Raw genomic sequence first — 54294 nt, 5'->3', positions numbered from 1 at the left:
AAATCTGTGTCGTCCGAGGTGTCGAGGTCGGTGAGGAAGAGGGAACTGGTCGATTTCAGGGATCCGACGTCGAAGTCGTAGGTCCACTGAAAGGATGAAAGGATGCGGTCGAGCGAGTTCTCGTCGATGAAGTCGGCGGTCGTGACTAGGTCCTCCTCCTCCACGCTCGGGAACGCCACCGAGTTCGAGGCGTCGAATTCGGTGCGGTCGAAGGAGACGGAGGCATCGAGAGTCAGCCGACTGGTCGGTCGCGATCTCAGGCTCAGGCGGGCGCCGACGTCGTCCCGGCCGACCGAGTCCGGATCGCTGCCCTCGGCGAAGTCGACGAAGCCGTCGGAAATCCCCCCAAAAGCCACGAGCCGGCCGGAGAGCAGACCGTCCTCCAGCAGCGGTGCATTGACGATCGCCGTCGCGCGTCCGTCCGGGTAGGAGCCGAGCTCGGTCTCCAACGAGGCCTCGAATTCGTCTGTCGGCTTGTTGGTGACGAAATTGACCGCGCCGCCGATGGTGCCGCGCCCGAAGGCCGTGCCCTGGGGACCGTAGGCGACCTCGACACGCTCGAGGTCCACGAGGTTGGCGTTGATGCCGCTGGTGTCGCCGGTGGGGTTCAGCAGGATGCCGTCGGAGAAGACCCCGTTCGTCGGACTGCTTGCGGCGCCGCTCAGGTTGCTGATCCCACGGATCGACAGATCGAGATCGGCCGGGTCCGAGTTATCGATGAAGCTGACGTTCGGCAGGCGTAGGCTCACCTCTGCGGTGTCCTGGAGGTTGGAGCGTTCCAGCTCCTCGGCGCTCAGCACGACCACGCTGCCCGGTACGTCCTGCAGCAGCTCCTCCGTACGTCTGGCGCTCACAGTGACGGGGCCGAGCCGGACCGGCCCGCTTTCCGGCTGAACCACGATTCGCTCCAGCGTGACGCTGTCGGCGGCCGTGAAGCGGTAGGTCAGTCCGGTCCCGGCGAGAAGCTGCTGCAAGGCGGCCTCGATCGTCATGGTTCCGGTCACGCCGCTCGTGCGCAGATCGCGGACCAGGTCGCCGTCGACGGAGATCTGAAGACCTGCCTGCCGGCCGAACAGCGGCAGCGCGACGGTCAAGGGTTGGGCCGAGACATCGAAGCTGGAAGGCGTCACGGGCTGGGCCAGAGCGCCGGTCGCTGCGAAGGCCAGTAAAGCAAACGTCGCCGCAAGCCCATAGGCTGCACCGCGCAGCCATTTTCCGGCGGACGTTCCGCCGTCGATCCTCTCCCCCATAGACTCTTCGCCCCTGGTTTCCTAACCGCATCGCCAGAGCCGCTGTTGCGAATGAAACTTGTTTGCAGCTCCTATAGTGGAGACAGCGCAGCGTCCGGAATATTCAAAAAAAATCTGAGGTGGTGTCAGCGCCTGGACAGCACCAGGATCCAGGGAGAGACTTCCCGGACCTTGGCGCCCTGCGCAGCGGCCATGGCCTCCAGGGCAGCTTTGGGGTCCGATAGCTTGTAAAGACCGGTCATCGGCGCCCGGATAAGCTGCGGATCGGCAATGATGATGACGCCGTCGAAGTAGCGATCCAGGATCGCGACCAACTCGCCGAGCGGCCGATGCTGCGCCGCCAGCAATCCATCGCGCCAGGCGCCGACAAGGGCGGCGGCGACCTGTCTTTTCTTTAAGTCTCCGCCCGGACCGACCTCCAGGACATCGCCTGGAACCAGGCTTTTGCTCGTTGCGGTCTCGCCGCTGTCCGTAAGCGCTGCCTCGACCCGGACAGATCCTTCCTGGACAGCGATCATGGTGCTTTCGTCGGTCAGGCCGACGGCGAACCGCGTGCCCAAGACGATCGTTTCCACGGCGCCAGCCCGCACCTGGAAGGGCCGGTCCGGCTCGGCAACCACGTCGAAAAAGGCCTCGCCACGCAGCAACTCTATGCGGCGCACCGAGGGGCCGAAGGTGAGTGCGACCGCGCTCTCGGGCGCCAGCTGCAGGCGGCTGCCATCCTCAAGGTCGATCAGCTTGACCTCGCCGGTGGTGCTGCTGTGGTCCGCCCGCAGGCTCACGAGCGCGCCGGGCAACAGCATGAATATCAGTGCGGCCACCGCGGTGATCCCACCAACGGCCAAAACCGGGCGGCGCAACAGGCGTCGCGGGGGACGAGCACCAGCAGGCTGACCTCGCCCTGTCGCGACTCTGCCGGTTGCGGAGGGCATTCTTTCAAGCTGGGTTTCGCGCGCCTGTGCGGGTTGATCCCAATCCTCGATGTGGGCCGGCAGTGTCATCGCCATCAGCTGCCAGGTCCGCAGCGTTTCGTGCCAGTCCCTCCGGTGGCCTTCGCAATCCGCCAGCCAGCGCCGATGTTCCAGGCGCAAGGCCTCGTCGCCGGGGGCGTCGTTGAGGACGACCAGCCATTCGCTGGCGCTCCGCGGTTTCTGTCGGCTGCTCATCGCTCCCATATCACGATCTGCGCCTCAGTCTGGACTCGCAGTGGTCGAGTGCATCGACGACCAAGGCATGGGCCGTGCCGACCGACACCCCCAGATGGGCTGCGATGTCGGCAATGCGATAGCCGCCGAAACGGTGCATCTCCAGAGCCACGCGTGAGCGCCTGGGAAGTTCGTCCAAGGCGGTTTGGAGAACGCGTAACTGGTCGCGGTCGATGGCCTGGGTTTCCGGGTCCGGTCGGTCCGTCGGAATTTCCGCGGCGCTCTGCCCTTCGCCCAGGACCAAATGACCGCGTTCCCGATTCAGGCGCTTGCGTACGTCGAGGGCGAGATTTCGCACGATCCGGAACAGATAGGCCAGCGGCTCGTCCAAGGTCTCGTTGGCTGCCCGTCTGCGCTCGGCTCCTTGCAGCCTCAGATAGGCATCCTGGACGACGTCTTCCGCGAGACTTCTTTCGCCGACGATATCGTTCGCATAGTTCAGCAACGCGGTCCGATGCGTCGTGAAGAGCGCGAGTGCCGTACTGTCCTGACCCAGCGTCGAGTTCTCCCGCCACGATGCGATCCCTGGTCGCTGCCGTCGCGGCGCGTCCAGCGGCTACTCGCCCAATTAACTGCGAATCATTCTCAAGAAAGTTCTAGCGATTGACCGAGCGGCGCGCAACCTGTCCGCGGTCTAGACGTCCGGCCTGAGATCTTTCGGGAAGCGGGCCTGGATGCGGGTCAGCAGGTCGTCGCGCGAACGGCGGAAGGCCTCCAGCATCTCTTCCCGGCTGCCCTCGACCATCGTGGGGTCCAGGGTCGGCCAGTAGAGCACGTCGCAGGCCATGGTGCGGGTCATCTCCACGGCCGAGTGCTGGGCCTCGGGCGAGAGCGAGATGATCAGGTCGAAGGAGGAGTCCTCCAGGTCGTCGAAGGTCTTCGCCCGATGCCGCGAGATGTCGATGCCCAGTTCGTCCATGGCCGCCACGGCGAAGCCATTGACCTCCTGCGCGCGTACGCCGACGGAGTCGACGTAGATCCGATGGCCGAGCAGATGCTTGAGCAGCCCTTCGGCCATCGGCGAGCGCACCGAGTTTTCGGAACAGGCGAAGAGAACGGCATCGGGCAGGTGGAGAGGCGGATCGGCGATGAGATCGGAGGACAGCTCGGGGGACCACTCTGGGGCCATCGCCGCCTAGCCTTTGATGTGAAGGACGCAGAGCAAGGTGAACAGCCGCCGGGCGGTGTTCTCGTCGACCTCGATCTTGCCCTTAAGGCGTTCGCGCAGCAGGTCGGCGCCGTCGTTGTGCAGGCCCCGCCGTCCCATGTCGATGGCTTCGATCTTCGAGGGGCTGGCGGTCTTGATCGCCTCGAAATAGCTTTCGCAGACCGTGAAGTAGTCCTTCACGATGCGCCGGAAGGGCGTGACCGACAGGCCGACCGTGCCAAGCTGCTCTTGGTCGTCGCCGTCGCGGATCTCGAAGACCAGACGATTCTCCGACAGCGACAGGCGCAGGCTGTAGGGGCCGGCGAAATCGCCGAGCGGCACGAAGCTGTTGTCCTCCAGCAGGTCGAAGATCGCGACCGCGCGCTCGTGTTCGATATCGGGATTGCGGCGGACCAGGGTCTGCTCGTCGAGCGCGATCCTGACGAGCCGCTGATCGCTCATTCCGCCTCACCGTCCGGGCCGTCCGTCCGGCCGTTCTTCATGCCGCCCTGCAGGCGGATTGCGACCGAGAGGGCGTGGGCCTGCAGGCCCTCGGCCTCGGCCAGCGCGACGGCCGCCGGTCCCAGGGCGGCCAGCGACTGCGGATCGGCGCCCAGCAGCGACGAGCGCTTCATGAAGTCCAGGGTCGAGAGGCCGGAGGCGAAGCGGGCGCTGCGCGCCGTCGGCAGTACGTGGTTGGGCCCGGCGAGGTAGTCGCCCAGCACTTCCGGTGTGTAGCGACCGAGGAAGATGCTGCCGGCATTACGAATTCGCGGCAGCAGCGCCTCGGGCTCCGCGACCGCCAACTCCAGGTGCTCCGGCGCGATGGCGTCGATCAGCGACGGCGCTTCCTCGGCCAGGTTATCGACCAGCAGGATGGCGCCGTGGCGCTCCCAGGAGCGGCTGGCGATCTCGCTGCGCGGCAGGCGTTGCAGATGCAGCGCAACCGCGCGCCGCACCGCTTCGGCGAAGCCTGCATCGTCGGCGATCAGGATCGACTGCGCCACGCTGTCGTGCTCGGCCTGGCTCAGAAGGTCGGCGGCGATCCAGGCCGGGTCGTTCTCGGCGTCAGCCACCACCAGGATCTCGGACGGGCCGGCGATGGAATCGATGCCGACCTGACCGAAGACCTGGCGCTTGGCTTCGGCGACATAGGCGTTGCCGGGGCCCACGATCTTGTCGACCGGGCGGATCGTCTCGGTGCCGTAGGCGAGGGCGGCGACGGCCTGGGCACCGCCGACGCGGTAGACCTCGTCGACGCCGGCGAGCTGCGCGGCCGCCAGCACCAGCGGCGCGGTCTTGCCGTCCGGCGTCGGCACCACCATCACGACGCGCGGGACGCCGGCCACCTTCGCCGGGATCAGGTTCATCAGGACGGAGGAGGGGTAGGCGGCGGTCCCGCCCGGGACGTAGACGCCGGCGGCGGCGACGGCCGTCCAGCGGTGACCGAGCCTGACGCCCAGGTCGTCGGTCCAGAGCGCGTCCTCCGGCTTCTGTTTCGCGTGATAGGTCTCGATCCGCGCCGCTGCCAGCTTGAGCGCCTCCAGCGTCTCGGGCGGGCAGGCGGCGGCGGCGGACTCCAGCTCCGTCCGGGGAATGCGCAGCGTTTCGGGCGTCAGCTCCAGCCGGTCGAAGCGGTGGGTGTAGTCGATCAGCGCCGCATCGCCGCGTGCGCGGACCGCCGCCAGGATGTCGCGGACCCGGCTCGCGACGTCTTCCTCCGGCGCTCGCTCCTCGGCCAGAAAGGCGGCGAAGGCGGCCTCGAAACCGGCGGTCGAGGTCGTGAGTTCACGTGGCATCGACAGCCTCCCGAAAACGCGCGATCCAGGGTTCCAGGCTCTGGCGCTCGGTCTTGAGCGCCGCGCGATTGACGATCAGCCGGGACGTGATCTCGGCGATCTGCTCCACCTCCACCAGGTCGTTGGCGCGCAAGGTGCTGCCGGTCGAGACCAGGTCGACGATGTGACGGCTGAGGCCCAGACCCGGCGCCAGCTCCATGGCGCCGTTCAGCTTGACGCACTCGGCGGTGACGCCGCGTGCGCGAAAGTAGCGGCGGGCGATATTGGGGAACTTGGTGGCCACCCGCACATGTTGCCAGCGTTTGGGGTCGTCGCTCTGCGCCTGTTCCGTCGGTTCGGCCACGGCGAGACGGCAGTAGCCGATGCGTAGGTCGACCGGGGCGTAGATGGCCGGATAATCGAATTCCATCAGCACGTCGGCGCCGGCCACGCCGAGCTGCGCGGCGCCGTAGGCGACGAAGGTCGCTACGTCGAAGGCGCGCACCCGGATGATGTCCAGCCCCGGCAGGTCGGTGGCGAAGCGGAGCTGCCGCGCCTTCTTGTCGAAGAAGGCGGGTTCCGGCGCAATACCGGCGCGCTCCAGGACGGGAATCAGTTCCTCGAGGATGCGACCCTTCGGCAGCGCGAGAACAAGGGGACGGTCGGAGGACATAGGGCGTTTCGCTTGCGGGAGTTTCGCCAGTCGGCGGCGACGGTTCGAAGGCTGTTAAGCCGCTACTTAGCCCTTGCGGTCCGAAGGGTCCAGCCGGCGGGCCCGCAGATCGGCCATGACGGTCGTTGCAGGAGTGGCCGTGAAGCCGCCTTTGCAGCCGTCAGGGCGTCGCGTCGGCCTCGACCAGATGGCGCGGCAGATCGCTGGCGGGCCAGGGATCCCCCAGGTCCTCCAGATGGCAGCGGATCTCGGCCACCTCCAATCGCAGGAAGGCACCGCCGGAAAAGTGGAAGGTGATGCGCTTCGGCTGACTCGCCACGGTCAGCAGATTGAGCAGGGTGGACTTGCGGCCACGCGGCAGGTTGCGGGTGGCCACGGCCTTCACGCGGTCGAAGATCAAGCCGCTGTGGGTGCGCCAGAACCGCGAGGAGTCCGCTGCCGCCCCGTCCTCGAAGCGTGCATCCCCGTCCTCGAAGCGTCCATCCTCGCTCTCGGTTCTGCTCGCTTCCGCTTGAGACGCCCTGCCGGTGCGCTCCCACATGAAGCGGTTGAGCACCAGGGCGAAGCGGCGTTCGCGCGGCAGGTAATCCATCTCGCTCAGCGGCACGATGGCATCCTGTAAAAGGGCGGCCATCACGTCCATATCGACCGCATCGCGGGCGCGCAGCTTCAGCCGCTCGGCCATGCCCCGGTTCCCCTCGGTCTCATCGCTTTCCTATGCCACCGCCGTCAGTCGGCCCGTTCGCGCTGGATATCGGCGCCGCAGGCGGCCAGTTTTTCTTCCAACCGTTCGTAGCCGCGATCCAGATGATAGATCCGGTTGAGCTCGGTTTCGCCCTCGGCCGCCAAGCCCGCCAGCACCAGGCTGACCGAGGCGCGCAGGTCGGTCGCCATGACCGGAGCGCCCAGCAGCGACTGGCGGCCGCGGACCAGCGCCGACGCGCCGTGCACGACGATGTCGGCACCGAGCCGCGAAAGCTCCGGCACATGCATGAAACGGTTCTCGAAGATCGTTTCCGTCACCATGGCCGCGCCCTCGGCCGTGGTCATCAGGGCCATGAATTGGGCCTGCAGGTCGGTGGGAAAGCCCGGGAAGGCCTCCGTCATGACATCGGTGCCGGTCAGTCGTCCGTTGGCCCGGCGCACGCGCAGGCCGCGGTTGGTCTCCTCGGTCGCGACGCCGGCCTTGTCGAGCGTTTCCAGAACGGCCGGCAGGTGCTCCGCCTTGGCGCCCAGCAGATGCAGGTCGCCGTCGGTGATGGCCGCCGCCATGGCATAGGTGCCGGCTTCGATGCGGTCGGGCACGACGGCGTGTTCCGCGCCGGTCAGGCCGGCGACGCCCTGAATGCGGATGCGGTCGGTCCCGGCCCCCTCGATCTTCGCGCCCATGCGGACCAGAAGGTCGGCAAGGTCGCCGATCTCCGGCTCGCGCGCGACGTTCACCAACTGCGTCTCGCCCTTGGCCAGGCAGGCCGCCATCATCAGATTTTCGGTGGCGCCGACGGAAATCTTCGGGAAGACCACTTCTCCGCCGATCAAGCCCTTGGGGGCCTTGGCCTTCACATAGCCGCCGTCCAGCTCGATCTCAGCCCCCAGGGATTTGAAGCCCTCCAGATGCAGATCGATGGGGCGCGTGCCGATGGCGCAGCCGCCCGGCAGCGAGACCTCGGCCAAGCCCTCGCGCGCCAGCAGCGGACCCAGCACCAGCACGGAGGCGCGCATCTTGCGCACCAACTCGTAGGGCGCCACGGTGGAGGCGATCCTTGGCGCCGCGATCTCCAGCACCCGGCCGCTATGGCCGTCCGGACCGCAGTCGCCGTTCAGGTGCAGCTCGGCACCCAGGCGCGTCAGCAGATTCGCCAGCGTCGAGATATCCATCAGGTGCGGCAGGTTCGACAGGCGTACCGTCCCGGGCGTCAGCAGCGCGGCGGCCATGAGGGGCAGGGCGGCGTTCTTCGCACCGCTGATCGAGATATCGCCTTTGAGCGGCTGGCCGCCGCGAATACGGATCTTGTCCATGTCGTCGGATGTCCCAGAGAGAAAGTACGGAGCGCGCCGGCCCAACCCCAACTGCCACGCCACAAGATCTAGCTGTTCCCAGCCTCTGGCTTCTAGACCATCGGCACCCAACGCTCAAGGCGTGGCGGCTCAAGGGACAGGCCGAGCGGCGGGACGGACCTCAGGCCTCTCCCGACCCGCAGGGCCGGTCCTTCTCGCCGGAGGCTTCGGAGCCGATTCCGGGTTGGGTGGTTCGGGATTGGGTATCCTGGCGTTCACGGGCTTGCTGCTTGCGACGGCGCAAGTTGGCCCGCAGCGCCTCGGCACGGCGCGCCTCTCGCACATCCGGCTTGGTGTTGGTCTTTGGTGCGTCCGTCATGATGTCACCTCTGCCAGCGTCCTGCGGCAGGGTCAAGGCAGCGACGCGGCAAAGCGAAGGCCCGGCATCAAGCCGCCAGGAGCCTACAAAGAGCCTTGCACCCTCCCGACCCAAGTGGCACATAGGGCGCCTTCGCGTGAGGGGCCTCGTTTCCGCCTTGTCGGTTTTACGGCGGCGGGCGGGACTCTTAGCCTCCTCGAGGAAGCCCGGCGCTGCCGTAGCTCAGGGGTAGAGCACTCCCTTGGTAAGGGAGAGGTCGAGTGTTCAAATCACTCCGGCAGCACCACTGAATTTCTCCGAAAATCAGTACTCTCGATGGCGCTGGACGCTCCGCGCCAACTCCGGCCGGAATCGAAAAGAGCCGCTCCGGTTCGGAGCGGCTCTTCGCGAATGGACGGGCATTGCGTCCGTGATCTCTAGAGATCGGGAATCTTAGGCCTGCCGTAGAGGTTGCTCCACGATCGACGAAAGCCCCTTGCACGCGACCCCCGTGCTCATTTCGCTCGACATTGGATCACCTCCTTTCTGCTGTTGAAGACACTTGGCTCCACAGCCGGGCGACTCGGCTGATGCCGACGACCGACCGACGCCAGCGTGGCAGGCTTGGCGTGGCTGTCAACGCAGAAAATGTTGCAGATGCCGGCCGCTAGCCGCGCGCCGTCAATTGCTCGTGCAACTGCACCCACTGCTGCAGCATCGGGCGCATCTGAGAGAGGTCGTAGCCCGCCTGGCCGGCCTCCGCGATCACAGCCTCGACGTCGCGGGCCTTGTGGCAGGCCTCCGCCAGTGCCCAGAGCGCGGTCGAGCGCGCACCGGAGCGGCAGTGGGCCAGCACCTTGCCGGGCGCGGCTTGAACGGCGGCGTGAAAGGCCTCGAGCGTTTCGGGCGAGAGCGACTGCGCCGTCATGGGCACGTAGCTGTAGGCCAACCCGGCCGCCTCGGCCGCGGCCCGCACCGCGTCGGAGGTCGGCTGCTCCGGCCCGCCTTCGCCGTCCGGCCGGTTGTTGACGATCGCCGTGAAGCCGTCGGCTTTCAGGGCCTCGATGTCGTCCGGTCCGATCTGTCCGCCGGCATAGACCTTGTCGTCCAGGCGCTTGGTCTCGACCATTCTCTCGCCGCTCCCCGTCAGTTTCGTCTCTACTCCGCCTTGCAGGTACGGGTTGGCCGCGCAGGCTGCAAGGGCTGCGGTTTCGTCGCTTGATAATATTCGTAAATCATTATATGAATAATTATGAATGTAAAGATGGCGTTCGAATCGACGGCCTTGGAGGACAGCGCGGCCGAGGCTGCCGCTTTCCTCAAGTCGTTCGCCAACAAGCACCGGCTGATGATTCTCTGCACGCTGGTCGAAGGCGAACGCTCGGTCGGTGATCTGGGGGAGCGGTTGGGGATCAGCCAGCCCAACACCTCGCAACAGCTCCTGCGCCTGAAGGCGGAGGGCCTGATCGACTCTCGCCGCGACGGACCGACCGTCTTCTACCGGCTGGCCGACGACAAGGTCCGGCCGATGATCGAGGCGCTTTACGAGCTGTTCTGCCCGAAGATCCGCTGAAGCGCCATCCGAACCCCAATCGAACCTTTGGTTCGGGACAGAGGCTGTGATGGAGATTGTGAACTTTACGCCTTACGCGGCGTTGGCTGGCGGCGCCTTGATCGGTCTCTCGGCCAGCTTGCTGATGCTGGCCAGCGGCCGGATTGCCGGGATTGCCGGGATCCTCGGTGGGCTTTTCCGGCCTGTGCCGGGCGAGTGGGGGTGGCGGATCGCCTTCCTTGTCGGTCTTCTCCTCGGTCCGATGCTGGTCGGACTGTTGGGTGGGCGCGTGCCGGCACCCAGCTTTCAGACCGGTACGCTGGGGATGATCGCCGCCGGCTTGCTGGTCGGTTTCGGCACTCGCCTGGGCGCCGGTTGCACCAGCGGTCACGGCGTTTGCGGGCTGGCCCGTCTCTCGCCACGCTCCCTGGCCGCGACCCTGATCTTCATGACCGCTGCGATCGTCACGGTCTACCTGCTGCGCCACCTCGTCGGAGGCTGATATCCATGTCCGCTCCAGCCGCGCCCGCGCCCCGCATCGCCGACAGAGTCAAGACCAACGCCGTGGCGCTGCTGGCCGGTCTGCTGTTCGGCGCCGGCCTGACGGTGTCTCGGATGATCGACCCGGCGAAGGTCATCGGCTTTCTGGACGTCTTCGGACGCTGGGATCCCTCGCTGGCTCTGGTGATGGCCGCGGCGGTGACCGTCACCTTTCTGGGTTTTCGGTTGGCCGGGGCGCAGGGGCGGCCCTGGCTGGCGCCCAAGACCTCCGGGCCCGCCAGGCAAGGCCTGGACCGGCGTCTGATCGGCGGCGCCCTGCTTTTCGGTCTCGGCTGGGGCCTGGCCGGTTACTGCCCCGGCCCGGCCGTCGCGGGCCTCGCCCTGGCTGAACTGCCGACGGTGATCTTCGTGGCCGCCATGCTGGCTGGGATGCTCTTGTACCATCTCACCTTGGAAGAACGCCGCTGACCGGCTCGAACCGGGGCGGCTCTTGGCAGGAGCGGGGCGGGCGCGGCAGACTGCTCTCGCCATGATCCCGACGACATCTTAGCCCTGCCAGCATCATGACTTTGCCCGCGCCTCAGCCGGAGACCGAGAGAGCGTCTGCCTTCGCCTATACGCCCTTCGACGGCGGCCCCTACCGGCTTGCGATGGGACTGCTGGCCCTGAAACCCGAAGCCTGGATCGAGATCGACCGGCACTACGACAGCTATCTGGCGGAAAAGCAGCGGCTTCTCGCGGAACGCTCCACAGAGGTTTTCGCGGCTCTGCCCGAGGCGGCTGCGGCAAGCCGCGAGCTTCGCGACCGGCTGGCCGCACACCTGACCCGCATTTTTCCCGAACGCTTCCGTCAGGAGGGGCGCGTCCTCACGAACCTGGCGCGCAATCGGCGCTTCGACCTGGACGGCAAGCTCCATCCGCTGGATCTGGCCGGCCGTCTGGTGCAGGAGGACCTCTGCCTGATGCAGGCAGGTCCCGAAGGCTACCGCCTGACCGCCGCGTCGCTCTGCTTTCCCACCCGCTGGCGGCTGCGCGACAAGCTCGGTCACCCCATGGGGCGGATCCATGGGCCGGTGCCTTTCTACGGCGAAAAGCTGGAGCGCCCGGTCGACCGCTTTTTCGAACGCATGAAGGCCGACAAGCCTGTCTGGCGGCTCAACTGGTCGCTGACCGACGATCCGGCGCTGTTCCAGCCGACCGGCCACAGCCGGCCGGACGTCGACCTTGGCATAACGGCGGAAAACGTCGGCGCGCGCGTGTTCTTCCGTGTCGAGCGCCAGACTTTGTGCCGGCTGCCGATCAGCGGGGCGATCTGTTTCGGCATTCGCATCCATCAGAATCCGCTGTCCGACGTCGAACGCGAACCGGGCCTGGCCGCACGTCTGGCCGCCGCCCTGCGGCAGCTTCCCGAGGAGGTGCTCTCCTACAAGTCGGTCACAGTCTTTCATGCGCCACTGCTGAGCTACCTCGACCGGGTCGCTGCGGGCGATTGGAGAAGTCCCTGCGGTAAAACATGAATAAATATGGTTAATAAATTGAAAAATATGAAGAAATATGGGTTTTACAAAAATCGTTCAACTACGGTTACCTCCGGCAAAGTCCGCTTTGATCGAGACGCGCGATTTTGTGGATAAGCTTCGGGAAAACTCGTTTTTCTGTGGAAAACATCGAAAACGATTGACCGGCGTCTTCACTCAATCGCGATCCTTCAGCCGCCACCCAGCGGCGGGAGAACGAGAGCTTCGGCCTCGGACAGGGCCTCCGACCCCAGGAGGTCGCCCAGACGGTCGCGCTGCGCCGCGGCGCCGGGCACCTCGGCTCGCGCCGCCGCCGCCAACCACCCGTAGGCGACGAGCGGATCGCCGCCGCCGCTGAGCTGAAGGATGCCGAGGTTGAGCGCCGCCTTGGCGAGACCTTGGCGCCAGGCCTGCTCATAGAGTTCTGCCGCCTTAGTGCGATCCCGGCGAAGGCCTTGCCCGGTCTCGGCCATGACGGCGAGGTTGAAGCTGGCGGCACCCACGCCTGCATCGGCCGCCGCACGATAGAGCGCGGCGGCGCGTGGCTGGTCCGGCGCTCCGAGCAGGCCGGTCTGCCAGGCCTGCGCGGTCTTGAAGAGCGCCAGCGGATGGCCTTGCTCGGCTGCTGCCGCATACCATCTGGCGGCCTCCGCAGGATCGGCTGCGGTTCCGATGCCCTCTTCGTGCATCTGAGCGGCCCGAAGCTGGGCCGACAGATCGCCTTGCGCGGCGCGCTGTTCGTACCAGCTTACGCCCAGCCGCTGGTCCCAGGGGAGCGCATCCCAAAGAGGGTCGCGCGCCTCCGCAGGGGCGATACAGACAAGGCCGGCGATTGCGATAAGAAGAGCCGGAAAGGAACGGGCTACGGGCCAGTTAGTCGACCGAGACGGCATCGAACCACCCGACTCTTCGCGGCTCCGCGCCCGCTTGCGGCGTGGTGAAGCAGTCGGCCTGGGCCAACGTCCGGTAGCACCAGCGCTCGGCCTTTAGCTGGGCGAGCACTGCGTCCGGGTCCGGCGAGCGCGCGCAGCCGCTCAGCAAAATCGCGCCTGCCAGGCCCAATGAAACCCAGACGCCTCGCTTACTCACCTGCCACCCCACTACGACCGTTCCGTGAAAAGCATAGGCAGGGATCGGCCGCCGCGCCAGCGGCTAGAGTTCTTGCGCCAGCGTCTCGAGTTTCCGCGCCAGCGTCTCAAGCTTTGAGGTCGACGACGACCCGCCCGCGCACCTTGCCCTGAAGGATATCTCCGGCGAGACGCGGCAGGTCGGCGAGAGTGGCGTCCACTTCCATCTCCGCCAGCTTGTCGAGCGGCAGCTCCTCGGCCAGCCGCTGCCAGGCGGTCGTACGTTGCGCCTTCGGACACATCACGGAATCGATGCCGAGCAGGTTCACGCCGCGCAGTAGGAAGGGGATCACGGTGGTGTTCAACTCATTGCCGCCGGCCAGACCGACTGCGGCCACCGAGCCGCGGTACTGCATCTGGGTCAAGACGCGCGCCAGCATGGGACCGCCGACGGCGTCGATACAGCCGGCCCAGCGCTCCTTGTCCAGCGGTCGGCTTGGTGGATCCGCCAGTTCGGCCCGCGTCACGATTTCGCCGGCGCCCAGATCGGTCAGGTAGGCCTCCGCCTCCGGCCGTCCGGTCACGGCAGCCACCTGGTAGCCTAGCTTGGCGAGGATCGCGACGGCGACCGAACCGACGCCTCCGGCCGCGCCGGTGACCAGGACCGGACCGCTCTCGGGCCGAACGCCGTGGGCCTGAAGGGCCATGACGGACAGCATGGAGGTATAGCCGGCGGTGCCGATCGCCATGGCCTGGCGTGTCGTCAGGCCGGCGGGCAGGGGTACCAGCCAGTCGCCCTTGACCCGCGCCTTCTGGGCGTAACCGCCCCAATACAGCTCGCCGACGCGCCAGCCGTTCAGGACCACGCGGTCGCCGGCTTTGAAATCGGCGTGGCTGCTGTCCGCGACGGTGCCGGCGAAGTCCACGCCGGGGATATGCGGATAGCTGCGCACCAGCCGGCCCAGGCCCTTGAGGACCAGACCGTCCTTGTAGTTCAGCGTCGAGTAGTCGACCTCGACCAGCACGTCGCCCTCGGGCAGGCGTTCGGCCAGGCGCTCGGTCTCCAACTCCTCGAAGCGGCTCTCGACCTTGCCGTCTTCGGACTCGTGCAGCATCAGCGCTTGAAACATCTACGTCTCCATGAGGGTGCGGCTGAGGGACGATGCCGCCGGGTCGCTAGGACGTAAGTCCTGCTCATTCCTATGCTTGGAGCGCGATCGCGCTCTAGTCGGGGACCCACTCCTGCAGCACCAGTTCCAGGGTGATGCAGATCGGGTTGGCGCCGCGCAGGAACGTGCCGCCGTAGACCTTGGCGTTGCAGTCGGAAATCGTGCCCTGCAGCAGGGCGCGGGGCATGCCGTCCTCGTCCGGCCGCAGCTCGCCGGCGAGGGTCAGGATCTCTATGCCCGGGCCCTCGACCGTGATGATCGAGGCTTCGTCGCCTTCACCGTAGCCCAGGGCCGCGTCGACCAGACTGCCGACCGCCGCGCGAACCACGCCGCAGGCGATGCCGGCTTCCGCCGCAGCGCTCTCGATCCCCCCGATCAGGTCCTGATTCGGCTTTAGACGGACAATGGCCAGGCGGCCGAACCGGCCTTCCTCGAACTCGGCTTCCACGCGTGAGTCGCTCATGCGGCTTGCTCTCCGGCAGGCTGGAAGATGTCGTAGTTGGTTTCCGCGTCGTAGGCGACCTGGAAGCCGGCGCCGCCGATGGCCGTGACCAGGGCCGTCACGCCGGCCGGGCCCAGTCTGCAGACCTTCGGCGGCAAGTGGCCGCCGTGGATGCGGCCTTCGCGGTCGACCACCACCGCATGGCAATGCAGCAGCGGTCTACCGGCGGCATCTCGGCCCAGGATGCAGTTGCCGCCGATCAGGCGCACCGGGCCGGCCAGTGGGGTCGGAGCCCCGTAGGTGGCGACCCGCTGGCCGCTGGCGTCGGGCTGACCGGTCAGGTACTGCATGGCCGAGAAGTCGCCGGCCAGAAGCTGCAGTCCGGCATCGGTGATTCCACGGGCGATCAAGGCGTCGGTCAGGCCGGTCAGCAGGTCGGCGCCCTCCGACAGCCGCAGGCGCAGGCTGCCGCCGGTCTCGAGCGACCGAACGATCCGGCGCGGTTCTTCGCCTTCGCCTGGGTGCTTGAGCTGTCTCACGGTCCCTTGCCCTCCTGCAGTTCGCCACGGCTGTAAAGCTCCTGCCGGATCAGGTGCTTCGGCACCTTGCCGTAGCCGGACTTCGGCAGCTCCGGCCAGAAGAAGACCCGCCGGGGCCACTTGTACTTTGCCAGCTTGCCGTCGAGGAAGGCGAGCAGCTTACCTTCGTCGGCCTGCTGTCCGTCTTCCAGCACGGCGACGGCGATACCGGACTCGCCCCATTTCGGATCGGGGACGCCGAGCACGGCGACCTCGCCCACGGCGGGATGGCTCAGCAGAACCTCCTCGGCCTCGCGCGGATAGACGTTGGAGCCGCCGGAGATATACATGTCCGAGGCGCGGCCGGTGATGAAGAGGAAGCCGCGCGCGTCCATGCGGCCCAGATCGCCGGTGTGGAACCAGCCGTCCCGCAGGGCCTTGGCGTTGGCCTCCTCGTTCTTGTAGTAGCCGCCGAAGACGGCCGGACCGCGCACGCAGATCTCGCCGTCCAGTCCGGGGCCGAGCCGACCGCCGTCGGGATCCTTGATCGCGATCTCCATCCCCGTGCGCGGATAGCCGCAGGAGCCGACGGGCATCTTGGCGTCGTCCCGGTCGTGCAACTCGCGCGGCAGCACGGTGATGTTCCCGGTCACCTCGCCGAGGCCGTAGTACTGCACGATCACCTTGCCGAGCTTGGACAAGGCCTCCTTCTGGTCCTCGCGGTACATCGGCGCGCCGGCGTAGATGACGTATTTCAGGCTGGAGTGATCGTAGCGATCGACCGCCTCGTGCCGCACCAGACGGGTCAGGATCGTCGGCACGGTGAAGAGGTTGGTGACCCGGTGCTCCTCGACCAGACGCCAGCATTCGGCTTCGTCGAAGGCCGTCGTGCCGGGAATCACCGAGCAGGCACCGCGCGCGACCTGGGGCAGGGCATGGGCGCCGGCGCCGTGGCTGAGGGGCGCCACCACCAGCGAGACGTCCTGCGGCCCGGTGTCGGGCATCAGGTCGGCGATGTGGTTGGTGACCACGAAGGCCATTTGCCCATGAGTCAGCACAGCGCCCTTGGGCTTGCCCGTGGTGCCCGAGGTGTAGAAGAACCAGCAGGGATCGTTGTGCGAGACCTCGGCCTCGAAACCCGGCGCGCCCTGCTGCTCGGCGATCAGCGCCTCGTAAGCTTCCTCGCCTGGGCGCGGCTGGCCGATGGCGATCCGCCGCTCCAGTCCGGTGGCATCCGCATGCTCGGGAAAGACGTCCTCGTAGATCAGCGCCCTGGCGTCGCTGTTGCCGGCGAGGTAGGCGACCTCCGTGGGCGTCAGGCGTACGTTGGTGGGAACCCAGACGGCGCCGAGCTTGAAGGCGGCCCACTGGCTCTCGAAGAGCTGGTTGCAGTTGCGCGCGTGTACCAGCAGCTTGTCGCCCTTGCCGAGTCCGCGCGCGGCCAGGGCGGCGACCAGCGCGTTGACCCGCGCGTCGATCTCGGCCCAGGTCCAGGTCTGTGCGCCCCAGACCAGTCCAGGGCTTTCGGGCAGCCGCCGCGCCACGTCGGACAGCAGCCGGCCCAGATTCATTACGTCACCCATCCGGCGTTTCGCCGCTCCCTCATCGTTTCTTGCTTTGCCTGTGTCTTAGCATCGGGGCGATGCGGCGTCACGGGGCAGGGTCGTAACGGCAAACGGCAGAGTGCGAGGCACTCTGCCGTTTGCGGAAGTCTGCGAAGACCCTGTTCGTCTGCCTGGGGAGACGCCGCTACTTCAGCGGCTCCAGAATCGAGACATAGTTGGCGACGGCGGCGCCGCCCATGTTGAAGATACCGGCCAGGTCCGCTCCCTCGATCTGCATGTCGCCCGCGACGCCGGTGAGCTGCATGGCGCAGAGCGCATGCATCGACACGCCGGTGGCGCCGATCGGGTGGCCCTTGGACTTCAGACCGCCGGAGGGATTGATGGGCAGCTTTCCGTCCTTCCGGGTCCAGCCTTCCAGGGCCGCTTTCGCGCCCTGGCCCCGCGGCGTCAGGCCCATGGCCTCGTATTCCAGCAGCTCGGCGATGGTGAAGCAGTCGTGGGTCTCGACCAGCTTCAGGTCTTCCAGCTTGGTGCCGGCGGCGGCATGGGCGCGGTTCCAGGCTTCGCTGCAGCCCTCGAATTTGACGATGTCGCGCTTGGACAGCGGCAGGTAGTCGTTGACCTGCACGTTGGCGCGGAAGCGCACGGCCTTACCCAGGCCGCTCGCCGTCTCCTCGTCGGTCAGAACGATGGCGGCGGCGCCGTCGGAGACCAGGGAGCAATCGGTGCGCTTCAGAGGGCCGGCGACATAGGGATTCTTGTCGCTGACGCTGCGGCAGAAGTCGTAGCCCAGGTCCTTGCGCATCTGGGCGTAGGGATTCGCGACGCCGTTGGCGTGATTCTTGGCGGCGATCGCGGCCAGGGCTTCGGACTGGTCGCCATGGCGCTGGAAGTACTGGTTGGCGATGACGCCGAAGACGCCGGCGAAGCCGCCCTCGATCTCGCTCTCTTCCTTGACGTAGGAGGCCTTGAGTAGGGTCTGGCCGATTTCCGCGCCGGAGATGCCGGTCATCTTTTCGACGCCGACCACCAGGACGAAGCGGCCCTCCTTGGCGGCGAGTGTCTTGAGGCCCTGGCGGATGGCGGCGGAGCCGGTGGCGCAGGCGTTTTCGACCCGGGTCGCCGGCTTGAATCGGAAGGCGTCCGACGTCTGCAGAACCAGCGAGGCGGGGAAGCCCTGGGGCGAGAAGTTCTCGCCGTAAGTGCCCAGGACGATCTCATCGATGTCCGCAGGCTCCAGGCCGGCATCTTCGACCGCCTGGATCGCCACCTGGGCGATCAGGGATTCGACGTCGTCCTCGGCATGCTTGCCGAACGGCGTATGGGCCCAACCGACGATGCAGCCGCTCATGGCGCGTCTCCTCCAGCGATGTTTTGCTCTCGTTTGTGGCTGCAGATATAGCCGGTCGCGGGGCGCGCTACCAGTGTGCGCCCGGCATAACTCCCCTGAAACCGAGGCTGCCTGGCTTCAATCGTCGTCCTCGTCCTCGAGGGTTCTTTCTTCCTGAGGGCCGAGCAGGCTGGCGCAGGCCAGTTCGTAGCCGTCCGGGTCGCGCAGGGTGAATTCGGCGACGCCGTAGGTCTGCTCTTCCAGCGGCCCCGGCGCGTAGCCACGTTCGGCCAGCTCCTCGTGGGCCGCCTGAGCGTCGGGGACATAGAAGTAAAGCAGGGTGTCTCCATAGCTCGGACGCTGGCGCCTGGCGTTGCTGTCGGCAGCGTCCGGGCGGTTGAGCATCAGCGCGATCTCGCCATGGCGGATCAGCGCCCAGATCGGCTTGCCCTGCAGGTCGTGCCGGTTCTCGACCGTAAAGCCGAGGGCGTTGCGATAGAAGTCCAGACTCACATCCAGATCTTCTACATTAATCAAGGGAATCAAGCGATTGAGAATCATGATTTTTCCTCCTCCAGCGTGACCGTTCGGCTGGGGCGCTTTCCGGGATGTCCGAGGCGGATGCATAGGGGAGGGAGACCGGCCGGGGCAATCCCATAAAAGAGATCAGACCCGGATGTCCGTGCCGGCATCGCCGGGCTTGCGGCCCGGCGGGGGCCCGGCCAGGACTTCCAAGGTGAGCTGCCAGCGCTCGGTGGCCTTGGCGGCGCCGTAGCCTTGCTCGTAGGCCGTACGGCCGGCGGCCGCGAGCCGATCGGCCTGCAGCGGGTCCATCAGCAGTTTATCGACGGCCAGGGCCAGGGCACGGGGGTCGTCGGGTGCGACCAGCAGCCCGTCCCGGTCGTGGCCGATCAGGGCCGCCGGACCGGGAGCCGCCAGCGCGATGGTCGCGCGCGCGGCCGCCCAGCAAGCGACGACCGGCAGGCCGATGGGGTCGTCCTGCCGGGCGATGACGGCCAGGTCGGCGGCGGTCACCGCCGCTTCCGCGTCGTCGACCAGCCGCACCCGGTTGGTCAGGCCGGCCTGGCGGATCGCCTTTTTCAGGCGTTTCGTCTTGCGGCCGCAGGGCAGCAGCCAGAGCCAGACATCGGGCAGTTCCGTCCAGGCGTCGAGCAGCAGCGCGGTCCCGGAGCGGTCGCGGGCCGGGACGGCGACCAGGTCCACGCCCTCCGGCGTGTCCCAGCGCTGGCGCAGGAGCGGATCGGCAGGTACGCCGACCGCCGGCTCCGGCACGACAGGCGCCAGCAGCCCGACCTCGTCCGCTGGCCAGCCTTGTTCGCGCGCGTAGTCGACCAGGTCCTGCGTCGGTGCGACCAGACGTTTGGCACCGGCGTGGGCGAAGGGCGCGATTTCCTCGTAGCTCAAGAGAATGCCGAGGCGGACCGCCTTGCTGCCGGCTGCGCGCGGCCGGTCCAGCGCACGGGCGGCCTCGGCGCCCCAGATCAGCAGGAGGTCGGGCCGGACGATGGCCAGCTCATCGGCGATCCGCCGGCGCGTGACCAGGTCGAGAAAGCTGCGGTAGGGGGCCGTGCGCTGCCCCACGCCGCTGTCGGACAGAGCCTGAGTCCAGTCCGCGGACACCACGGCGCGCTGCACGAAGGGCGGCGCCGACTCGTCGCTGGCCATGCCGGCCAGTGCGCTCAGCAGCGCCACGACGGTCTCTCCCTGAGGGGAGGCGGCGGGGGCGGCACAGAGATGCAGGCAACGCAGCAGAGGACTCTCCCGTTCGGCTTACCGGTGCCGCAGTCTGTGTCGAACAAGGTTTCCGGAACGTTGAGGTGCGTGCAGGCCCGGCGGAGCTCTGCTATCCAAGGTCCCGCCATGCCCCCGTCCGCCTCGACCGCAAACCCAGCCTCTTCGACGGCAGCCTCGGCAACTGTAGCCTCGGCGCCCGCCCCGCTCACCCGGATTCTGGTGATCAAGCTGAGCGCTTTCGGAGATTTCATTCTTTCCCTGCCGGCGCTGCAGGCGATCCGCAGCGCGCATCCGCGGGCCGAGATCACGCTGCTGACCACGGCGCCCTATCTCGGCCTTGCCGAGGCCAGCGGTCTGTTCGACCGGATCTGGACCGACAGGCGGCCCTCGGTCTGGCGGATCTGTGCCTGGGCCGGACTGCGGGCGCGCTTGCGCACGGCCGGTTTCGAGCGGGTCTACGACCTGCAGCGCAACGACCGCACGGCGCTCTACTTTCGCCTGATCGGCCGGCCCAAGCCGGAGTGGGTCGGGATCGTGCAGGGGGCGAGTCACCGCTACGGCGCCATGAACGAGACGCGCCACATCGCGGAGCGGGAGCGCGATCAGTTGGCGGTCGCCGATGTCGCCGTGCCGGAGCGGGCCGACCTCGCCTTTCTCGACGGCGATCTCACGTCCTTCGATCTGCCGGCCCGTTTCGCACTTCTGGTGCCCGGTTGCGCGCCGAAGCGTCCGGAGAAGCGCTGGCCCGCCGAGCGCTACGGTGCCCTGGCGGCGGTCCTGGCCGAGCGCGGCCTCCGGCCGGTGCTGCTCGGGACCGCGGCCGAGGCGGCGGCGCTGGATCGCGTGGCGGCGCTCTGCCCGCCGGCGCTCGATCTGCGCGCGCGCACCTCGATCGGACAGATCGCCGCCTTGGCCCGGCGCGCCGAGCTGGCGGTCGGCAACGATACCGGGCCGATGCACGTGATCGCCGCCGTCGGCTGCCCGACCTTATCGCTTTTTTCCGGCGCCTCGCAGCCCGTGAAGATCGCGCCGCGCGGCCCCTCCACGGCTTGGCTGCAGCGCCCGGAGCTTGAGGCGCTAGAGCTTGCGGACGTTCTGGAAGCGCTGCAGCAGGTCGGTCCCGGCCTCGACCACCGGGCCGACCTCTAGGCCGTCCATGGCCTCCTCCGCTCCGGCGGGATCGATGCCGGCGCGGCTTTCGGGCGTTCGCACCACCGCCGTCTGCGGCCCCCAGGGGGCGATGCGCAGTTCGTCGCTCGGGCCGAGGAGGCCGAGGGTTGGACAGCCAGCGGCGGCGGCCAGGTGCAGGAAGCCGGAGGCGTTGCCCAGATAGAGGTCGCAGCGCTGCAGCGCCGCCGCCAGCACCGGCAGCGGGGCACGGCCGACCCAGTCGAGCCGCCGCGCGCGCGGCAACCGGGCCAAGAGGGGATTGGCCAGTACCCGCTCGTGCTTCGCCGCGACCACGGCGATGCGCGCGCCGGGGAGTGGGCCGTCCGGGGCCGTAAGGGTCAAGGCCGCCTCGGCGAAGCGTTCGACCGGCCAGGTCGCCTTGGCTCCCTCGGCTGTCGGGCCGACCGCCAGGACAGGAGAGCCGCCGGAGGTGTCGGCGTCGGACAAAAGGCGCAGCGCGGCCCGGTGGTGCGCCTCGGCGAACCAAAGCCGGAGACGCTCGGGCGGCGGCGCTCCCAAGAGCGCGGCCAGTTCCGTCACCAGGTGGCGGTCCGGAGATCCGCGTCCCGCCGCGAGGCGCCGCCGCGTCGGAAGAAAGTACCGCAGGATCGCGCCGCGCAGATCGGCCACCAGCGACCAGGGGGTCTTGACGGTCCTCAGCCAAAGCGTCAGCCAATCCCGGCCCTTCGCTTGCGGCTCCAGAAGATGAATGCGTTCGAGCCGCGGCATGGCGCCGTAGAGGGGTGCCACCGCCCGACTGGCCACCAGAGTGAAGCGCGCCGCCGGATACCGATCCAGGAGCTGGGCCAGACAGCCGCCCGCCAGCACCGCGTCGCCGAGTTGTGTCGGGAGAACGACCAGAATCCGCATGTAGCGGGCTGTATGGCAGGCCCTGTCTCGCTTGCCAAGCTGCCTCCGGTTGCCCATCTGCGGGAAGGTGAAACAGGCGAGGAAAAAGCGATCATGAGCAAGCTGTCGGCGCACATCATGGAGCAGCGCGGCCTCCTGCAGGCCAGCGGCGCGGACGCCCGCAGTTTCCTCCAGGGCATCGTCTCCAACGATGTCGAGCGGGTCGCGCCCGAACGGGCGATCTGGGCCGCCTTCCTAACGCCCCAGGGCAAGTACCTGCACGATTTCCTGATAGCCGAAGGCCCCGAGGGTGTCCTGCTGCTCGACTGCGAGGGCGAGCGCCGGAGCGACCTGCTCAAGCGCCTGAAGCTCTACAAGCTGCGCAGCAAGGTGCAGCTGTCCGACCGGACGGAAGACCTGATCAGCCTGGTGCTCTGGGGCGAAGGCGCCCCGGCGGCCGCGGGCCTGCCGGCCGACCCCGGGGCGGCCAGGCCCTTTCACGGCGGCAGCCTCTTCGTCGATCCGCGCCGGGCGGAACTGGGCTTGCGTGCGCTGATCCCGCGTTCGGCGCTGACGGCGGCCCTGGCCGAGCTGGATGCCGAGCCGGTCGGCCTCGGCGTCTGGGAGCGAACGAGGATCGCTGCCGGTGTGCCGGACGGTAGCCGCGATATGCAGGTGGACAAGGCGATCCTGCTGGAGAACGGCTTCGACGAGTTGGGCGGCGTCGACTGGACCAAAGGCTGCTACATGGGGCAGGAGCTGACGGCTCGCACCAAGTATCGCGGCCTGATCAAGAAACGTCTGCTGCCGGTGGAAATCGCCGGACCGCCGCCGGAGCCCGGCACGCCGGTGACCAAGAACGGCAAGGAGGTCGGCGAGCTTCGCTCGGTCGCCGACGGCTTGGGCCTCGCACTGCTTCGCCTAACCGCGCTGGACAATCTGGCGCCGGACACCCTGCTCGCCGGCGAGGCCAAGCTCACGCCGAAAAAGCCCGACTGGGCGGCTTTCTAGCCTAACCCCAAGCGCGTCGTCAGCGCCTGTCCGAGTTCGGCCAGACGGGTGAAGGAGGAGGCGCCCGGCGGTAGGGTCAGGTCCCCCGCCGCCTTCAGGCCGGCGGTTCCGAAGCGCTCCCGCAGAGCCTCCACCAGCCAGCCTTCGGCCTGAGCGCGGCGGCGGCGCGTCAGACGGTCCGTCTCCGTCAGCCAGGCGTGGTGACGCTCGAGGGCTGCGATCAGCTCGGGCAGACCCTCGCGGGTCTCCGCGGAGACGGCACGGGCCTCGACGGTCCAGCCGTCCTCCGCCTCGCTGAGACCGAGCGCGCCGCGCAGGTCGGCCAGGGCCCGCCGGGCCGGCGGGCCGGTGTCCGCCTTGGTCACCACGGCCAGATGCGGAACCTCGACGATCCCGGCCTTCATGAACTGCAGGGAGTCGCCGCTGCCGGGCTGGACGCAGAAGACCACCGTATCGACCACGCCCGCAACGTCGGTCTCGGACTGGCCGACCCCGACCGTTTCGATCAGTACCCGGTCGAAGAGGGCGCGCATCAGCACCATGGCGGCTACGGTCTGATCGGCCAGTCCGCCCAGCCGGTCGCGCGCCGCCATGGAGCGGATGAAGAGGCCGGCATCGCCGCCGTTGCTCGCTAGCCGCACCCGATCGCCCAGCAGGGCCCCGCCCGAGCGTTTGGAGGAAGGATCGACCGCGATCACTCCCACCGTAAGGCCGGCTTCGCGGTAGGCGCCGATCAACGCTCCGGTCAGTGTCGACTTGCCGACGCCGGGCGGGCCGGTAAGGCCGAGAGTCTGGCCAAGCGCGGCCGTTTCCGCTTCGGCCAGCAGGGCCAGGACGCCCGGTGACTCGGGCGCCCGTTCCAGGTACGCCAGCGCGCGGGCCAGGGCGGGCTTGCCGCCGCTCCTGAGCCGCGTGAGCGTGAGGTCGTCGCTGACGGTCTCGATCATGCGCCAGACAAAGCAGAGCCAGGGTCTCTCGGCAAGTCCGCTTCCGGCAGAGGCGGCTTTCTTCTCCGCCCTCGAGCCGCTACACCGCGCAGTCATGGATCGGACCCTCTTCTTCGGTGTCGTCGCCGCGTTGGGCCTGGCTGCCGCGTTGGCCGGCTGGGCCCTTGGCTGGCCCGGCCCCGCTCTGGTCGCCGCGGCTGGTGCCTGGGCGAGACTGCAGTTTCGGCTCGGTGAGGTGGCGGGCCAAGCGCAGGCCCCGCCCGACACCTTGACGGCGGCCCTGCCCTGGGGATCTGCGCTGGCCGCAATGGTGGCCATCGCCTGGATCTTCTTGGCGGGCTGAGCGCCGCACGGCATGCTGGGATGATGGAGACCCCTCGAAACCCAGAAGAGTCCAAGACCCCGGAGGCGGGAGCGGTCAGCGACACCGTCACCGACCACTACGCGCGCTCCGGCAGCCTGGCGCAGCGCATCCTCGATCTCGCCCATGGTTTGGCCGGCGGCGGCCCGACGGTCGACGACCTGGCGCCGCTCGACCAGTTCCACATGCGCGGAGAGGAAGCGACGGTCGAGTTCGCCGAGATGGTGGCGCCGCAAGCCGGCTGGTTCTGTGTCGACCTGGGCTGCGGGATCGGCGGGCCGGCCCGTTGGCTGGCCGCGCACTGCGGGGTCGAGGTGTTGGGCCTCGACCTGACCGAAAGTTACTGCCGGGATGCGGCGAGCCTGAGCCGGGCCATCGGCTTGTCGGACCGGGTGCGTTTTGCCTGCGCCGACGCAACCGGCCTGCCGCTGGCCGAAGATTCGCTGGATCTGGTCTGGACCCAGCATGCGGCCATGAACGTGCCGGACAAGAAAGCGCTTTACCGGGAGGTGGCCCGGGTCCTGAAGCGCGGCGGCCGGCTCGCGCTGCACGACATCATGGCTGGGCCGGAGGGACCGCCGCACTTCCCCGTGCCCTGGGCCGCGACTCCCGAGGGGTCTTTCCTGCTGCCCTCGGGCGAGATCCGGACTCTCCTGGCGGCGGCGGGGTTGGAAGAGCTGGTCTGGCACGACCACACCGCCGATGCGCTGGCCTGGATCCACCGGCGCCGGGCCGACCTCGAGGCCGGCGAGCCCCGCCCGCCGGGACCGCATCTCTTCCTCGGCGATGGTTTCAAGGAGATGGCCTCAAACCTCGGCCGCAACCTGGAGGAAGGACGCATCACGGTGCACATGGCGCTGCTGGAAAAAACCTCTGTCCCATATGCTTAGAAGAAAATTCCAACCTTATTTCTCAGCCCGTTCCTAGTCGACGGCGGGGTCGGGGATCCAACCGGCGGCGACCGCGGTCTTTTCGTAGGGCGAGGCGACGGCGCGGGCGAAGAGGGCGGCCTTGAGCGCCGCCGTGTCGAGATCCGGGTCGGCCGCCAGCAGCCGCGCGGCCAGAGCGGCGACGCGCGGCACGGCGTAGCTGGAGCCGGAGGCTCGGCCGGCGCCGCCGCGGAAGTCGACCACAGGCAGGTTCTCGGCCGGAACCATCAGGTCCACGCTCGCCGCCCCCCAATTGGAGCCCGGTGCCAGACGACCGAAGCCGTCGGCCGAGGTGACGACCACGAGGTTCGGCAGGTCCAGCGCGGCCGGCCAGAGCGGTTCGCGGTCGAGGTCGCGCCCGTCGTTGCCGGCCGAAACGATGGCCAGGAGCTGGGGGTGCGCCTCCAGAGCTTCGGCGAAGGTGCGCCAGTCGTCCGGATCGCGACTGCCGAGCGGCATCGCCAGAATGCGGGCTCCGGCGGCGGCGGCCCGTTCGATCAGCGGCCCGAGCCGGGTCATGTCCGGGCGCGGATAGCGGTAGGGGATCAAGGCGGCCGTCGGCGCCTCGCGGACCAGGACGGAGGCGACCGCGCTGCCGTGGCGGATCGGTTGGAACGCGCTGCGGCCGAAGTCGCCGTCATAGGGCAGGGGGTCGAGATCCCAGAAGTCGTAGCCCAAGGGCTGCCCTTCGGGATCGCGCGCCAGGCGGTCGCGGTAGAGCGGCAGGTCGTAGGCCAGACCGGAATCGACCAGCGCAACCCTCGGCCCGCCCGGATCGCGGCCCTCCGGCCAGGGCGCCTCCAGAATCTCGCGCCAACGAACGCTCTCCAGGTCGCCGTCGAGCTGGTCCAGCGCGGCCGGCCGGCCCTCGCGATGGATCAGCCGGCGTCCGGCAAAGACCTTGCAGTCGCCGCCGGCGACCGCCTGCAGCCGGGCTCGCGGCTGGCTCTCCTCCAAGCTATGGTACTCCGCCGTGAAGCGCCGGAGTTGCCCGCCGGGCTGCAGGCGCAGGAGGCGCAGCTCGCCCTGGCCCGGCAGCGCGAAGACCTGCTCGAGGGCGACGATCTGGCCGTCCGGCCCGCGGGCGTTCTCCTCCAGCAGCCAGGCGCCCGGGAGCTGCATCTCCGCCTCGACTCCCGACAGCGGGCCGACGCCGCAAAGCCGGTCGACGGCCAGCAGAAGCCAGCCGCGCGGCGTCGCCGGTTCGGTTGCTTGCAGCGGAGCCGACCAGAGCGCGGCCGACCAGAGCGCGGCGGCGACCAGCGGGAGCGCGCGCGCCTGGGTCCTACGGTACCGCAGGCCTGTCACGACGGCGTCAGGACGATGAGGGGTGCGACCATGGTGTCGGCAGCTTCGCCGGGAGCATGCCCGGCGTCAATTCGGTGACCCCGTCGGTGGCCCCGGATCGGAACGCCGGACCGCTGCCGTTCGGGGAATGCCGGGGCTCTAGACAGCGCCGGCCCGATTGCCTATACACGCTCCCTCGCTAGGCAGCGCGCCGGTTTCGTACCAACACCGAGCGCCCGATCTTCCTGAGAGATCCCGGCCCCGGCGCCCAGGTAGCTCAGTTGGTAGAGCATGCGACTGAAAATCGCAGTGTCGGTGGTTCGATTCCGCCCCTGGGCACCACCCTCTTGGGTAAGCACTTTACCTCTTGGCCGAGTAGCTTTTGCGCGCCAAACGTGTATACCGCTTGGCTTTCTTGGTCGTCTTCCATCCGGTGGATCGCGATCACCCGCACGACCCGACTACCGCAGAAAGTGGCCGGCGCTTCCGCACCCACCACTTGGGACACGCTTAGCCCCTCGTCGCCCCGCAAGATTTCGCGATGGCCGGTATCGATGTCGATCAAGCCGTCCTCATCGCTATGCGCGAAGACGGATGGCGTGTTCATGTCTGCCATGGCAGTGACCGCGTCGACGCGTATGGGCCGTTCGAGACAGACGCCGAAGCTGAGATTTTACCCGTCTAGCACGAAGAAGATCTATGTAATTCCCTTGTATACTCCCTCGGTGTATCCTGGACATCACAAGCCAGAATCCCGGGGGCAGTCGTGAAGTTCGATCTCAATCGTCCAGCCGTTACGATCCATCAGAACCGCGAGATCGGTATGGTCGCGAGAGTCCTGGACTCCGACGGCTCTGACCTCGCCGTTTGTACCGGCACCGGGTGCTGGGCCCGCGCCGAGTACATCGCTCTCGCCCTGCAGTTCGATGCGCTCTGCACGGCGCGCGGGTCGAACGGCAAAGAGGCCCTGGAAGAACTCACGACCGCCCTGATCGAGGCGTTGGGCAACATCGACCTAAAGCGCCAAGCCTGAAGACCGGCGTCAGAACCCCGCTCTCACGGACTCGTCCTGCAGGTCCGGGAGAGGAGTGCCGCTCTCCGATCCCGGACCCGCTTTTTCGCGACGAACCTTACTGGAAGAGATTCGCCTGCCAGTTCATGTTGGGCAGTTCCTCGACGACTTCGAACAGAAGCGTCTCGGAGAAGTTCCGGCCGTAGCGATCCCTCGTTTCGACCTCGAGTCGGTGGACGCCCTCGGGCAGGTCGCTCGGCAGATCCACGCGCCAGAGGTGGCTGGACTTCAGAGTCAGCATCCAGTCCTGGAAAGGGCCGGGACGGTTCGTGTTCCATCTGTAGTCGCGCCAGGTCCGGTAGCCGGCGGTCTCCTCGCCGCCCGCGAGCGAGCGGAAGCTCTGGCGGCCCTGCGTCGACTGCTTTGCGAGCGCGTAGGGGTCGGCGAACTCGGGACCTTCCAGGGCCACTTCACCCTCACCGGCTTGGGTCCGTGTCGCCTCCAGTGCCTCGCCGCCGTTGATCGAGATCGAGACCTCGCTCTCCCGCGAGCCGTTCCAGACGTTGATCGCGACCCAGGTCCCTTCGGCGAGATCGGCCGTCGTCAGCATGTTTCTGTCGCCGAGATCGTTGACGGTCACGGACGGCAGCGCGTCGCCGGGAACGGAGTTGTCTGCGGTGAAGGCGATCAGCCGGGCCGCCCAGTCGCGGAAGCGTGGCGTGTTGAAGGAGGCGTGAAGCTGCTCGCCTTCCGGTCCGTCGAAGGTCCTGAAGGTGTCGACGTAAGTCGCGCCGTCGAACTCGAGCAGGTAATAGCCACGCGGACTGCCGAGACGCTGCGTCGCGTGGGGAACGCCACGGTCGTTCAGATCGCCGGCCCACCAGGAGCCGGAAACGGCGCCGGTCACGATCTGGTGGAAGCGCGCGGGACCGGTCCCCGTATGCGCCTTCCACCCCTCGAAGACCTCGCCCGGCAGGATCTGCTCCGTGGTGTGGGTGTGGCCGGACAGACCCAGCGCCGGGCGGTCGCCGATGATGTCGTAGAGCGCCTGCAGGTTGTCGGTCTGGTGTTTTTGCTCGTCGGCGTCCGTGAAGCTGACGAAGGGGATGTGGGCGCTGACGACGATCAGCTTGTCCTCCGGCACCAGGGCCAGGGTGTTCGCGAGCCAGTCGAGCTGACGGTCGTGGAGCACGCCGTTGTAGGTCGTGTCGGCGGCGGGATCGCAGAAGTCGTGGTCGTCCACGCCGTTGCAGGGATAGCGGACATTGTCGAGGACGACGAAGTGCACCTGTCCAATCTCGAAGGAGTAGTACTCCGGTCCCCACTCCCGCCGGAAGGTGTCGAAGGAGTGCTGGTCGGACGGTGCATCGAAATCGAAATCGTGATTTCCGGGCACGAAGTACTGGGGGACGCCGCCGACCGAAACGATGTCCTTGAAGCGCGGATAAAGCGAGAGATCGTCCCCCATCACGTCGCCGGCGAAGAGCAGGCATTCGGTGGAGGCGTTGTCCCGCGCCGCCAGCATCCGGCCGAGGGTCTCGCGAACGTAGCTGACCTCCGCATTGCTGTAGGGCTGCGTGTCGCCGAAGACCAGGCACTGGAAGGACTCCCCAACGTCGTCCTCGATCAGCGGAAAGTTGACGGCCTGGGGCAGCGGCCCGGTCGGTGCGATCCCGTCGAACCGCAGCTCCGGCGAGCCGGCCGGCTTGTGCAGATAGCTGAACTGCGGCACCAGGTCCTCGTCGAGAGGCGTCGCGTAGCCGGCCGGCTTGGTGATGAAGAGGTTCATGTCGTCGGTGGCCGGCAGGGCATAGCTGCCGTCCTCCGCCGTCGCGACGACCTCGCGTCCGTTCGAGACCAGGACGTTCGCCAGGCCGGCCTCGCCGTCGTCGAGCCGGGAATTCCGGTTGGCGTCGAGGAAGACGCGGCCCCGTGCCGTCGGCTCTCCGTCGGCGACGGCCTCTCCGCGGATCACCTCGACGCTGCCGATGTAATCGATGTCCTTGGCGTCGGCGGCGAGGCTGAAGGCCACCGCCGCCGAAAACCCAACCAGACCGGCGATCCGACTCATTCCGCTGCTCCGTCAATTGCTATGCGTCGAAGGAAATACCATTCGAAATACAAGGATAGCGGGGGAATGTGATGCGGCCATTTCAGCGCCGCGATAGTTTTGCACAAGTGCCATGACATCGTGAGGCTCGTGGAGCGCGCCGTCCAACGCCTTGGATTTGTTGTTTCGTTTAGATTTTGTAGATGCCGGTGAGACTAAGGAGTCGTCACGAGAGACCTTTGCTTCGGCGCGCGTGCGGATGCTGGCGTTGCGCGGAGGAAGACGGAGACACGTCCCGGTAACACCAAGGCTCTTGCGCAAAGCCCTCGTCTGATCTTTAGAATCCGGCATGCTGATCGTTTCCTACGACCCGGTTCTCGTCATCGCTTCGGTGCTGGTCGCCGTGATGGCGGCCTATACCGGCCTGCGGCTGGCCAGCGGGCTCAGTCAACTCGACGCGGTCACACGGAAACAGGAAATCGCGAAGGCCGCGACCGCGCTGGGCGGCGGGATTTGGTCGATGCATTTCATCGGCATGCTCGCCGTGCAGATCCCGGTTCCGATCCGTTACGACGCGCTCGCCACCCTGGGATCGGTGCTGGTCGCGATCCTGGTGACGGGGCTCGGCCTGCTGGTCTTGCACTCGGGTCCCCGGACCCGCCGGCGCATCTGTTTCGCGGGCACTCTGACTGGTCTCGGCATCGTCTCGATGCACTACATCGGCATGTCGGCCATCGGCGGAAACTGCATCGTGGTCTATAAACCGGCCGGCTACGTCATCTCGACCGCGATCGCGATCGCTGCCTCGATCGCGGCGCTCTGGCTGGCCTATAGCCGACGTACCAAGCTTCAGATCGCGCTGGGCTCCGTCCTGCTCGGCATCACCATCGCCTCGATGCACTACTCGGCGATGATCTACACGCGCTTCTTGCCGACGACCGAGATCCTGCTGCTGGAGGAACCGAACCTCTCGTCGGGTATGCTGGCCCTGGTCGTTGCCTTCGCCGCCTTCCTGATTTGCGGCCTGTTCCTGCTCACCGCGATCCCGGCGCGCGCCGTGAATAGCGCGCTGGAGCCCGTGCCCGACCTCGGGACATCTCATCCTCCCCAGTCACCGCAAACCGGACCGCCGATGCCCGCCGTCGATCTTCCTGCCGTCGCGGCGGTGCCGGTCGGTGCCGTCTTCACGCCGGCCGGCGCCGCGGCCGATACGGCTCGAGACATGACAGTGCCGCCGTCGCGCAACGGACAGGTCGAAAAGGATCCTCCGCCATCGCGGCTGCCCTACGAAGTCAATCACGCGACGCGCTTCATCGCGATCGAGGAGATTTACGCGGTGCGGGCCGACGGCCACTACACCAAGCTCTACAACGATCAGGGCGAGGTGCTCTGCCCCTGGCCCATCTCGCGCGTCGAGACCGCGTTGAACGCCGGCGCCTTCATTCGCACCCACCGCAGCTATCTCGTCAATCTGCATCACGTGCGCGGCTTCGAGCGGATTGGCGACAAAGCCTATTGTCTGATTGGCGACGACAGCGATGCGAAGGTTCCGGTGAGCCGCTCGCGGCTGCAGGACGTGCGTCAGGCCCTTGGCCTGAGATAGCCGGGCTTACGTGGTTTGGCCGGTCGGCTCTAGACCAGGTAGTGATCAGTCGGACCCACGTATTGGGTTCGGCGATTCCGTTAAATCCAGTCTCGATTCAAAATGGGAGAGTCTGTTTCTTGTGATCGGCGGAACCGCGAAGCGAGTCCATACGATCACAACAGGCTCCAGCGGCGGGGGCGTCACAGCAGAGCGAAGGCCACCACCACGACCAGTCCGATCCCTCCGACAGCCCACCAGAGCCAGCCGGGCGTACCGCCGCTGGCCGGTGCTGCCGCAGCCTGAGAGGAGGTAGCGGACGGCGAAGGCGGGTTGCCTGGCGCTGCTGCGGCCGCTGGTATTGGCGTCGGCGCGGCCCCTGCCTCGACGGTGGGCGGGGGCGTCACCGCTGCCGTGCCGCCGGCGACTGTGGCCGGGATCGGAGCGGATGTCGCGCCAGCTTCTGCGGGGGCGGATCGGGTAGCCGCCATGTCGCCCTCGACCAGCGCCGCGAACTTGGAGAAGAACTCGGCGGAGAGTTTGTTGGCCGTGCCTTGGACGAGGCGGCTGCCGAGTTGGGCGATCTTGCCGCCGAGGTTGGCATGGACGGCGTATTTCAGCAGCGTGCCGTCCGCCTCTTCCTCCAGCTTCACCTCGGCTTTGCCCGAGGCGAAGCCCGCCGCGCCGCCCTTGCCTTCGCCGGCCAGCGTGTAGCTCTCCGGCGGATTGAGATCGTCGAGCGTGACCGCGCCTCTGAACTTCGCCTTTACGGGCCCGACCTTCAGCGTCACCACCGCGTCGAAGGCGTTGTCCGCGGTCTTCTCCAGATTCTCGCAGCCGGGGATCGCCTGGCGCAGGATGTCGGGATCGTTGAGCGCGGCGAAGACGGTTTCGCGGGATGCCTGGATTTTTCGCTCGCCGGTTAGTTCCATGGGATTTGCTCCGTGCTGCGGGACTGTTCGCGGTCGTGAGGACCTGGACTTTCGGGCGCAGGCCGGTTGCCGCAGACTCTATGTGAGACTCTACGTGAGACTTTGCGTATCGGGCTCGCTGCCGCGCGTAGCGTTGCGGCGCGCAGCCACGATCTCGCCGAGGATCGAGAGGGCGATCTCCTCCGGTTCGATGGCGGCGATGTCGAGCCCGGCCGGGCCGTGCAGGCGCGTCAACTGGGATGGCCCCAGTCCTTTGCCTGACAACTGTTCCTTCAGCTTGTCGATCTTTCGCCGGCTCCCGACCATGCCGACATAGAAGGCCGGCGTCGCCAGGGCGGCGGCCAGAGCCTCTCTGTCGCGCTTGCCCTGGGTTGCGACGACGACGGCGTCGCAGGCGCGCAGGCCCGCTTCGGTCAGGTCGAACCCCTCCAGGTAGCGTGCGGCACCCGGGAGCGACTCATGGTCCGCCGTCAGAGCTGCGACCGTCACCCGGTAGCCCATCGTCCGCGCCAGGCCGATCAGGGTCGCGGCCACCGGCGAGGCGCCGCAGATCACAACCTGCATAGCCTGGCGCATGGGTTCGACGAAAAGGTCGACCGTGCCGCCGGACGGGCAGCTCGAGGCATGCAGTTCGACCCCGTCGGTGTCGAGTTGCTCGACCACTTCCTCCTTCGGCCGCACGCGGATCAGCTGGGGCTTGCCGAGAGTCAGCGCCTCGAGCGCCGTTCGGCGGACGGCCCCTTGCACGCAACCGCCACCGACAAAGCCGTGCAGTTTGCCGTCTCCGGTCACGAGCGCCTTGGCGCCTGCCTTCGCCGAGGTGGCGTTGGCGGTGCGGACGACGGTGACGACGCAGTAGTCGGTGCCGGCGGCGCTCAGGTCTGCGGCCAGCGTCAGGACGTTGCTTGCCGTCTTGCTCATGCGTCCCTCCTCGCGAGTGCGACCCTCACAGTCGGACGAACTGGTCTTCGACCGCCGCCAGAGCCTCCAGCGTATGGGCCGAGGCGAAGCAGTCGAGGTGGGGCAGGGCGGCGGCCATGCCGCGCGCCACCGGCGCATAGTCGCGCCAGCCCAGCAATGGGTTGAGCCAGACCACCCGCCGTGCCTTGCGGCGCAGGCGCTGCAGCTCGCGCGCCAGTTCCGCCGGTTCGCCGGTATCGTAGCCGTCGGACAGGACGATCACGACGGAGCGGCTGCCGAGCGCCGACTTTGCGTAACGGTCGTTGAAGCTGCGCAGGGACCCGCCGATCCGAGTCCCGCCGCCGTAGCCCTGCGTCATCAGCCCCAGCCGCGTCATCGCCCGCAGCGGGTCCTTGTCCCGCATCGCGTCGGTGACGCGGATCAAGCGGGTGTGAAACAGGTAGGCGTCGGCCTCCACCCAGCTACAGACCAGTCCCTTCACGAATTGGAGAAAGAAGCGGCTGTACTGTTGCATGGAGCCGGAGACGTCGAGCAGCACCACGATGCGCATCGGCCGCTCCGGTCGGCGGCGCCAGACCAGTTCGATTGGGTCGCCGCCGTGGGCCAGGTTGCGCCGCGTCGTGCGGCGCAGATCCAGACGTGGGCCGCGGCTGGCCAGACGATAGCGGCGAGACAGGCGGTCGCGCAGGGCCCGTGCCAGCCGGCCGGCCAGCCGCTCGGCCTCGGCGAGTTCTTCCGGATCGACGATGTGGCGCAGGTCGGTCTTGGCCAGGGCCTCCTGACGCGAGGCGGCGAGGCGGGCGGTGTCCTTGTCCGACACGCCCGCGTCGTCGCCGGTCCGGGCCTCGGGGCGACCCGCATCGCCCTCCTCGCTCGAGGGAAGATGGTTCTGCCAGACCTTCGGTCGGCCTTTCCGCGTCACGCCGTGGCCTGCCGCGTTCTGGCGCTGGCGGGTGCGTCCGCGGCGATGCCAGTAAGCCTCGAAAAGGTCGTCGAAGCGCTCCCACTCCTCCTGACGCCCGGCCAGCAGGGTCTTCAGACCAAGCCGCACATCCTGAGGCGCGCAAGCATCGACCTGACCGAGCACGGCAAGGGCGGAAGCGGTCTCGGCGGGTCCGACCGCGAAGTCGTTGAGGCGCAGATGCGCGACGAAGTCCACCATGCGCTGGGCCAGAAACCCGGCTTGCAGACGGCCTGTCGTCTCGCGGGACGTCTCTTTTGCCATGCCGTCACGCCGCCCGGTCGGCCAGTCGGGCCAGGACTTCGGGTGTCACCGCCTTGGCGTCCGCCTCGGTCTTGAGCAGGCAGACGAGACTGGACCGAAGCGCGTCGGGATCGTCGGTCAACGCCGAGACGTTGAGATCGACCAGCGCCGCCACCCAGTCGAGCGTTTCGGCGATCCCGGGCTTCTTCTCCAGATCCTCGCGTCGCAAGCCGGCGATGAAGCGTACCACCTGCGCCGCCAGATCGTCGCCGACGGTGGGGATCCGCGCCTTCAGGATCTGCAGTTCGCGTTTCGGCTCCGGGAACTCCACGAAGGCATAGAGACAGCGGCGGCGCAGGGCATCCGACAAATCGCGCGTGCCGTTGGCGGTCAGGATGACTTGAGGGATCGAGGTTGCGCGAATCGTCCCCAGTTCCGGAACGGAGACCTGAAAATCGGACAGGATCTCCAGCAGATAGGCCTCGAACTCCTCGTCCGCCCGGTCGATCTCGTCGATCAGCAGAACGGGAGGCGTCTCCTGGGAAATCGCCTCGAGCAGCGGGCGCCGCAGCAGGTAGCGCTCGGAGAAGATGCGCTCTTCCGTCTGATCCGCGCTCTCATCCAGCTCGTGCGCCTTGATGGCCAGAAGCTGGCGTTGATAGTTCCACTCGTAGATTGCCGCGTTGGCGTCTAGGCCCTCGTAGCACTGCAGGCGGATCATCCGCGCGTCGAGCATGCGCGCCAGCGCCTTGGCGACCTCCGTCTTGCCGACGCCGGCCTCGCCCTCGAGCAGCAACGGCCGTCCGAGACGCAGCGCCAGATGCAGCGCCATGACCAGAGCCTCGTCGGCAATGTAGCCGACCCCGGTCAGGCGGGCCTGCAGCTCCTCGATGGTGCTGTGATTCGCTTTGCTCATGCCTGTCTGCCACGTCGCGCTCCGCCGCCGGGCGGCGAAGCGGCGCGTCTTGCCGTCGGCCCGGGGCGGAGAGGGCTCATCCGGTGAGCCCCAGGCTCTGGGCCGTCTTCCAGACGCGCCAGTGGTCGTGCGGCATCTGACTGTGGGTCAGTCCAAGATGCGCGAAGGCATCCATCACGGCGTTGGAGAAGGCCGAGACGCCGCCCACGTTGGGGCTCTCCCCGACGCCCTTGGCGCCGATCGGATGGTGCGGGGAGGGGGTAACCGTGTGATCGGTCTCCCACTCCGGTGTTTCCACCGCCGTCGGCAGGAAGAAGTCCATCAGGCTGGCGCCCTTGACGTTGCCCATCTCGTCGTAGGTGATCTCTTGACCCATGGCGATGGCCAGGGCCTCGGTCAGGCCACCATGCACCTGGCCTTCGATGATCATGGGGTTGATGCGCGTGCCGCAGTCGTCCAGGGCGTAGAAGCGCAGCACGTCGGTCACGCCGGTATCGACGTCGATCTCCACGACGCAGACGTAAGCGCCGAAGGGATAGGTCATGTTCGGCGGGTCGTAGTAGGAGACGGCCTCCAGACCCGGCTCGAGCCCGGGAATCGCCTGGTTGTAAGCGGCGAAGGCGAGGTCGCTCATGGTCTTGAAGCGCTCGGGCGTGCCCTTGACCTGGAAGCGGTCGACTTCCCACTCCAGGTCGTCTTCGTGCACCTCCAGCAGGTAGGCGGCGATCATCTGCGCCTTGGCCCGGATCTTTCGGCCCACCATCGCCGCGGCGGCGCCGGCGACCGGCGTGGAGCGTGAGCCGTAGGTGCCCAGACCGTAGGGGGCAGTATCGGTGTCGCCCTCTTCGACGGTGATCTGGTCGGCGGGAATACCGATCTCCGAGGCAAGGATCTGGGCGTAGGTGGTGGCATGGCCCTGACCCTGGCTGATCGTGCCGAGCCGGGCGATGGCGGAGCCCGTCGGGTGAATGCGGATCTCGCAGGAATCGAACATGCCGACCCCCAGGATGTCGCAGTTCTTGACCGGACCGGCCCCTACGATCTCCGTGAAGAAGGCGAGCCCGACGCCCATCAATTTGCGGGTCTCGCCGCGCGCGAAGGCTTCGCGGTTCGCCGCTTGCCGAGCGCGCAGGTCCTTGTAGTCGACGGTCTGCAGCGCCTTCGTGAAGGCTGTGTCGTAGTCGCCGGAATCGTACTCCCAGCCCAGCGCCGATGTATAGGGGAACTGCTCTGCGCGGATGAAGTTCTTCTGCCGGATTTCGGCAGGGTCCATCTCGAGCTTGCGGGCCAGAACGTCGACCATCCGCTCGATGAAGTAGGAGGCCTCGGTCACCCGGAAGGAGCAGCGATAGGCCACGCCGCCCGGCGCTTTATTGGTGTAGACGCCGTCGACCACCACGTGCGCGGTCGGGATGTCGTAAGAGCCGGTGCAGATGTTGAAGAAGCCGGCCGGCCATTTCGTCGGGTCGGCGCAGGCGTCGAAGGCGCCGTGGTCGCCGGTCACGTGGCAGCGCAGGGCGGTGATGCGCCCGTCCTTGGTGGCCGAGATCTCGCCGGCCATGTGGTAGTCGCGTGCGAAGGCCGTGGTGGAGAGATTCTCGATGCGGTCCTCGATCCACTTCACCGGCTTGCCGGTCACGATGGAGGCGACGATCGCGCAGACGTAGCCCGGATAGACACCGACCTTGTTGCCGAAGCCGCCGCCGATGTCGGGCGAGACGATCCGGATATTGTGCTCGGGAATGGTGGAGATCAGCGAGGCGATGGTGCGCACCGCATGGGGCGCCTGGAAGGTGCCCCACATGGTGAGTTTGCCGCTGATCTTGTCCATCGAGGCGACGCAGCCGCAGGTCTCGAGCGGGCAGGGGTGGACGCGCTGATAGACGATCATCTCCTTGGCGGTCACCTCGGCCTCGGCCAGGGCCTTCCCGGTCGCCTCGGCGTCGCCGACTTCCCAGGTGAAGATGTGGTTGTGGTGTTTGCGCGGGCCGTGCGCGCCCTCGGTCTTGTCCTTGATGTCCTCGCGCAGAACCGGAGCGTCGGGCTCCAGCGCCTTGAAGGGGTCGACCACCGGCGGCAGCGCCTCGTAATCGACGTCGACCAGTTCGATCGCATCGGCTGCGACATAGCGGTCGGTGGCGATGACGAAGGCGACCTCCTGATTCTGAAACAACACCTTCTCTTCGGCCAGAACCGCCTGCACATCGCCCGCCAGGGTCGGCATGTAGTGCAGGTTCAGGGGCTTGAGGTCCGCCGCCGTCAGAACCGCGACCACGCCCGGCAGGGCCATGGCGGCCTCGACATCGATCGACTTGATGCGGGCATGACCGTAGGGGGAGCGGACGAAGTCGCCGAACAGCATGTCCGGCAGCTTGATGTCGTCGACGTAGTTGCCCTTGCCCTGGGTAAAGCGGGCATCCTCGACGCGCTTGCGCTTGCAGCCGAGACCTTGAAGCTTCTCGGCGCGTTCCTCGATCGTGGTGGGGGCGTTCATTCGGCGGCCTCCTTCGGCGCTGCGAGTTGCTCGGCGGCGGCACGCACCGCCTTGACGATGTTCTGATAGCCCGTGCAGCGGCAGAGGTTGCCGGAGATGCCGTAGCGGACCTCGGTTTCGCTCGGGTTCGGGTTTTCCTGCAGCAGCCGGTAGGCGCGGGTGATCATGCCCGGCGTGCAGTAGCCGCACTGCAGGCCGTGATGCTCGCGGAAGGCCTCCTGCAAGGCGTGCAGGGTGCCGTCCGCTTCGGCAATGCCCTCGATCGTGGTGATCGAGGTATCGGTCGCCTGAGCGACGAACATCGTGCAGGACTTCACCGATTTGCCGTCGAGATCGACCGTGCAGGCGCCGCAGTGACCGGTGTCGCAGCCGATATGCGCGCCGGTCAGCGCCAGCTCCTCGCGCAGGAAGTGGATCAGGAGCGTCCGGGGTTCGGCCAGCGCTTCCACCTCGCGGCCGTTCACGGTCATCTTCACGTGCATCTTCGCCATGGTGTCCTCGCGTCTTTCGTCGCCGGTCTGGGCGGCGCGGGTCTAAGCAGTGCGGTTTCAGGCCGCCCGCGTTTGGGCCGTCGCGACGGCGCGGCGCACCATCACGGCGGTCAGGTGGCGGCGGAACTCGACCGGGCCGCGGCCGTCCTCGGCCGGGTCCGTGATCGCCGCCGCCGCCTTGGCCGCGCGGTCCACGGTGTCGGCATCCAGGCGCGACCCGGTCAGGATCGCGCCGGCCTCCTCTGCGAGGAGCGGGGTGTCCGCCACGTTCGTCAGCGCCACGGACGCGGAGCTGCAGGTTCCGCCGGACAGGGTCAGGAGCACCGCCGCCGCCGCGGTCGCATAGTCGCCGATCTTGCGCTTCTGTTTCTCGTAGGCCCAACCGTGGCCGGCCGACGGCGCCGTGAAGCGCACGGCGGTCAGGATCTCGCCCTCGTTCAGCGCAGTGAAGTAGGCCGCCTCGTAGAAGTCGCGCGCCTTCACCTCTCGCGTCCCCTCCGGTCCGGCCAGCAGGTAGCTGGCATCGAGCGCCTGCATCAGCGCCGGCATGTCGTTGCCGGGATCTCCGTTGGCGACGTTGCCGCCCAAGGTGCCGCAGTAGCGGATCTGCGGATCGGCGATCTGGGTGGAGGTCTCGCGCAGGATCGGACAGGCCGCCGCCAGGGCTTCAGACTCGATGAGCCTGTGCTGGGTGACCATCGCGCCGATGGTGATGTCGTCGCCCTCGACGGCGATGTCCTTGAGCCCCTCGACCGACTGCAGGTCGATCAGGTGCTCGGGGACTGCGAGGCGCAGCTTCATCATGGGAATCAGACTGTGGCCGCCGGCGATCACGCGGCTCTCCTCGCCCAGCCGGGCGAGCAGATCGACCGTTTCACCGACCGAAGCGGGGCGGTGATACTCGAAGGATCCGGGAATCATGGTGTCTCCTTTTGAGCTGCTGCCGGATGCGGGTTCGGCCGCGATCCGTTCCTCCGTCCGTTTCTCGGTCCGCTGCGGCGGCTCTTCTTGGTTCTTTGTCCGAGTGCGAGCGCTGCTTGGGCTCAGCACCACAACTCATACGGGATGCCGGGGCGGGAGCCGAGCGATGCCGCTCGATCGCCGCGTGAATTGCACGAACTGCCGTATAGCTGCACGAACGCCGGACCGTCGCTCCGGCGCGGTCTGAATCGACCGGACCGGACTGCCGGCCGGTCACTGGATGCAAATTATCTCATAAAAATTAGAAATATCAGACGCTTAAAGGGAAGGATCGCTCTTTGGGCAAGACGGCGAGAGGCGTGTCACGCGGCGGCGTCCTTGCTGCTCTCCTGGGCGGCCTTGGTCCGTGCCTTCAAATCGCGCAGGACCTCAAGCTCTTCGCGCGTCGGCGCCGGGGTTTCCTCGAGGTCCGGAGCATAGGGAATATCCCAACCGACGCTGTCGCTCATCTGATCGCGGGTCACGCCGGGATGCAGCGACGTAACGGTGAAGCGTTTGGTTTCGGGATCCGGCTTCCAGATCGCCAGATCGGTGATCAGAAGGCTGGGGCCGCGCGTCGTCATCCCCAGGCGCTGGCGATGATCGCCGCCTTCGCCGTGGCCGAAGCTGGTGAAGAAGTCGATCGTCTTCACGAAGCCGCGTTTCGATTGCTTCATGGTGATGTAGATCTCGCGGCTGGCCGAGGCGATTTCCGGTGCCCCGCCCCCGCCGGGCAGTCGGACTTTCGGATTGGCGTAGTCGCCGACAACCGTGGTGTTGATGTTGCCGAAGGGGTCGAGTTGCGCGGCGCCGAGAAAGCCGACCGTGATCCAGCCGCCCTGCAGCCAGTAGCGAAACATCTCCGGCACGCTCACGGTGGTCAGGGCGGTATCGCAGAGTTCGCCGTCGCCGATGGATAGCGGCAGGATATCGGGTTTCGTCCCGATCGTGCCGGACTCGTAGATCAGGGTGATGCCGGGGGCATGGGTCAGGCGGGCGACGTTGCAGGCCGCGGAGGGCGCGCCGATGCCGACGAAGCAGACGTCGTCGCTCTTCAAGGGCCGCGCGGCGGCGATGGTCATCATCTCGTCGGCGGTGAAAGCCCCTGGAGCGCAGGTCGTGGCCGTGAAGGTCATGCCGCACTCCGCAAAGCTGCGACCCGGGCTTCGAAAACGGCCGGCGTCGCGTTCAGAACATGCGTCTGCATCCAGTCCTGGAAGGTGGCCCGGTCGGCCGCGATCCGGTCCCATTCCAGATAACTGGCATTGTCGCGCCCGTAGTAGCCGTGCGCGTAGGAGGGATGGGCGCCGCCCGGAACCTCGGCGATGGCCGCGATCGTCCAGTGCGGCAGGATGCAAGCGTTGGGATGGCTGTTCAAATCATCAACGATCTCCTCGACCGTGACGACGGCGCGCTTCGCGGCCAGCACGGCCTCCTTCTGGATCCCGATGATTCCCTCGATCAGCACGTTGCCCCGACGGTCGGCCTTCTGAGCGTGGATGAAGGTGATGTCCGGGCGGATGGCCGGGACGGTGGCCAGCCTTTCGCCGGAATAGGGGCAGACGACCGAGCGGATGTCGGGGTTCACCTCCGCCAGTCCGGCGCCCAGATAGCCGCGCAGGACCGCGAAGGGCAGGTTGGCCGCGCCGGCCTCGTAGGCGTTGGCCATGGCCGCGTGAGAATGTTCGACGATCTCCGGGCGGTTCGGCCAGCCGGTCTCGAGCGCATCGCGCAGGCGGCGCAGCAGTCCGACTCCGGGGTTGCCGGCGTAGGAGAAGACCAGCTTGCGTGCCAAGCCCATCCCGATCATCTGGTCGTAGATCACGTCGGGCGTCATGCGAACCAGCGTCAGATCGCCGGTGCCCTGCCGGACTGCCTCATGGGCGGCTGCATGGGGAATCAGGTGCGTAAAGCCCTCGAAGGCCACGGTGTCGCCCGATTTGAGGTTCTCGCCGACGGCGCTGGCGAGATCGGTGATTTTGGCCATGCGAGTCGCGTCCGGTCCCGGTTGGCGAAAGAGACGATCCCTATGGATAGATGAGAAAACAATCGATAGAAAATGAATTGTTCCGAGTTTTGTATGCGGAAATCTCATGAAACAGCTTCCCGCCGTCAGCCTGCGCCACATCCAGTGTTTCACCGAGGTTGCGCGCTGCGGCTCGGTTCAGGAGGCCGCGCGGCGACTCTCGATCACGCAGCCGGCCGCGAGCCGGAGGCTGAAGGATCTCGAGACGCTGCTCGATGTCGCGCTGTTCGACCGCACACACCGCAGCTTGGCCCTGACCGACGCGGGCCGGGTATTCTTGCGCTATGCCGAGGCGGCGAGCTTGACCCTGCGCAAGGGCGTCGACGCGCTGACGGGGCAGGAGGGGGTAAGCCGGCCTCTTGTCAGTCTGGGGGCATTGCCGACGGCCGCCGGTACTCTGGTCCCCGCCGCCGCCGCGCGGCTGCGGACCGTCGCGCCGCACGTCCTGCTGCGGGTCGAGACCGGAGCAAGCCGCTGGTTGCTCGGCGACCTCCGCGCAGGTCATCTCGATCTGATCGTCGGCCGGATGCCGGAGCCCGAAAGAATGCGCGGGCTCACCTTCACGCATCTCTATTCCGACCGCCTGGGGTTCGTCGTTCGCGCCGAGCACCCGCTCGCCAAAACGGAGGACGCCAGGCTGCCGGATGTTCTCGCCTATCCCGTGATCGTTCCACCCGAGACCGCGGTGATCCGCCGGCCGGTCGAGGCCTTCCTGCTGTCCCATGGTCTTGCCTGGCCCGAGGATCGCATCGAGAGCACGTCGGTCGCTTTCTGCGCCAGTCATCTGGTCGCCAGCGACGCCGTCTGGATCATTTCGCGCGGCGTCGCCCTGCCGCGCGTGCAGCGGGGCGACCTTGCCTTCCTGCCGGTCGATACGGCCGCGACTCTGGGCTCCATCGGGATCACGACACGGGACAAGGCGGAGCTTTCGCCGGAAGCCGGCCTGCTGGTCGATGCGCTCAAGGCGGCGGTCGTCTCCGGCGACTGATCCTACCGGAAGTGCGGGTGTCAGTGCCGCGTGAAGGCTCGGAGCTTATCCTCGTCCAACGTCACCCCGAGGCCCGGCCCCTCGGGCAATTGCAGCGCGCCATCAGCGTAGATCAGCGGCTCGGTGACGATGTCCTCGGCCAAGAGCAAGGGGCCGATGATCTCTCCGCCGAGGGGCAGCCTGTCGAAGGTCGCGGCCAGTTGCATCCCGGCAGCCGTGCCGATCGAACTCTCGAGGAAGGTCCCCATGTAAACCGGGATGCCGGCGGCAGCGGCGATGTCGGCCATGCGCTTCGCGGGCCAAAGGCCGCCCGCCTTCATCGGCTTGATCGAGACCATGTGGGCCGCGTTGCGTTTGACGACCTCGATCATGTCCGCTTCGGACTGTGCGCCCTCGTCGATCATGATCGTCACATTCGAGCGTGCGGTGATCCGTGCCATCCCGTCCAGCAGTGCGCGCTCCACCGGCTGTTCGACCATCTCCACGCCCATCTCCGCCAGAGCGGGTAGGGCACGGAGCGCATCGGCTTCCGTCCAGCTCTCGTTCGGATCGACCCGAAGCCCCGCACGGCCTTTCAGGGTCTCGGCAAGTCTGCCGATCCGGGTGAGATCGGCGGCCATGCCGGTCGCACCCATCTTGACCTTGAAGGCTGCGGCACGGCCAGAGCCGAGCATCTCGTCGATCTCCTCGATGTCCTTCTCCGTGCTGCCGCTCGCCAAGGGCCAGGCGACGGGGCAGGCGCTTCGGCTACGGCCGCCCAGAAGGACGTGCACCGGCAGGTCGTGCAGCTTTCCGATGAGATCGAGAAGAGCGATCTCCAGCCCCGCCTTTGCGAAGGCGTTGTTCCGCACGCTTCGCCCGAGGCGAACGAAGATCGCGGCCACGTCGTGGGGGTCCTCTCCTATCAGGCTGGGAGCGAGATAGGTGTCGATCGTCAGCTTCATGGCCTCGACGCTGTCGCCCGACCACCAGGGGCCACAGGGCACGATCGCCTCCCCGATCCCCTCCAGTCCGTCCCGCGTCCGGATCCTAACGAGAAGCGAGTTCTGGGAGCGTGCGTCCAGCCGGGCGAAGCGCTGCAGCCGACGAAACGGCAGGTCGACGATGGCTGTGTCGACAGTGGCGATACGCGCCGACAAGGGGCGCGCACGCGGCGCATCGATGACTTTCAGCATGTCGGACTCCCTTCTCTGCGGCCTCCGGCTTAGCAAGACCCGGGGCTTGCGGTAAAATACCGTTGCAGGCAACGTGTCATGCCGATGCGGTATGGGGGTTCCATGGAGTTCCGCCAGCTCAGATATTTCGTCGCCGTCGCCGAAGAGGGCAACATCGGTCGCGCAGCGGACAAGCTGCATATCTCGCAGCCGCCGGTCAGCCGACAGATTCAAGCCTTGGAAACCGAACTGGGCGTTCAACTCCTGGTTCGAACGCCCAAGGGCGTGGAGATGACCGAGGCGGGTCGGCTCTTCTTCGAGGATGCGCGCCGCGTGCTGGCCCAAGTCGAACGCGCGGCGGAACGCTCGCGGGCCGCCGACCGGGGCGAGATCGGGCGCCTCGATGTCGCGTTTTTCGGGTCGCCGGTCTATCGAGCCGTGCCGCTGGCGCTCCGGGCGTTTCGGCGAAGTCAGCCGGCGACCGACGTCTCGCTCGTTCGCATGGGCAAGAAGGACCAGATCGCGGCGCTGCGCGAAGGCCGCATCCATGTGGGCTTCGGCCGCTACTACAATCAGTCACCTGGGATCCGGATCGAGAAACTTGCGGAAGAGGATCTCTATGTCGCTGTGCCGCAGGACCTTCCGCTTTCGGTACGGACAGAGGTTTCGCTGGACGAGATCGCCGAACTGCCGCTCGTGCTTTTCCCGTCCGGCGACCGCCCCAGCTTCGCCGACGAGGTGATCGGCGTCTTCCGGCAAGAAGGCATCGATGTCCAGGTCGACAGCATCGCGTCGGACTCGACGGCGGCGCTTGCCCTCATCGCGACGGGAAATCGCTGCGCGATCGTGCCCGAGGCGATTGGCGCGCTGAGATTCCCGACGCTCCGCTTCGTCCGGATTGCGAATTGCCCAATCAAGGCACCGGTGAACTGCGTTTTCTCCGAGGCCGACCGGGCGCCGGTGCTGGTGGAATTTCTCAAGTCCATCAGAGCCCTGTCCTTCGGTTCGAAAGGCAATACCGTTCCCGTATAAGTCGATCTCCGCAAAAGTATTGGAGCGCAAGCGGCACCGCTTCCATCCTGATGACGTCGACCAACGTAAGCGACGCTAAGGGAGGAGAGATATGAGCAACCGGGTAGAAGCCATCACAATGGACATCGTGGAGGCCGTCCGCGACGTTCTGCGTAAGCATGAAGTGACGTTCGGCGAATACCGAGCCGGCGTGGGTCACATGATCAAGACGCAGGAGGCGAAGGAACTTCCCTTGCTGATCGACGTCTTTCTGAACTCGACGATTGTCGAGATTGAAAACCGTAACCGCAAGGGCAGCCATGCGGCGATCCAAGGTCCCTATTTCCGTGAGGGTGCGCCCCACGTCGAAGAGACGCTGGCAATCCGGGACGAAGATAAAGATCAGCCCCGCATGGTACTGCGCGGCAGCGTCACCGACCTGAACGGTCGGCCAGTCGCCGGCGCGGTCATCGACGTGTGGCACTCCACGCCCGAGGGACGTTACTCGGGTGTGCATGGCGACATCCCACTCGAATTTTATCGGGGCAAGATCACCACGGACAAGGACGGCCGGTACGAGGTTCGCTCGATCATGCCTGTCCCCTACCAGATCCCAAACCAAGGTCCGACCGGCGCGCTTCTCGAGACATATATGAACGGCCATTCCTGGCGCCCGGCGCACGTCCACTACTGGGTCCATGCGGAGGGCTACCGCGACCTGATCAGCCAAGCCTATTTCGAGGGCGGCAAGTACATCGAGGACGATTGCTGCAACGGCGGTGGCAAAGAATTCGTCGTGTCGGAGGACTACGAAGATGACTTGCGGGTGATGAAAGTCGACTTCAAGCTCGACCCGGCGGTGGCGGCGGCCCAAGCTGCCGAGTAGTTCCTGCGGAGTAAGTCATCATGTGTCACGGCAAGCCGAGCAGCCGTTTTCCGACGCCGAATGAAGGAGCGCCCTTCGAGGGGGCGCTTCACGGCTTCAGCTTCGGGCAGGAGGGTAGCCCGCGCTTGGCGATCCTGCCGGACATCTACGGCTGTAACCCCTTCTACAAGGGCCTCGCGACGTACTTCGCGGGGCAGGGGTTGCACGTCTATCTGATGAATCCCTTCCACGCCCTGGGTGCCTTGCCCGAGATGACCCGCGAGGCCGCGTTCGAACGGCGCCACAAGCTGCGAGACCGAGCTTACGTGGAGGCCCTCGAAGCCTTTCTCGAGCGTGAGGAGATCGGGGGCGTGCTCGGTTTCTGCCTTGGCGGCTTGTATATTTTCGAGCTGGCGAGACGCGGGTACTCGGGTCGCATGGTTGCCTTCTATCCCTTCCCGCAAGGTTTGCCGAACGACGACCCGCTGCAGGTCCCCTTCGAGTATCTCGATGGCGTCTCGGCGAAGCACAGCGTGCTGATCGGCAACAACGACCCGTCGCTCGGTCCGGAGGTGACGGCAAACCTGTGTGCCGTTGCGGCGAAGAACCCGGCGATCGACCTGCATGTCTTCGAGGGTTCGGGTCATGGGTTTCTCGCGGACCTCGACAGCGATGACGCCGCCAAGCGAGCCAATGCCGAGGCTGCCTTCGCCATTGCGGAGACGGTTCTGGCGCCCGAGTTCACCTGAACGCGGTCACCGCCGCAGCTATCGCCTGAGTCGCCGTTCACGAACCGATCCGCGCCGACCGCCCGGCGCTGGTCGAGGAATGGCCGTGGCCAAAACGCAACGATAAAAAGCATCGCAAGCCAAAGAAACCGAGGGAGGACAGTGATGTCGGAGGAAAGACACAGTGAAACCGAGGTACTGATCGTCGGTACCGGGCCCGCCGGCGCTTCCGCGGCCGCCCTGCTGGCCGGCTACGGCGTCGACACGCTCGTGGTCAACAAATTCGGCTGGACCGCGCGCACGCCTCGCGCCCACATCACCAACCAGCGCACAATGGAGGTCATCCGCGATCTGGGGCTGGAGGACGAGGTCTGGAAGTATGCCGTGCCCAACGACCTGATGGGCGAGAACACCTTCTGCGCTTCGCTCGCGGGTGAGGAGTTCGGCCGGATCCGCACCTGGGGTACCGACGTCCGCCGCAAAGCCGACTACGAGGAGGCTTCGCCGACGTCGATGTGCGATATCCCTCAGAACCTGCTCGAACCGCTTCTGGTCAAACAGGCCGCTCTCCAGGGCGCCATGGTCCGCTTCGATACCGAGTACCTCAGCCACCAGCAGGACGCCGGCGGTGTGACCACACGGCTCCGCGACCGCCTGACAGGCGCGGAGTTCTCCGTCCGCTCAAAGTACCTGATCGGGGCGGATGGTGCGAACAGCCAGGTGCTCCGGGATCTTGGCCTGCCTCTGGAGGGACAGATGGGGCTTTCGGGCTCAATCAATATGGTCTTCGAGGCCGACCTGACGCACTACGTCGCACACCGGCCGAGCGTTCTTTACTGGGTGATTCAGCCAGGCTCCGACATCGGCGGTCTCGGTATCGGGGTCGTCCGCATGGTACGCCCCTGGACCAAGTGGCTGGCGATCTGGGGCTATGACGTCGAGGCTGGTCCGCCGGAGATCGACGAGACCTTCGCCACCAAGATCGTCCACAGGCTGATCGGCGACGACAGCGTCCCGGTAAATATCGAGGCAACCTCGACCTGGACGGTTAACGACATGTATGCGACTCGCCTGCATGAGGGGCGGGTCTTCTGCGCGGGCGATGCGATTCATCGGCATCCGCCGACCAACGGTCTCGGCTCCAACACCTCCATCCAGGACAGCTTCAATCTCGCATGGAAGATCGCGATGGTGCTGCGGGGAGAGGCGGATGAGAGCCTGCTCGATAGTTATACGGCGGAAAGGGCGCCCGTCGCGAAGCAGATCGTTGGGCGCGCCAACAGATCGCTCGGCGACTTTCCGCCGGTGGCCAAGGCACTCGGCCTGATCGGCGCGAAAACGCCTGAGGAGATGTATGCCAATATGGCGGCGCGCCGCGAGTCGACCGATAAAGCCGAACGGCAACGCGCCGCTCTTCGTGCCGCCATCTCGGGCACGGACTATGTGTACAACGCCCACGGCGTCGAAATGAATCAACGGTACGAGAGCGCGGCGATTCTGCCCGATGGCTCGGACCCCGAGACCTTTCGCGACGAAGAACTCTATCACCAAGCCTCGGCCCGTCCTGGAGCGCCGCTTCCGCATGCCTGGGTTTACGGGCCGGGAGGGCACCGGATCTCGACCAAGGACCTTTGCGGCAAGGGCCGCTTTACCTTGTTGACCGGCACGGGCGGCGAGGGGTGGCTGCAGGCGGCGACCGCCGTCAAGGCATCGCTCGGTGTCGAGGTAACGGTTCAAGTAATCGGTCCCGGCCAGCCGTATGAGGACCACTACGGGGAGTTCGCTCGGATCCGGGGCACGCGCGACAGTGGCGCACTGCTGGTTCGCCCGGACTTCCATGTCGCTTGGCGCCAACAAGCGATCACCGCCAGCGCGGTGGACGACCTGGTCGCCGCTCTGTCCCGGCTCCTCGGCCGTTCGGCGGTGGCGCGAAAATCCGCCAGGCGGAAACCGGCTGTGCAGAAAAGGACGGCGCGGAAAGTGGCCGCACGGAAAACGGCTGCCCAGAGACCGGCCGCGGAGTAGCGGCGGCGAAGCGATCCGTTTTCGAGGCAGCGATCCTGCTCTCTCATAAAGTCGGAGGGGGGTTCACACCTCAGGCGGAAGCGAAGCGCTTCCGCCTGAGACCTGAATCGCGCTCTAGATCGCCCCAGATTTTTCCCGGACTTTGCGGGAATCCGAAAGAGACGAGGCCGAAAGGTTGTCTCAAATCTCGGGTCGGTTGCCGGCCCAGGCGGCTTTGAGAAGGCCTGTCAATCCCTCGGCCTCGAGTGGGCGGGGGTTGAAATAGGGAGCTCTCAAGGCGCTGGCGACGGCGCGGTCGATGCCGTCTTCCGGCATGCCGATATCGCGCAGTGCGACCGGCGCTCCCCCGGCTCGCGCGAGGTCGTAAAAGGCTGCTGCGGGAGTCTCGGATCCGGTTGCGCGACGCAAGCGCGTCATCGGCTCCGCGATCTCCGGCGCGTTGTAGGCTAGGGCGTGGGGCAAGACGATCGTATGGGTCTCGGCATGGGGCAGATCGAACGATCCGCCCAGAACGTGGCAGAGTTTGTGGTGAAGCGCCACGCCACCCGACCCCAGACACAAGGCGCAGAGCCACGCTCCATAGAGCGCATCCGACCGTGCTGCAACGCTATGCGGCGCGCTTGCGATACGGGGCAGCGCCGTAAAGAGCTTGGCGATTCCCTCTTCCGCCATCAGGGAAAGAACCGGGTTCGCCTCCTCGGCATAAAGCGCCTCGACGGCGTGAGCGATAGCGTTCAACCCCGAGGTAACCGTCATGGTCGCCGGCAAGGTGAGAGTGTGCTCGACGTCGTAGATGACGGTCTCAGGCAGCACCTTCATGGTCTTCTGAGTCGTCTTCTGACCGCCCTCGGTTTGGCCGATGATCGGCGTCATCTCCGACCCAGCGTAGGATGTCGGCAGGACGACCTGCGGTGCACCGGTTCGGAGTGCGATCGCTTTACCCAACCCAATCGTCGAGCCGCCGCCGATGGCGACCACGCCGTCGGCCCCTGTGCTGCGGTAGAGGTTCAGCGCCGCATCCGTCACCTCGACTGGCGTGTGCATGGCCGCTCCGGAAAAGAGGCCGGCCACCCGCTTGCCCAGTCGCTCAACCAGGTGCCTGCCCTGATCCGCCTGGGGTGGCGTGGTGAGGACAAGGGCCCGTCCGATACCCAGCCGCTCGACCTCCGCAGGAAGCGCGGCGACCGTTCCGGCTCCGAAAATGACGCGCGCCGGCAGGCCGTTATAGATGAAGGCTTCCATCGGCTTCCTGATGTCGTGGCACGGATGCGGACGCGGTCCGCGTCTCGTCCGCGGCCGTGTCCTAGCCTTCCCAGAAACCGGAGATGCTATCCAATATCAATTCGATCCCTCGGTCATGTCGCAAAGGTATGAAGTGGGATGGTCGGCCTCTGCCGCTGTCGTCTCCGCTGTGAACCGGCGAGAGGGAAGGGAGAGGAGTCTGTCCAGCTAAGCGGACGTCTGCCGGTAACTCCTTGGCGTTCATCTAAACCTGGACGTAAGAATCTTGCCGTTGACACGGCTTTGCCGACTTAATAGCGTACTTCGGTGCCGTAGGGCCTGTCGGTCCGGAACTTCAGCGTTGAAGCAGGCACCCGCTAAGACGTCATCGCAGAATACTTCTGGCAATGAGGCCTCGTGCGCCCGCTCCGGTGCGTTGGGGCCTTTTTTCGTATGCGAGTCCGGTCATGGCGCTGGTGCCCCTCGACATTGGTCTGCTCTTCTCAACGACGGGCAGCTATCGCGCCCTCGGCGGTGCCATGCTCGCTGGAGCGAAGCTGGCCGTTGCGGAGATTACGGCCGATCCGGACCTGCCGGTCGAGATCACCTGCCATGTCCGCAATCCCAACGGTTTGCTGTCCCAGTACGTCGGCCAGGCGCAGGAACTCTTGCGAGACAGCGGGCTGACCCATGTGGTCGGCTGCTACACCTCTGCCAGCCGCAAGGAGGTGTTGCCGCTGTTCGAGAAATTCGACGGTCTTCTCTGGTACCCGTCGCACTACGAAGGTTTCGAGACCAGCGACAACGCGATCTATACCGGCGCGGCGCCGAACCAGCATATCGTGCCGCTGACGCGCTACATGCTGCAGAACCACGGTAAGCGCGCCTGGCTGGTCGGCTCCAACTACATCTGGGCGTGGGAGAATCACCGCATCATGCGGGAGGGCCTCCTGCTCTCCGGCGGCGCGATCCTGGGCGAGCGCTATTTTCCGATCGGCGACACCGATATCGATGCTCTCGTCGAGCAGATTCTGGCCAGCCGGCCCGACTTCATCTTCAACAACCTGATCGGCGAGTCCTCCTATGCCTTCTTCCGCCGCTTGCGGGCTCGCGCCGAGGCGCAGGGCCTGAACCAGGCGGAGGACATGCCGGTCATCAGCTGCAGTCTGTCCGAGCCCGAACTGCGTGAAATCGGGCCGGACGCCGCCGGTGGACACCTGTGTTCGAGCGTCTACTTCGAGTCTCTCGAGAGCGCCACGAACAAGGCCTTCGTCGAAGCTTGGCGGCACAGCTATCCGGAGCTTGGCCCGACCTCGGCGGATGCCGAGACGACCTACAACGCGGTACATCTTCTGGCGCGGGCGGCGGCGGCGGCGGGGTCCGCGGAGCTTTCGGTCGTGCGCAGAGTCGTCTCGGAGATCGTCCTGAACGCGCCGCAGGGACGGATTCACGTCGACCCGGAGAATCGTCACTGTCATCTGCGGCCACGCATCGGGCGGTCCACGCCGAAGGGCGAATTCGAGCTGGTTTACGAGGCGCCTGCCCCGGTCAAGCCCGACCCCTACTTGGTTTGGGAGGGGTCCGACGTCGCTCTGTCCCCAAGCGAGACAGGGAGGTTGCGGCTGGTCTGATGAAACGCTCGATCATTCAGAATTTTCGCGGCGCCCGCGCCCTGGTCATCCACGTTCCGGATGAGAACCGGAAGCGGCTGGTCGCAGTCCTGCAGCGCCTCGGACTTCTGGTCGGCGTCCTCGACAGCGCTGAGAGCGATGTCGCACTCCAGGAGACGCTCGACAGCTGTGACATTCTCTTCTTCGAGACGGACCAGGGTGTGGGGCCGATCCTCGACGGCCTGATCCTTCCCGCGGTGCCTTTGGTGGCTGTGATCGGAGTGGAGGCACCCAGCCGGCTCAGTCGCGTCATTCGCGCTCGGGCCGCGGGCTACATCACCAAGCCCATTCGTTCGACCGGAATCTTCACGACTCTGTTTCTCGCATTCAATGAGTTCGCCCAGCGTCAGACGCTGGCGGACGAACGAGGTGAGCTGGAGGAGCGGTTGCGGGCGCGCCGTTTCGTCACCAAGGCGATCCTGAAGGTCATGGCGGCCCAGAATGTCGACGACGACGAGGCGTTTCGCCGTCTGCGGCGCGAGAGCATGAGCCGTCGCGTATCGGTCGAGGCTCTCTGCGAGCAGATTGTTTCGGAGACCACAGTCGAAACGTCCAAAGATCAAGCCGGAGATCCAACCGGGCCGCCAGCGCCGCCGGCCCAACCTGTGCAACGTAAAAACTACAAGTAAGACAGGAGGCAGACCGAGATGACATGTCATTTCCAAAGGAAAGCCAAGGGCGGCGCAGCGATTTTAGGCGGTTCCCTGGCGCTGTCGCTACTCGCCAGCGCGTCGATGGCCGCCGATCCGATCCGCATCGGGGTGCTTGAGGATCAGTCGGGCGAGTTCGCGGCGGCGACGATCCAGAAGGTCCATGGAGCTCAACTCGCGGCAGAGGAGATCAACGAGGCCGGTGGCATCATGGGACGCCCGGTGGAACTGGTCATCTACGACCCGCAGTCCGACAACCGTCGCTATCAGGAACTGATGCGTCGCATGCTCCAGCGCGACAACGTCGACGTCGTTTTCGCAGGTTTCTCCAGCGCCTCGCGCGAGGCGGTCCGCCCGATCGTCAACCAGATGGACGCGCTCTACTTCTACACCAACCAGTACGAGGGGGGTGTCTGCGACGCCAACGTCGTGGCAACGGGCGCGGTGCCGGAACAGCAGTTTTCGACTCTCGTGCCCTGGATGATGGAGACCTACGGAAAACGGGTTTACACCATCGCGGCCGACTACAACTTCGGGCAGATTTCGGCCGAATGGGTTCGGCAGATCGTGGAGGAGAACGGCGGCGAGATGGTCGGAGAGGAGTTCATCCCCCTCGGAGTCTCCCAGTTTTCGCAGACCATCCAGAACATCCAGGCCGCTCAGCCCGATGTGCTGATGACGCTTCTGGTCGGGACGGCCCAAGCCTCCTTCTACGAGCAGGCCGCCGCCGCCGACTTGGGCATTCCCATGGGCAGTTCGGTGAACGTCGCGCAGGGCTATGAGCATCGCCGTTTCGACCCACCGGCGCTCGAGGGCATGCACGTCACCGCCAACTACATCGAGGAGGTCGACACTCCGGCCAGCCGCGATTTCGTGGCACGCTGGCGGGCCATGTTCCCGGATGAGGTCTACATCAATCAGCCGGGTCAGAACTCCTACGTCGGCATCCATCTCTACAAGGCGGCGGTCGAGCGCGCCGGTTCGACCGAGAAAGCGGCCGTGCGCGAGGCCATTCAGAGCGGCGAGGTCTGCGTGGATGCCCCGGAAGGCCAAGTCTGTATCGATCCCAAGAGTCAGCACGCCAGTCACACGATCTATCTGGTCCAGGTCGGTGCCGATCACGAGATCTCGATTCCCAAAGTCTGGGAAGGGATCGAACCCTACTGGCTGGGTGAAGCCGGCTGCGACCTGACGCAGCGGGACCATGACGCCCAGTACACGCCGAGCAGTCCGCCGGCGCAGAACTGAGCGGACCTAACGTCACCTGGCGGGGGCCGGACAGTTGGCCGGCCCTCGTCGCCGCTCGCTCGCCTATCGCCTCGATCTGGGAAGCTCGCTGCATGCTGCAGGAGGTATTCGCGTTTCTCTATCAGTTCGGCGATGCCTTCGCCTTCCTGGTGCTCTCGGCGGCGGGATTGGCGATCATCTTCGGCATGATGGGGATCATCAATCTCGCCCATGGCGAGTTCATCATGTGCGGTGCCTATGTGACCGTCATCATGGCGCGCCTGGGCTTGCCGCTTCCGCTGGCCATCCTCTGCGGAGCTCTGGCTGCCGGGTTGGCCGGCATCCTCGTCGAGCGATTGATCATCCACCGGCTCTATCACCGGCCGCTGGACTCGATCGTCGCGACCTGGGGCATCAGCCTGATCGTCACCCAAACGGTGCTGATTCTGCTCGGCTCCACCATGCCCGGGATCGGCACGCCGCTCGACAGCTTCAGTATCGGGGCCTTCTCCTACTCCGAGTACCGGCTGGTACTGATGGCAGTCGCAGTCCTGCTTCTGATCGCTCTCTACCTGCTGTTCAACGTGACCCGCTTCGGCCTGCTTGCCAGGGCGACAATTCAAAAGCCGCAGATGGCGCAGGCGCTGGGTGTCAGAACCTCTCGGGTTTACAGCCTGACGTTCGGTTTGGGGGCCGCGCTCGCGGGACTGGCGGGCGGCCTCTACGCACCGACCATGACACTCGTCCCGACCATGGGGGTCACCTTTATCGTCGAGAGCTTCGTGACCGTGGTCGTCGGCGGGGCGGATGTCTTTCTCGGCACTGCGCCGGCGGCTGCCGTGCTGGCCTTGATCAAGGCGGTGATGACCGGATGGCAGGGGCAATTGTTCGGCCAGATCGGTCTGCTGGTAACCGTCATCATCGTGATTCGGATCCTGCCGCGGGGTATCTCGGGATGGTTCCTGAAGGAGCGGACATGAGACGCCGGTCTCTAAAAGCGCCCGCCGTCTGCCAGCTCGGGTCATGGACGGTATGATCGAGACTCCGCAGACCCACTCCGGCGATCCGCGTCCGCGCGCTGCACGGCTGGCACCTCTGCCGGGCCTGCTCGGACGGCTCAACGGCCCCCAGACCCTAGGGCGCGGTCGGGTCTTCTGGAGCGGCTTCGCGTTGGTTCTGGCCTTGGCCGTCGCCTATCCGCTGTTCGTCGATGGCTGGACCGTGGGCAATACGGCATACTTCTTCACCTGGACCTTCATGGCGATGGGCCTGTGCCTGATCTGGGGTTACGGAGGGTCGCTCAGCTTCGGACAAACGGCTTTCTTCGGCCTGTCCGGCTACAGCTATGGCGTTCTCGCGATCAATCTCGGCAGTGCCTACGGGCTGACCTTTGCTGCCTTGGCGATTGCGGTCTCCGCCTCTCTGCTGCTGGCGGCCGTGCTCGGCTACTTCCTCTTCTATGGGCGGATCAGCGGGGTGTTTCTGGGAATCGTCACGCTGTCGGTGACCCTGGTGTTCGAGACCTTCATGGCGCAGACGGCCGGACCCGAATGGGCCATCGGCGCCGCCCGCCTGAACGGCTACAACGGGATGACGGGAATGCCGCCGCTGACCCTGCCCTTGCCGGGCGGCGACCTGGCCCTCTTCCCGGACATCCCGCTCTACTATCTGCTGCTGGCGGCGATGGTCCTCTGCTACCTCTCCCTGCGCGTGCTGGTGAACTCGCGCTTCGGCAACGTTCTGGTGGCGATCCGCGAGAACCCGCAACGCGCCGAGATGCTGGGTTAC

Annotated in this window: 55 protein-coding genes, 2 tRNA genes and 1 pseudogene (2 of these 58 only partly in view); 23 read left to right on the top strand and 35 right to left on the bottom strand. The window is 66.6% G+C overall.

Annotated elements, in window-relative coordinates; all coding sequences use genetic code 11:
- The 10 genes from DBZ32_RS06085 to DBZ32_RS06040 all read right to left on the bottom strand — a co-directional run.
- Positions 1-1250, bottom strand: partial view of a TonB-dependent receptor domain-containing protein gene (locus tag DBZ32_RS06085; protein WP_119166172.1) — the 5' portion only. The gene continues 1225 nt to the left of window position 1, outside the view; only the first 1250 of its 2475 coding nucleotides appear in the window; it begins with the start codon at positions 1248-1250; its stop codon lies off the left edge, out of view.
- Positions 1251-1375: 125 nt separating this feature from the next.
- Positions 1376-2416 (bottom strand): FecR family protein, encoded by a 1041-nt coding sequence (locus DBZ32_RS06080; RefSeq protein ID WP_162906593.1) that lies wholly within the window; start codon positions 2414-2416, stop codon positions 1376-1378.
- Positions 2417-2426: 10 nt separating this feature from the next.
- Positions 2427-2951 carry a sigma-70 family RNA polymerase sigma factor gene (locus DBZ32_RS06075; RefSeq protein ID WP_119166170.1) on the bottom strand — a complete coding sequence of 175 codons (525 nt, stop codon included), beginning with the start codon at positions 2949-2951 and terminating at the stop codon, positions 2427-2429.
- 138 nt (positions 2952-3089) lie between these two features.
- Positions 3090-3584 carry an arsenate reductase ArsC gene (locus tag DBZ32_RS06070; RefSeq protein WP_119166169.1) on the bottom strand — a complete coding sequence of 165 codons (495 nt, stop codon included), beginning with the start codon at positions 3582-3584 and terminating at the stop codon, positions 3090-3092.
- Positions 3585-3590: 6 nt separating this feature from the next.
- On the bottom strand, positions 3591-4064 hold the full coding sequence (locus tag DBZ32_RS06065; RefSeq protein WP_119166168.1) for a UPF0262 family protein: 474 nt from the start codon (positions 4062-4064) through the stop codon (positions 3591-3593).
- Positions 4061-5401: a histidinol dehydrogenase gene (gene hisD / locus DBZ32_RS06060; RefSeq protein WP_119166167.1), complete on the bottom strand. Its 1341-nt coding sequence runs from the start codon at positions 5399-5401 to the stop codon at positions 4061-4063. The genes DBZ32_RS06065 and hisD overlap by 4 nt, the downstream gene beginning before the upstream one ends.
- Positions 5391-6053 carry an ATP phosphoribosyltransferase gene (gene hisG, locus DBZ32_RS06055; protein ID WP_119166166.1) on the bottom strand — a complete coding sequence of 221 codons (663 nt, stop codon included), beginning with the start codon at positions 6051-6053 and terminating at the stop codon, positions 5391-5393. The genes hisD and hisG overlap by 11 nt, the downstream gene beginning before the upstream one ends.
- Positions 6054-6213: 160 nt before the next feature.
- Entirely contained in the window at positions 6214-6738 is a 525-nt protein-coding gene (locus DBZ32_RS06050; RefSeq protein WP_119166165.1) for a DUF2948 family protein, read from the bottom strand.
- Between the two features lie 44 nt (positions 6739-6782).
- The gene (gene murA, locus DBZ32_RS06045; RefSeq protein ID WP_119166164.1) at positions 6783-8072 is read right to left on the bottom strand and encodes a UDP-N-acetylglucosamine 1-carboxyvinyltransferase; all 1290 of its coding nucleotides are present in this window, start codon (positions 8070-8072) and stop codon (positions 6783-6785) included.
- Positions 8073-8232: 160 nt separating this feature from the next.
- A complete protein-coding gene (locus DBZ32_RS06040) occupies positions 8233-8430 on the bottom strand; it encodes a hypothetical protein (RefSeq protein WP_119166163.1) in 198 nt (65 codons plus the stop codon).
- A 211-nt stretch (positions 8431-8641) separates the two neighbouring features.
- On the opposite strand from DBZ32_RS06040, the gene DBZ32_RS06035 reads away from it, so the two are divergent.
- Positions 8642-8716 (top strand) — tRNA-Thr (locus tag DBZ32_RS06035).
- Positions 8717-9076: 360 nt separating this feature from the next.
- Here DBZ32_RS06035 and DBZ32_RS06030 read toward each other — a convergent pair.
- Positions 9077-9538: a TIGR01244 family sulfur transferase gene (locus tag DBZ32_RS06030; protein WP_119166162.1), complete on the bottom strand. Its 462-nt coding sequence runs from the start codon at positions 9536-9538 to the stop codon at positions 9077-9079.
- A 135-nt stretch (positions 9539-9673) separates the two neighbouring features.
- Between DBZ32_RS06030 and DBZ32_RS06025 the strand changes: the two genes are divergently transcribed.
- The 4 genes from DBZ32_RS06025 to DBZ32_RS06010 all read left to right on the top strand — a co-directional run bounded on the left by DBZ32_RS06025 (position 9674) and on the right by DBZ32_RS06010 (position 11979).
- Positions 9674-9982, top strand: coding sequence for an ArsR/SmtB family transcription factor (locus DBZ32_RS06025; RefSeq protein WP_235830059.1), 309 nt, complete (start codon positions 9674-9676; stop codon positions 9980-9982).
- Between the two features lie 49 nt (positions 9983-10031).
- Positions 10032-10463 carry a YeeE/YedE family protein gene (locus DBZ32_RS06020; RefSeq protein WP_208539110.1) on the top strand — a complete coding sequence of 144 codons (432 nt, stop codon included), beginning with the start codon at positions 10032-10034 and terminating at the stop codon, positions 10461-10463.
- 5 nt (positions 10464-10468) lie between these two features.
- Positions 10469-10930 carry a DUF6691 family protein gene (locus tag DBZ32_RS06015; RefSeq protein WP_119166160.1) on the top strand — a complete coding sequence of 154 codons (462 nt, stop codon included), beginning with the start codon at positions 10469-10471 and terminating at the stop codon, positions 10928-10930.
- A gap of 95 nt (positions 10931-11025) precedes the next feature.
- A complete protein-coding gene (locus tag DBZ32_RS06010; RefSeq protein WP_119166159.1) occupies positions 11026-11979 on the top strand; it encodes a heme-dependent oxidative N-demethylase family protein in 954 nt (317 codons plus the stop codon).
- Positions 11980-12170: 191 nt separating this feature from the next.
- Here DBZ32_RS06010 and DBZ32_RS06005 read toward each other — a convergent pair whose 3' ends face one another.
- The 9 genes and pseudogenes from DBZ32_RS06005 to DBZ32_RS05965 form a co-directional block, all read right to left on the bottom strand.
- The gene (locus DBZ32_RS06005; RefSeq protein ID WP_119166158.1) at positions 12171-12872 is read right to left on the bottom strand and encodes a tetratricopeptide repeat protein; all 702 of its coding nucleotides are present in this window, start codon (positions 12870-12872) and stop codon (positions 12171-12173) included.
- A complete protein-coding gene (locus tag DBZ32_RS06000; RefSeq protein ID WP_162906592.1) occupies positions 12853-13068 on the bottom strand; it encodes a hypothetical protein in 216 nt (71 codons plus the stop codon). The genes DBZ32_RS06005 and DBZ32_RS06000 overlap by 20 nt, the downstream gene beginning before the upstream one ends.
- A 106-nt stretch (positions 13069-13174) precedes the next feature.
- Positions 13175-14176 (bottom strand): acrylyl-CoA reductase (NADPH), encoded by a 1002-nt coding sequence (gene acuI, locus DBZ32_RS05995; RefSeq protein ID WP_119166156.1) that lies wholly within the window; start codon positions 14174-14176, stop codon positions 13175-13177.
- A gap of 94 nt (positions 14177-14270) precedes the next feature.
- Positions 14271-14678: a PPC domain-containing DNA-binding protein gene (locus tag DBZ32_RS05990; RefSeq protein WP_119166155.1), complete on the bottom strand. Its 408-nt coding sequence runs from the start codon at positions 14676-14678 to the stop codon at positions 14271-14273.
- Positions 14675-15196, bottom strand: coding sequence for a PCC domain-containing protein (locus tag DBZ32_RS05985; protein ID WP_119166154.1), 522 nt, complete (start codon positions 15194-15196; stop codon positions 14675-14677). Before DBZ32_RS05985 ends, DBZ32_RS05990 begins: the two co-directional genes overlap by 4 nt.
- Positions 15193-16776, bottom strand: a pseudogene (locus DBZ32_RS05980) (acyl-CoA synthetase); the annotation flags it as partial. The gene DBZ32_RS05985 and the pseudogene DBZ32_RS05980, both read right to left, overlap by 4 nt.
- Positions 16777-16924: 148 nt before the next feature.
- The gene (locus DBZ32_RS05975; RefSeq protein ID WP_119166152.1) at positions 16925-18091 is read right to left on the bottom strand and encodes an acetyl-CoA acetyltransferase; all 1167 of its coding nucleotides are present in this window, start codon (positions 18089-18091) and stop codon (positions 16925-16927) included.
- Positions 18092-18208: 117 nt separating this feature from the next.
- Positions 18209-18631: a VOC family protein gene (locus tag DBZ32_RS05970; protein WP_162906591.1), complete on the bottom strand. Its 423-nt coding sequence runs from the start codon at positions 18629-18631 to the stop codon at positions 18209-18211.
- A 105-nt stretch (positions 18632-18736) separates the two neighbouring features.
- Complete coding sequence (locus tag DBZ32_RS05965; protein WP_119166150.1) at positions 18737-19783, bottom strand: glycosyltransferase; 1047 nt, start codon at positions 19781-19783, stop codon at positions 18737-18739.
- 261 nt (positions 19784-20044) lie between these two features.
- On the opposite strand from DBZ32_RS05965, the gene DBZ32_RS05960 reads away from it, so the two are divergent.
- Positions 20045-20974: a glycosyltransferase family 9 protein gene (locus tag DBZ32_RS05960; RefSeq protein ID WP_235830058.1), complete on the top strand. Its 930-nt coding sequence runs from the start codon at positions 20045-20047 to the stop codon at positions 20972-20974.
- Here DBZ32_RS05960 and DBZ32_RS05955 read toward each other — a convergent pair.
- A complete protein-coding gene (locus tag DBZ32_RS05955; RefSeq protein ID WP_162906590.1) occupies positions 20903-21865 on the bottom strand; it encodes a glycosyltransferase family 9 protein in 963 nt (320 codons plus the stop codon). The genes DBZ32_RS05960 and DBZ32_RS05955 overlap by 72 nt on opposite strands.
- Before the next feature lie 93 nt (positions 21866-21958).
- Here DBZ32_RS05955 and ygfZ point away from each other — a divergent pair, with 93 nt between their 5' ends.
- Positions 21959-22855 (top strand): CAF17-like 4Fe-4S cluster assembly/insertion protein YgfZ, encoded by an 897-nt coding sequence (ygfZ, locus tag DBZ32_RS05950; RefSeq protein ID WP_119166147.1) that lies wholly within the window; start codon positions 21959-21961, stop codon positions 22853-22855.
- On the opposite strand, the gene DBZ32_RS05945 is transcribed toward ygfZ, so the two are convergent.
- On the bottom strand, positions 22852-23898 hold the full coding sequence (locus DBZ32_RS05945; RefSeq protein WP_328587475.1) for an ArgK/MeaB family GTPase: 1047 nt from the start codon (positions 23896-23898) through the stop codon (positions 22852-22854). The two genes, ygfZ and DBZ32_RS05945, sit on opposite strands and share 4 nt — an antisense overlap.
- On the opposite strand from DBZ32_RS05945, the gene DBZ32_RS05940 reads away from it, so the two are divergent.
- Positions 23897-24145, top strand: a complete 249-nt coding sequence (locus DBZ32_RS05940; RefSeq protein ID WP_162906589.1) for a hypothetical protein — start codon at positions 23897-23899, stop codon at positions 24143-24145. The two genes, DBZ32_RS05945 and DBZ32_RS05940, sit on opposite strands and share 2 nt — an antisense overlap.
- 20 nt (positions 24146-24165) lie before the next feature.
- Positions 24166-25053, top strand: coding sequence for a class I SAM-dependent methyltransferase (locus DBZ32_RS05935; protein WP_208539109.1), 888 nt, complete (start codon positions 24166-24168; stop codon positions 25051-25053).
- A 33-nt stretch (positions 25054-25086) separates the two neighbouring features.
- Here DBZ32_RS05935 and DBZ32_RS05930 read toward each other — a convergent pair whose 3' ends face one another.
- Positions 25087-26400, bottom strand: coding sequence for a S8 family serine peptidase (locus DBZ32_RS05930; protein ID WP_119166144.1), 1314 nt, complete (start codon positions 26398-26400; stop codon positions 25087-25089).
- A gap of 245 nt (positions 26401-26645) precedes the next feature.
- Here DBZ32_RS05930 and DBZ32_RS05925 point away from each other — a divergent pair.
- The 3 genes from DBZ32_RS05925 (at position 26646) to DBZ32_RS05920 (ending at position 27412) form a co-directional block, all read left to right on the top strand.
- Positions 26646-26721, top strand: a tRNA-Phe gene (locus tag DBZ32_RS05925).
- A gap of 199 nt (positions 26722-26920) precedes the next feature.
- Positions 26921-27064, top strand: a complete 144-nt coding sequence (locus tag DBZ32_RS22020; RefSeq protein WP_162906588.1) for a hypothetical protein — start codon at positions 26921-26923, stop codon at positions 27062-27064.
- Positions 27065-27145: 81 nt separating this feature from the next.
- Positions 27146-27412, top strand: a complete 267-nt coding sequence (locus DBZ32_RS05920) for a hypothetical protein (protein ID WP_119166143.1) — start codon at positions 27146-27148, stop codon at positions 27410-27412.
- Positions 27413-27509: 97 nt separating this feature from the next.
- Here DBZ32_RS05920 and DBZ32_RS05915 read toward each other — a convergent pair whose 3' ends face one another.
- Positions 27510-29462, bottom strand: coding sequence for a calcineurin-like phosphoesterase C-terminal domain-containing protein (locus DBZ32_RS05915; RefSeq protein ID WP_119166142.1), 1953 nt, complete (start codon positions 29460-29462; stop codon positions 27510-27512).
- 328 nt (positions 29463-29790) lie between these two features.
- Here DBZ32_RS05915 and DBZ32_RS05910 point away from each other — a divergent pair, with 328 nt between their 5' ends.
- The gene (locus DBZ32_RS05910; RefSeq protein ID WP_119166141.1) at positions 29791-31044 is read left to right on the top strand and encodes an MHYT domain-containing protein; all 1254 of its coding nucleotides are present in this window, start codon (positions 29791-29793) and stop codon (positions 31042-31044) included.
- A gap of 182 nt (positions 31045-31226) precedes the next feature.
- On the opposite strand, the gene DBZ32_RS05905 is transcribed toward DBZ32_RS05910, so the two are convergent.
- The 9 genes from DBZ32_RS05905 to DBZ32_RS05865 all read right to left on the bottom strand — a co-directional run bounded on the left by DBZ32_RS05905 (position 31227) and on the right by DBZ32_RS05865 (position 40928).
- Entirely contained in the window at positions 31227-31955 is a 729-nt protein-coding gene (locus DBZ32_RS05905) for a CoxG family protein (protein WP_119166140.1), read from the bottom strand.
- Between the two features lie 90 nt (positions 31956-32045).
- Positions 32046-32876 (bottom strand): XdhC family protein, encoded by an 831-nt coding sequence (locus DBZ32_RS05900; RefSeq protein ID WP_119166139.1) that lies wholly within the window; start codon positions 32874-32876, stop codon positions 32046-32048.
- 25 nt (positions 32877-32901) lie between these two features.
- Positions 32902-34101: a vWA domain-containing protein gene (locus DBZ32_RS05895; RefSeq protein WP_119166138.1), complete on the bottom strand. Its 1200-nt coding sequence runs from the start codon at positions 34099-34101 to the stop codon at positions 32902-32904.
- A gap of 4 nt (positions 34102-34105) precedes the next feature.
- Complete coding sequence (locus tag DBZ32_RS05890) at positions 34106-34996, bottom strand: AAA family ATPase (protein WP_119166137.1); 891 nt, start codon at positions 34994-34996, stop codon at positions 34106-34108.
- 76 nt (positions 34997-35072) lie between these two features.
- Positions 35073-37490, bottom strand: coding sequence for an aerobic carbon-monoxide dehydrogenase large subunit (locus DBZ32_RS05885; RefSeq protein WP_119166136.1), 2418 nt, complete (start codon positions 37488-37490; stop codon positions 35073-35075).
- A complete protein-coding gene (locus tag DBZ32_RS05880; protein ID WP_119166135.1) occupies positions 37487-37981 on the bottom strand; it encodes a (2Fe-2S)-binding protein in 495 nt (164 codons plus the stop codon). The genes DBZ32_RS05885 and DBZ32_RS05880 overlap by 4 nt, the downstream gene beginning before the upstream one ends.
- 57 nt (positions 37982-38038) lie before the next feature.
- The gene (locus DBZ32_RS05875; RefSeq protein ID WP_119166134.1) at positions 38039-38902 is read right to left on the bottom strand and encodes an FAD binding domain-containing protein; all 864 of its coding nucleotides are present in this window, start codon (positions 38900-38902) and stop codon (positions 38039-38041) included.
- Positions 38903-39264: 362 nt separating this feature from the next.
- Entirely contained in the window at positions 39265-40077 is an 813-nt protein-coding gene (locus DBZ32_RS05870; RefSeq protein ID WP_119166133.1) for a CoA-transferase subunit beta, read from the bottom strand.
- Positions 40074-40928: a CoA transferase subunit A gene (locus DBZ32_RS05865; RefSeq protein WP_119166132.1), complete on the bottom strand. Its 855-nt coding sequence runs from the start codon at positions 40926-40928 to the stop codon at positions 40074-40076. The genes DBZ32_RS05870 and DBZ32_RS05865 overlap by 4 nt, the downstream gene beginning before the upstream one ends.
- A gap of 106 nt (positions 40929-41034) precedes the next feature.
- Between DBZ32_RS05865 and pcaQ the strand changes: the two genes are divergently transcribed.
- A complete protein-coding gene (pcaQ, locus tag DBZ32_RS05860) occupies positions 41035-41955 on the top strand; it encodes a pca operon transcription factor PcaQ (RefSeq protein WP_119166131.1) in 921 nt (306 codons plus the stop codon).
- 20 nt (positions 41956-41975) lie between these two features.
- Here the strand turns inward: pcaQ and DBZ32_RS05855 are convergent, their stop codons facing one another.
- Positions 41976-43130 (bottom strand): muconate cycloisomerase family protein, encoded by a 1155-nt coding sequence (locus DBZ32_RS05855; RefSeq protein WP_119166130.1) that lies wholly within the window; start codon positions 43128-43130, stop codon positions 41976-41978.
- 102 nt (positions 43131-43232) lie between these two features.
- Here DBZ32_RS05855 and DBZ32_RS05850 point away from each other — a divergent pair, with 102 nt between their 5' ends.
- The 4 genes from DBZ32_RS05850 to DBZ32_RS05835 all read left to right on the top strand — a co-directional run bounded on the left by DBZ32_RS05850 (position 43233) and on the right by DBZ32_RS05835 (position 47738).
- Positions 43233-44141 (top strand): LysR family transcriptional regulator, encoded by a 909-nt coding sequence (locus DBZ32_RS05850; protein WP_119166129.1) that lies wholly within the window; start codon positions 43233-43235, stop codon positions 44139-44141.
- 91 nt (positions 44142-44232) lie between these two features.
- The gene (locus DBZ32_RS05845) at positions 44233-45006 is read left to right on the top strand and encodes a chlorocatechol 1,2-dioxygenase (RefSeq protein ID WP_119166128.1); all 774 of its coding nucleotides are present in this window, start codon (positions 44233-44235) and stop codon (positions 45004-45006) included.
- A 20-nt stretch (positions 45007-45026) separates the two neighbouring features.
- The gene (locus DBZ32_RS05840; protein ID WP_119166127.1) at positions 45027-45734 is read left to right on the top strand and encodes a dienelactone hydrolase family protein; all 708 of its coding nucleotides are present in this window, start codon (positions 45027-45029) and stop codon (positions 45732-45734) included.
- 144 nt (positions 45735-45878) lie between these two features.
- Positions 45879-47738 (top strand): FAD-dependent oxidoreductase, encoded by a 1860-nt coding sequence (locus tag DBZ32_RS05835; protein WP_119166126.1) that lies wholly within the window; start codon positions 45879-45881, stop codon positions 47736-47738.
- Positions 47739-47918: 180 nt separating this feature from the next.
- Here DBZ32_RS05835 and DBZ32_RS05830 read toward each other — a convergent pair whose 3' ends face one another.
- Complete coding sequence (locus DBZ32_RS05830; protein WP_119166125.1) at positions 47919-48980, bottom strand: maleylacetate reductase; 1062 nt, start codon at positions 48978-48980, stop codon at positions 47919-47921.
- A gap of 446 nt (positions 48981-49426) precedes the next feature.
- On the opposite strand from DBZ32_RS05830, the gene DBZ32_RS05825 reads away from it, so the two are divergent.
- The 5 genes from DBZ32_RS05825 to DBZ32_RS05805 form a co-directional block, all read left to right on the top strand.
- Positions 49427-50590, top strand: a complete 1164-nt coding sequence (locus tag DBZ32_RS05825; protein WP_119166124.1) for a transporter substrate-binding domain-containing protein — start codon at positions 49427-49429, stop codon at positions 50588-50590.
- Positions 50590-51258, top strand: coding sequence for an ANTAR domain-containing response regulator (locus DBZ32_RS05820; protein ID WP_119166123.1), 669 nt, complete (start codon positions 50590-50592; stop codon positions 51256-51258). The genes DBZ32_RS05825 and DBZ32_RS05820 overlap by 1 nt, the downstream gene beginning before the upstream one ends.
- Positions 51259-51276: 18 nt before the next feature.
- Complete coding sequence (locus DBZ32_RS05815) at positions 51277-52527, top strand: urea ABC transporter substrate-binding protein (RefSeq protein WP_119166122.1); 1251 nt, start codon at positions 51277-51279, stop codon at positions 52525-52527.
- Positions 52528-52619: 92 nt separating this feature from the next.
- Complete coding sequence (locus tag DBZ32_RS05810; RefSeq protein ID WP_119166121.1) at positions 52620-53486, top strand: ABC transporter permease subunit; 867 nt, start codon at positions 52620-52622, stop codon at positions 53484-53486.
- A 43-nt stretch (positions 53487-53529) separates the two neighbouring features.
- Positions 53530-54294 carry the 5' portion of an ABC transporter permease subunit gene (locus DBZ32_RS05805; RefSeq protein WP_208539108.1) on the top strand. It continues 393 nt past the right edge of the window, so the window shows 765 of its 1158 coding nt (coding positions 1-765); the start codon lies at positions 53530-53532; its stop codon lies beyond the right edge, outside the window.

The sequence above is a fragment of the Algihabitans albus genome, assembly GCF_003572205.1.
In the GTDB taxonomy this organism is placed as follows: Bacteria; Pseudomonadota; Alphaproteobacteria; order Kiloniellales; family DSM-21159; genus Algihabitans; species Algihabitans albus.
This window is presented reverse-complemented; position numbering and strand designations above follow the sequence as displayed.

What these genes read in the sequence shown, in the direction of transcription:
- DBZ32_RS05870 (WP_119166133.1), bottom strand. Translation starts at nt 40,077, where the DNA reads ATGACCTTCACGGCCACGACCTGCGCTCCAGGGGCTTTCACCGCCGAC.
- DBZ32_RS06015 (WP_119166160.1), top strand. Translation starts at nt 10,469, where the DNA reads ATGTCCGCTCCAGCCGCGCCCGCGCCCCGCATCGCCGACAGAGTCAAG.
- DBZ32_RS05880 (WP_119166135.1), bottom strand. Translation starts at nt 37,981, where the DNA reads ATGGCGAAGATGCACGTGAAGATGACCGTGAACGGCCGCGAGGTGGAA.
- DBZ32_RS05820 (WP_119166123.1), top strand. Translation starts at nt 50,590, where the DNA reads ATGAAACGCTCGATCATTCAGAATTTTCGCGGCGCCCGCGCCCTGGTC.
- DBZ32_RS05835 (WP_119166126.1), top strand. Translation starts at nt 45,879, where the DNA reads ATGTCGGAGGAAAGACACAGTGAAACCGAGGTACTGATCGTCGGTACC.
- DBZ32_RS05855 (WP_119166130.1), bottom strand. Translation starts at nt 43,130, where the DNA reads ATGCTGAAAGTCATCGATGCGCCGCGTGCGCGCCCCTTGTCGGCGCGT.
- DBZ32_RS05885 (WP_119166136.1), bottom strand. Translation starts at nt 37,490, where the DNA reads ATGAACGCCCCCACCACGATCGAGGAACGCGCCGAGAAGCTTCAAGGT.
- DBZ32_RS06020 (WP_208539110.1), top strand. Translation starts at nt 10,032, where the DNA reads ATGGAGATTGTGAACTTTACGCCTTACGCGGCGTTGGCTGGCGGCGCC.
- DBZ32_RS05850 (WP_119166129.1), top strand. Translation starts at nt 43,233, where the DNA reads ATGGAGTTCCGCCAGCTCAGATATTTCGTCGCCGTCGCCGAAGAGGGC.
- ygfZ (WP_119166147.1), top strand. Translation starts at nt 21,959, where the DNA reads ATGAGCAAGCTGTCGGCGCACATCATGGAGCAGCGCGGCCTCCTGCAG.
- DBZ32_RS05910 (WP_119166141.1), top strand. Translation starts at nt 29,791, where the DNA reads ATGCTGATCGTTTCCTACGACCCGGTTCTCGTCATCGCTTCGGTGCTG.
- DBZ32_RS05935 (WP_208539109.1), top strand. Translation starts at nt 24,166, where the DNA reads ATGATGGAGACCCCTCGAAACCCAGAAGAGTCCAAGACCCCGGAGGCG.
- DBZ32_RS05840 (WP_119166127.1), top strand. Translation starts at nt 45,027, where the DNA reads ATGTGTCACGGCAAGCCGAGCAGCCGTTTTCCGACGCCGAATGAAGGA.
- DBZ32_RS06010 (WP_119166159.1), top strand. Translation starts at nt 11,026, where the DNA reads ATGACTTTGCCCGCGCCTCAGCCGGAGACCGAGAGAGCGTCTGCCTTC.
- DBZ32_RS06005 (WP_119166158.1), bottom strand. Translation starts at nt 12,872, where the DNA reads ATGCCGTCTCGGTCGACTAACTGGCCCGTAGCCCGTTCCTTTCCGGCT.
- acuI (WP_119166156.1), bottom strand. Translation starts at nt 14,176, where the DNA reads ATGTTTCAAGCGCTGATGCTGCACGAGTCCGAAGACGGCAAGGTCGAG.
- DBZ32_RS05940 (WP_162906589.1), top strand. Translation starts at nt 23,897, where the DNA reads ATGGATCGGACCCTCTTCTTCGGTGTCGTCGCCGCGTTGGGCCTGGCT.
- DBZ32_RS06040 (WP_119166163.1), bottom strand. Translation starts at nt 8,430, where the DNA reads ATGACGGACGCACCAAAGACCAACACCAAGCCGGATGTGCGAGAGGCG.
- DBZ32_RS05815 (WP_119166122.1), top strand. Translation starts at nt 51,277, where the DNA reads ATGACATGTCATTTCCAAAGGAAAGCCAAGGGCGGCGCAGCGATTTTA.
- DBZ32_RS05970 (WP_162906591.1), bottom strand. Translation starts at nt 18,631, where the DNA reads ATGATTCTCAATCGCTTGATTCCCTTGATTAATGTAGAAGATCTGGAT.
- DBZ32_RS05900 (WP_119166139.1), bottom strand. Translation starts at nt 32,876, where the DNA reads ATGAGCAAGACGGCAAGCAACGTCCTGACGCTGGCCGCAGACCTGAGC.
- hisG (WP_119166166.1), bottom strand. Translation starts at nt 6,053, where the DNA reads ATGTCCTCCGACCGTCCCCTTGTTCTCGCGCTGCCGAAGGGTCGCATC.
- DBZ32_RS06080 (WP_162906593.1), bottom strand. Translation starts at nt 2,416, where the DNA reads ATGAGCAGCCGACAGAAACCGCGGAGCGCCAGCGAATGGCTGGTCGTC.
- DBZ32_RS06030 (WP_119166162.1), bottom strand. Translation starts at nt 9,538, where the DNA reads ATGGTCGAGACCAAGCGCCTGGACGACAAGGTCTATGCCGGCGGACAG.
- DBZ32_RS06070 (WP_119166169.1), bottom strand. Translation starts at nt 3,584, where the DNA reads ATGGCCCCAGAGTGGTCCCCCGAGCTGTCCTCCGATCTCATCGCCGAT.
- DBZ32_RS06065 (WP_119166168.1), bottom strand. Translation starts at nt 4,064, where the DNA reads ATGAGCGATCAGCGGCTCGTCAGGATCGCGCTCGACGAGCAGACCCTG.
- DBZ32_RS05895 (WP_119166138.1), bottom strand. Translation starts at nt 34,101, where the DNA reads ATGGCAAAAGAGACGTCCCGCGAGACGACAGGCCGTCTGCAAGCCGGG.
- DBZ32_RS05890 (WP_119166137.1), bottom strand. Translation starts at nt 34,996, where the DNA reads ATGAGCAAAGCGAATCACAGCACCATCGAGGAGCTGCAGGCCCGCCTG.
- DBZ32_RS05975 (WP_119166152.1), bottom strand. Translation starts at nt 18,091, where the DNA reads ATGAGCGGCTGCATCGTCGGTTGGGCCCATACGCCGTTCGGCAAGCAT.
- DBZ32_RS06025 (WP_235830059.1), top strand. Translation starts at nt 9,674, where the DNA reads ATGGCGTTCGAATCGACGGCCTTGGAGGACAGCGCGGCCGAGGCTGCC.
- DBZ32_RS05875 (WP_119166134.1), bottom strand. Translation starts at nt 38,902, where the DNA reads ATGATTCCCGGATCCTTCGAGTATCACCGCCCCGCTTCGGTCGGTGAA.
- DBZ32_RS05955 (WP_162906590.1), bottom strand. Translation starts at nt 21,865, where the DNA reads ATGCGGATTCTGGTCGTTCTCCCGACACAACTCGGCGACGCGGTGCTG.
- DBZ32_RS05810 (WP_119166121.1), top strand. Translation starts at nt 52,620, where the DNA reads ATGCTGCAGGAGGTATTCGCGTTTCTCTATCAGTTCGGCGATGCCTTC.
- DBZ32_RS05830 (WP_119166125.1), bottom strand. Translation starts at nt 48,980, where the DNA reads ATGGAAGCCTTCATCTATAACGGCCTGCCGGCGCGCGTCATTTTCGGA.
- DBZ32_RS06050 (WP_119166165.1), bottom strand. Translation starts at nt 6,738, where the DNA reads ATGGCCGAGCGGCTGAAGCTGCGCGCCCGCGATGCGGTCGATATGGAC.
- DBZ32_RS05825 (WP_119166124.1), top strand. Translation starts at nt 49,427, where the DNA reads ATGGCGCTGGTGCCCCTCGACATTGGTCTGCTCTTCTCAACGACGGGC.
- DBZ32_RS05915 (WP_119166142.1), bottom strand. Translation starts at nt 29,462, where the DNA reads ATGAGTCGGATCGCCGGTCTGGTTGGGTTTTCGGCGGCGGTGGCCTTC.
- pcaQ (WP_119166131.1), top strand. Translation starts at nt 41,035, where the DNA reads ATGAAACAGCTTCCCGCCGTCAGCCTGCGCCACATCCAGTGTTTCACC.
- DBZ32_RS05845 (WP_119166128.1), top strand. Translation starts at nt 44,233, where the DNA reads ATGAGCAACCGGGTAGAAGCCATCACAATGGACATCGTGGAGGCCGTC.
- murA (WP_119166164.1), bottom strand. Translation starts at nt 8,072, where the DNA reads ATGGACAAGATCCGTATTCGCGGCGGCCAGCCGCTCAAAGGCGATATC.
- DBZ32_RS22020 (WP_162906588.1), top strand. Translation starts at nt 26,921, where the DNA reads ATGGCCGGTATCGATGTCGATCAAGCCGTCCTCATCGCTATGCGCGAA.
- DBZ32_RS05865 (WP_119166132.1), bottom strand. Translation starts at nt 40,928, where the DNA reads ATGGCCAAAATCACCGATCTCGCCAGCGCCGTCGGCGAGAACCTCAAA.
- DBZ32_RS05945 (WP_328587475.1), bottom strand. Translation starts at nt 23,898, where the DNA reads ATGACTGCGCGGTGTAGCGGCTCGAGGGCGGAGAAGAAAGCCGCCTCT.
- DBZ32_RS05990 (WP_119166155.1), bottom strand. Translation starts at nt 14,678, where the DNA reads ATGAGCGACTCACGCGTGGAAGCCGAGTTCGAGGAAGGCCGGTTCGGC.
- hisD (WP_119166167.1), bottom strand. Translation starts at nt 5,401, where the DNA reads ATGCCACGTGAACTCACGACCTCGACCGCCGGTTTCGAGGCCGCCTTC.
- DBZ32_RS05905 (WP_119166140.1), bottom strand. Translation starts at nt 31,955, where the DNA reads ATGGAACTAACCGGCGAGCGAAAAATCCAGGCATCCCGCGAAACCGTC.